A 57,447-nucleotide genomic window follows, 5' to 3' on the forward strand; every position below is an offset into this window, starting at 1 on the left:
GGGGTGATTTAGGCAACAAAAAAACCGCCTCAATGGGCGGGTTTATCGTGTCTTTTCAGATATTTAGCGTATGGTTGCGGGGGCCTGCAACCAAAGAAAACTGCCGCTTGTCAGCGGGTTTGTTGAACGTGTGCCAGCATAGTTAAGTGACTGAAACCTTGAAAGCTTTTTTCCTTACTTTCGTTTGATCCGCCCCCTACTCCTCATGGTCCGCCTGCCCCTGCCACACGGCCAGTCTCTTATTTGTGACAGAGACGATGGATGTCCTTTCCCACGATCAGGAAGGCACCAGTGCGGATCTTCGGTTCACGCCCCAGGGAAAACTAGCCTATAGCTGGTGCTTCTTCCTCCTGCAGCCTCCCGAACCAGAATATCGCGTGACACGAGATCATTGATATCACGCAGAGCGGTATCCGGTGACGTCTTCGCCAGCTTCGCCCATTTGGATGAGGTCAGCTTACCCTCGAACCCGTCGAACAGACGGTTGAGTATGAGACGCTGCCGGTCATTGATCGATTGACCGGCCAGATTATCCCAGAAACGGGCCTTCTGGATGACTTTTCCCAGAACCAGTTCAGCGCGATCAAAGGCGCGATCCAGAGCCCCCAGAAACCAGCGCAACCAAGGCGTGATGTCCATATCCCCCTTCTGGGTGACCTCAAGGATTGCATAGTAATCCTTTCTCTCCTGACGGATCTGGGCCGACAGGCTGTAAAAACGCTGGTCTGTCTGTTCCGAGCGCGCCAGCATGAGGTCGCCGATGGCCCGCGCCATGCGACCGTTCCCATCCTCAAACGGATGAATGGTGACAAACCATAGATGTGCGATGGCAGCCTTCAGCACAGGGTCCAGCGCCTGCCCGGCATTACACCAATCGAGAAAGATCTGCATCTCAGTGGGTACGCTGCTGGCAGGGGATGCCTCATAGTGGACTGTCTCGCGCCCGACAGGCCCTGACACGACCTGCATGGGGCCAGTTCTGTCACCACGCCACTCTCCCACCAGAGTGCGCGACATTCCATTTCGGTCGGTGGGAAACAAAGCCGCATGCCAGGCGAACAGCCTTTCTTCGGTCAAAGGCTCAGCGTAATGCCGGGTTGCGTCCAACATCATCTCCACGACGCCTTCGACATCCCGATCCACTGGCGCCGGCGCACCAATATCCATACCCAGTCGCCGGGCGATGGAAGAGCGTACCTGCTCGCGATCGAGGTTTTCACCCTCAATCTCGCTCGACTTGACGACGTCCTCGGTCAGGGTCTGGATTACCGCTTCCGATCTGAAATCGAAGCCGAGACTTTCCATACGCCCTAAAAGCCGACCCTGCTGGTGACGCACAGCAGCCAATGCATGGGAGATGGCATCATTGTCCCATCGGAAGTCCGGCCAGTCTCCGAGCTCATGAATGTATCGCGCCATATTCCCTGCACTCCTTGCGGAGAATATAGAGATCAATCACCGCAAGCTGCAACACTGTATCCGCATAACATGCGGGGAATATAGCTGTCTCTCCCCACACACGTTGGTCGACGGACCAGTCGAGAAGTTACCTCGTCCTTCTCACCTGTCCTGATAAAGCCGTACCTACCGTGTCTTATTCCGATAGCAATGGGGGGGGAGAGGATAGTCGGCTATCGGTAATGCGGGATCGAAAGCAGCCATTCCCAGCGTTCACTTCCATGACTGCTACCGACCAACTCAGGCCGTTCCAGTGCAGCCACTGGAACGGCCGATGACGTGTGATAGCGGTCCTTCGCCCGTTGGACGGCTGCCGGTCGGCTACGCGCCCATGACGGCCATTTGAACATCCTAGATTGCTGCATAAAAGCGGCCGTTCCTTACGGATCCACCGTCGCAGTAGCATCCGCCGGGAAGCTGTAGGGTCCTAGATGATCTATCGGTCGGCAGGGGATCGTTCCAAAAAGCTATGAGCCCCTAATTCGCTCCTTGATCATCCGACCGGCGCGCAAACGTGAACTCCAGCGCTTCGGCCCGGTCAACTCCCGTGAGTGTGAGATCATTGCGGACCCGCACGTCAAGATTGGCGAGCGGGTCGAAGATGAAGCGCACCCGAAGCTCGCCGGCGCCGTCCTCTAGGCCGGTGACGACCGCCAGAAAGAAGTCGGGATCGTGCCGTGCCGCCGCAACCTCGCTTGCCGTGAGCGTGACGTCGGTCGGCAGCGCCGTCCCCGAACTCATCTTGATCTCGTAGCACTGACGCAGCTCGTCGATGGCATCGACGCCAACGCCCCGAACCGCGCGCAGGTCGTTGAACCTAGGCACGTCGAGCTGGAGCGCACACCGCACAGCGTCCAGCGCCATCCGTTCACGATCCGAGGTCGCCGGCAGAACGGTGCGCGGCGTCGAGGCGTCCCCGCCACCGCCGCCGCCCGGCTGGAACCGACGCTCCTTGGCCTTCCGCGCCTTGGCGAACACGAGGTCTCCGGTCGGCGTGGCGCCCGCGTTGACGATTACCCCCGCGGTGGGCTCAAGCTCGCCTAACTCCCGCAGCTTGCGCACCTGCACGGTCGGCTTCGACGCCGCTTTGCCCGCTTCCGGCTTGGTCGCGCCTCCATCCTTACCCTTGGCCTTGCCCTTCCGCTGCGCCGTTTGGCGAGCCAGCTCCTCGAGGCGGTTCTTGCCATCGCCGCGCTCGGCACGCGTCTTCGGCAGCACTGCGCCGGCGGCCTGCTCGCCTAGGATTGCCCGGGGCCAGACGGCCGCCCAGGCCCATGCGGCCTTCTGCCGATCACCGGAGAACAACGACGCCACGGCCGCGCCCGCGCCCTCGGCAGAGGCGGCGATCTGCTTCGACCGGATGATGAGGCGCAACGGGTCTCGGCCGACATGCGCCTGCGCAGACAGCGTTACCCGACCACCCGCGAGATCCGCGACGATCGACAGTTCGGGATCGACCACGACGTGGGCGGCGAGCAGATCGTCCCAATCGACGGACAGGCTGTCCAGCAGTGCCTGGTCCGCACGCACCAGCTCCTGCCGGAGCAGCGCGACCGCGCGCGAGAAGACGGGACGCAATTCGTCCCCCTCGGCGAGGCCATACGCAGGCGTCGACGCCGCCCTAAAGTCGGCCGGCGTCAGGCGAACGATGCCGAGCCCCTCTAGCAGCGGCGCCAAGGTGTCGAAGGTGGTCAGGCCTGGGCGCCAAACCGGCATGGTTGAGGGCGCGGCAGCAAGCAGCCCCTCGCCTTCGAGGGCGTAGACCGGCCGGGACGTCGTCCAGGAAGTGCCAGTCCACAGGGGTAGGCGACGCAGGGCTGTACGCTGCTGAGTGGACATGTCGGCAACCGCAGTCGAAACAAGGGTGAGCGCACGTATCGCGATACCCAAACCGGTTGGCGATGGCTGGCCGTCCGCCAGCTCCCTGAGGACAGCGAGCGCGTCCAAAGCACTGGGCAGGTTCACACCCAAGACGATCCATAGCTGCTCGAGCCCCTCGACGTGCGGCGCGAAGACGCGCCTGTTCCCGAACACGGCGGGACCCCGCAACACCGCCTCTGGCGAACGCCACTCGCCGTCGACGAGCAGGAGCCCCGGCCGTCCCGAGCCAGCCCTGAAGGCGTTACGCAGCTGGGCCTGCGTCATGCCGTTCTCGGCGACGCCATCGCGGCGCTCGCGAAGGGTGCCGGCAAGCAACTGGTAGACCGCAAGCGCCTCGGCCTCGATGCTCGCAGTAATGGTTTTGTCCTGGAGCGCCCGCAGTCGATCGATAAGGTCGCGCTGGGTCGGGCCGGCCTTGACCCCCAACGCGGTCAAAATACCCGAACGCTGGATCTGCGCGTCGAACTTGGCCACCGTGCCCGAGCGCTCAGCCGGCCGCGGCGGGCTGCCCGGTATCTGAAGCTGAAGGTCAAGCGGACGCTGCAGCCCGCTGCCAGCGTCGGGCATCCACTTCTGGTCGGCAAGACGCGCCAGCCAAGTCGCGCGGACCTCCGGACTGGGGTTCCAATAACCGTAGTATCCGTAAGCCGGATAGGCGGTGGAAAGATCCTGATAACGCCGTTCCCAACCCCGACTCAGCGTCGCCAGCAGCGCGATCGCGCGCTTGCGCCTCGTCTTGACCGGAGCATGGGCGATGTCGGCAGCGACAGCGTCGGCGTCGGGGGACCAGTGATCCTCCAACAGGTGGGTGACCCACTGGTTGGCGCGGATACTGCTGAGCTGATCTGCCGTGCGCATCGCGGTCGCGATCGGGCTGGCGGGGCGAGGGTCGCGCTGCCAACGGACTTCCTCGTCGCCCGGCTTGATCAGGCGGGGCTCGCGCGCCACGCCCCACGCCACGAGCAACTTCTGAGCGCCGATGGCCGAACGGCCGTCCTTCTGTTTCAGGAGCCGGCTATAGTCGGGGTTGACCCAGCGGAGGCCCGGTGTCCGGCCTGCCGCCTTGGCGAAGCTGTCGACCTCGCGATCGATTGCGGCCGGAAGATACAACTCTACCGGGCGAGCCCAGCCGGCAGAGCGCTTCCCATCCTCGCCATGCCATGTGGCGCGCAGCTCAATGTGCCGGCCCACGATGCCACCGAGGTCGCCGTGACGTTCGCGGGGGAGAGCTGCCCAGGCGTCGCGCAGGGCGAGCAGGTCGTCGTCCTCAACGCGGATCGGCTCGCCGCGGGCAAACTGGGCGTTGTCACGTGCGAGGATCGCGAACACGTCGGCGGCCGCATCGCGGTCGGCGAACAGCACACCCAAGTGCTCCAGCGCCTCGACGAAATCCTTTGTGGGCGCTTCGGACGCGAAATATGCGGGATGCATCGTCCGGGCGAGCCCCAGCCTGACGGCGAGCGAATTCACCGACGCGCCCTTCACGAGCACCCAAGCGTGACTTGGCGACGGCCGCGCCGTCACTGAGCCGTCGCCGAGCATAATGCTCGGTTTCATCGAGAACGGTGTGAACTGCCCGTCGCGGACCGCGAGAGCCGCGAAGGCGACATACCAGTCCACACTGCGGTCGGGGTTGCCGTCGAGGATCGCCAAGGCGTCGACTAGGCCAATCACCTGCGACACGTCGAGCTCCGCCAGTACCTCCCTCCAGCGGCCGGCAGGGTCGCGGACGTCACGGGGTAGCGCGGCGACGTCGGGCGCGAGGCGCTCGACATCCTCAGCCGTCAGGAGGGGCTCGAGATCAACCGCCTCAAACGCGATGTTCGCCAGCGGCGTCGGCCCGGCGCCGACGTCAATCTTGAGGGTGGAGCGCAGCGTGTCGTGGCATGCGGTCACCAACTCGCGGGCACGCTCCGTCGCCCATGCGTCACCGGGCACGACCTCGGCCAGCAGCGGGACATGGTTCCACGCGGTGATGGGATCGACTGCGAACGCCTGCAACGCGGCCCAAGCCGTGAGCCTTGCGAGATCGGTGAAGCGATTGCGGTTCCAATCCACTGGTTGGAGAGTGGAGCGGGCAGAGTCGGGATCGAACTGGGCGTCGAGGCCAATAGAGAGACCGGTGATCACCGGAAAGGGCATCCGGTCGTAAAGGCGAAAAGGCTCCGCGGCTCCCAATGGTACGCAGACGCCGATCGGCGTCGTGGCGCCGGTGGCCTTGTTCAAGCGTCCCTCGTCGGGCTTGACCGTCCGCCTAGTTGCATAGCGGCGATAGCCGCGGCCAGCGGACTCAGGCGGGGATAGGACCTTGATATCGCAGATCGCGACATCCGCCTCCTCGTCGCCGAAGTCGATACGGCCGGCTCGGCACGGTGTCACTTGGATGGCGAAATTCAGATCGTCAGCATCGGTGCCAAGCTGACGGAAGCCCAGCGTGCGGATGCTCCTGAGGAAGACCAGCGCGTCGACGTCGAGTTCCGAAACGGCTTCCGCGACGCTGGCGCATGTTACCGACGGCTCCAGCGGGATCACGAGCATCGTGTCCCGACGCGCCGGATCGTAGACGCCCGGTACGGCCGCCTCCGGATCGCAGACGATGGGCCCTTCTTCTGTCATGACAAAGTGGAACGGCGGCGCGTGCAGGGCGATCGGGCCGCCCAACGAATTCAACGTGCGTTGGCCGATCCCGAAGCGGCCCGCGGCGTCGGGATCCGCGTCCTTGGTCGAGAGCCACGGAAGGAGCATGGCGCCGACGTTGGCCAGCGTCACTGGCAAGCCGTCGTGGACGATGAGCAACTCGGGCCGTGGACCGTTCCGATACGCCACCTGCAGAGCCGTGGCGCCCAGGTCGTCCGCGTTCTGGAGGCATTCCACGATGCCCTGGAAAGGGCGCGGGCTGAGCGTGCTCGCTCCCCTGTCGGCTCCGCGCATGCTCGCGCGCAGCATTGCCGGCTGGTCGGCGATTATTTTGCCCAGACGCTCGACTGCGGCGCGCGCCCACTCAACCGACGCATCGAGTGGGACCCATGTGCGGTCATCCCATCCGTCCGCAAGCCGATCCGCCGCAGCTCTTCCTGCGGCCACCTCGTCGTCCCCGATAATCGCAGTTGCCATCTTTGCCCCCCCGGGAAGCGCGAACCCGTAGTCAAATAACCCTCAAGCCTCTTCTATGCTGTTCGGCTAACATCGTCATCATTCAGCAAATGGGTTTCCGACCATCCCACGGCATGGAATGTTTGAACTCTCCAGGCTGATCGAGCCGATCTTGCCTGCAGCGGCGTTCTACATGACGGCCAGAACCTGTCAGTTCGTAAGCGCCCCCCTTAACCTGCCCGTCGTGCGTGCGCCGAAATTTCGGACGCTCGCGACTCAATCAGTCGGATCCGCGCATGGTTCTGATAGGGGGAACATTGCTGCGGCGCTAAAATGGAAGTGTCTGCTTCAGTGTGCCATGCGCCCGAAAGCTGCCTGACAGCTGACGGCCCGCCTTTCCGATTCCCTGCCGCTGTTTGCTGTCACCCAGAATGTCCGGTGTTCGGTTGAAAGCCGCCCGTTCGACGGTGACCCGGGAATGGCGGCTTTGTCCCAAACGCGGTCTATCGCGGCTCGCCTAGCAATGTCGGCTTTCGGGAAGTTCCTCTAACCGCCTGTGTGTCCGCGAAGAAGGCGTTTGCCGCCTGTCTGCTGCTGCATCACTGAGCCGACAGGCAGATCGGGGGGGGGGGGAGAGTAGAATGTCGGGTTTCGGGCAACATCAACCGCAAGCAGCCATTTGCAGTATTCACGTTCACGACGGTTCCCGACCAAGATGAGTCGTTCGCCGATCGGACTTTGAACGGCTGTTCGTGAGATTATACGGTTTGGCTCCGCAGGCAGGACATTTAATCGCTGGCGTCACGAAGTTGCGAACGATAAGACTTTGTGACGTTTAAGATTAGGGGGAAGAATGTCAGCAGAGTCGATTGTAAAGCTGAAGCTTTCTGTCTGGCGGGACTTCGCACCCGGACGGCCGCTTTCTCTATGGAAAGGCGATCAGAACGGGCAGCAAGTCATATCTAGCGACTCGGAGATTCAGCAAGAAATCTTCTCCTGGCAGATGCGCGAAGATCCGTTCGACGGTGTTCTTGAGCAGGAGGACCGTGCCCGGTTGCGGGCGGGGTTGCTCGACAGGTTTGAGCCATCACGCAAACCTAGCGATAGGCGTGTGGAACGCCTCGACGAGTTCGTAAGCGAGGTCGACCGTATCCTAAACGGCGGCAGGGCAGAATGGACGATCAGCCTCGATCCGCCGCGGGAGGATGAGGATGCGCCTTATCGGCTCAATTCGCTGCTGGCTTTGCGCAACCAGATCGAGTGGCTGATCGGCTCCTTTGGCGGTATACCAGGCCTGTCGGTGTCCGTGCGATGACCTCGATGCTGACCACACCGCGGGAAGCCGAAGCTCTCCTAGCTCACCTGTTCGAGGCAGGTTCTGAGGCTCGAATCAAGGTTTCTGAAAACAAGGCGTTCGGCGCTGAAAACTGGCTCAATCTGGGGACGATCACCCTCGATCCTGGTGGTAACAAAGCGAGCCATATGCTTATGGCGGTACGTCGGGGGAGCTTCGAATGGGTCTTGCCCTCGAGCGAAGACATCGACGCTCAGTTGTTCAAGCTCATGGGCTTCAAGGAAGCCGACCGCACAAATGGCAAGCTTCGCCGCGCCATGGACGCGATGGGTGGGATCGCGGTGCGGTTGGGACTACGGTATCCGCGTCTGGATCCGTTCGCGCTGGAAGGTATGCCTTACCGGCGTTCGACAACCGTAGTGGCGGACACCAGCGCAGTTATCCAAGGCGGACTCGATTTCGTAGCGCGACATCTGCACCCCGCGGCAAGGATCAAGGTGCCGGCCATCGTTCAAATGGAGATCGTCAATTTTGCCGAACGTTTCTTGAGCACGCGTCGCGCGTCAAAGATCAGACCGCTCGACATCCTCATCGACCACATGCTCAGCCAGGGCGGTCAGCGGGTGCTGCTGCGTCTCGAACTAAACACCGACACGGAGATCGAGCGCAATTTTCTTTTAGGCGATCCTCTTCGCAGCGCCTTTATGAAGGACTCAGACCCCGAACTGACCGAGCTCAACTTGAGTGTGCGCATCAAAGCTTATGCCGATCGCCTCATTCTTGAGAGCGCGCGACAGCATCAGGCCCAGTCCAATCTGGGCCACAAGGTGCAGCTCCTGACAAGTGATCAAGGACTTGCGCGCATGGCGCTGGCCGAAGGCATCGTACCGACGTATTTTAACTCGGTCGTCGCAAGCGATCTGTTCGGACGCCGACTGACCGGGATCAATCTCGATCCTTTCAGTGGGAAGCTGCGCGAGTGCTCGCTGGCTTCCGTGTTGTGGGAGCTCGCCACCGCCTTTGGTAGTGTCCGGTTGGAGTCCTCTACCAGCGACCAGCACATCGAAATTGCAGCATTCGGTGAGGGACTGAACTGGTCTCCGGTGCAATCGCATGGCGACCTGCTCTGGTGCGAGCACTACGGATGTGTTGCACCAGAATATCCGCCGATCTCGGCCGGTGCCGCCGGCACTCCGGGGCCGGCGCTGTTGGCGACACCGAAAACGATATCCGCCTCGGAAACTCCCGATACCTCCGATCAGGTTCGAGAGAAGGCGGCAACTGGGGCCGTCCGCACGGCTCACGCAGGCGCCAAGACCGTGGGTGTGAAGGCACTCAAGGCACAGCAGCCGGTCGCAGCCGGCGCAAGTCGGCCCCAGCGGTTCAACGTAGCGACGTTCTTCGCCTTGCTCGATGGGCTCGACACAGAGCAATCGCTGCCAGAAGAAGCTGTTCTAAAACTGGCGGGCGCGAAAAAAAGGGCAGGCATCGACGACTGCCGTCGTTTCCTCCTGTCAGGCAGATATGTCGTTATCAATGGCCACTCCTGGAACGCGACACCAACCGGCTCAGCTTTGGCGATTGCGCTCAGGAACGAAGATAACCAGACGGCCTTCGAGGCTTTGCAGTATGCGGATTCCTTTGCTAAATTCGCTAGCCATGTAGCAGAGGTCCCCGTGGGATCAACGATCCCGCCAGGCAATTTCGAGCGCGCCTTCAAAACTTATAAAACGTTGGGGGAAATCACGCTGATCTGCGCGCCAATTTATGAAGAGGGACTATATCCCACCCCCGTCACCCCGACGGCTGAAGCGTTTGCACCGCTTGCGCTCACGCATTTCAACGCGCTCGACACCGGGGACAAACTCGTGTCGACCGGCGCCTGGCTGGAGAGGCTGATCAGGAACGAGGGCATTCATCCCGAGATCGCGCGTGCGCGCCTCAGTGATGCGAGCGGCGCTGGTCTACTTCACCGATCGACCGAAGGCTCTACGACCGATGTTCGCAATGACCGGCATATTCTGCAGGTGCTTCGTGCTCGCGGTGGTCATCCCGTGATCGACACGGTACATCTCTACAGGGGCGACTATTTGATACCAGGTAAGGCCAGTACCAGTCTCCGCATCTTGGAGGCGACGCGATGAGCCTCAAGGACAAGTTGAGACAGCAGGGCGGCGGCGGTGCACCCCTGATATTCAAGAAATTCGGCGTCGCCGGTAACCCTTTCCCGTCAGCGAACCAGACATCAAACAATCCGCATTATCGGACGGAAGCTGATGATGAGGCGGAAGCGCGCATACTCAGCTTCTTCCGTGATAACCGATCTCAGGTTGTTGTGGTAGAAGGTACGCAGGGGACCGGTAAGACTAACTTCCTGAACTATTTCGAGTTACAGATTCAGGAAGCGCTGGAAGATGAGGACGAATATTATGTCGTTCGCTATCTCGCGGATCCCGAGGCGTCGTTTGAAGCGACGATCCGGCGGCTATTCCAGGAGATTGGCACAGACCATCTCGAAAAGCTGGCCGCGAAGCTGTACGACGATGCCAGTCCGATGAGCGTTGTGCGGAGTCAGGACATGCGGTCGGCTTTGCACGCGCTGCATGACGAAGATACGAGAGAAGCCAACGCGGCGTTGATGATGGAATGGCTGCTCGGCTTTCGCCTCCTGAAGATCCACCGCGAGACATTAGGCGTGCAGTTTCGGCTCGATACGGTAGAATCCAAGACTGCGGCGTTGCGCGACCTTATTTTGGTCAGCAGTGAAGCCGAAATTCTCAAGGGTATCTTCCTCCTTCTCGATGAGTTGGAAAAGCAGGATGGCGTACTCGGTCCGACCGCGATCACACGATATCTCTCCGCGATGCGCGCGATTATCGACGCGTTGCCGAAACATCTTTTCATGATGCTCGCGATAACACCGGACGCGATGCGCCGCTACTCAGCTGCGGTTCCAGCTTTCCGCAGCCGACTTCAAAATCAGATCACTTTGCTTCCGCTCGAAGAACTCGAAGCGGCATCCGAGCTTGCTGACTTCTATCTAACGACAGCCAAAACCGAAGCGAGTAACCGGCAACAGTTCCGGGGTCAGAGAGCCGGGCGTCAAGTGTTGGTGACGGACGAAGAGATCGAAGAGGTATTCGAAAAACTACGAAAAATAGCCGAACGCCGAGGCGATAGTGGCATTCGCCAGCGAGAATTTTTGCACCAACTTCATGTTCTCGCAGAGGAGCGTTTGCAGCAGGCCTGAGCGCGAGCCGCCCCTGTGTTCGTAGGGCGACTTCAGTCGATCGCATGATCGCGTATCTCGGCAATCCGGGGATGACGAACTGTTCCTATCGGGCCCGACCGGATGGCATGGTCACAGGCTTGCGCATGTAGGAATACCGGCCCTGCTTCTGTCGCCCTGCGATACCACTCAAGCAAACGCCAAATGTCCGCTTTCGGGCAACCGTCATAACTGCTTGGGTGTCTGATATGAGGCGTAAGTGAACATACTGCTTACGCCTCATATGGGACATAAAATCGCTGGATGGCGCCTCTGCATAGCGGACACAGGCAGCGCGATCTCTTGCAACCAAATTTAGGTAGGAAGCAGTCTTTCTCCCCGATCAGGAGCAACCATATCTGTCGGTCTATAATAGTATGCAATGTCGGAATAATGACAACGCACAGACATCGTGGGATATTATTGAAAGCTGTGTCATAGGCTGGCGGGCGATACAAGATAGCTCTATGGGCACGACATCTACTCCATGCTCATCGTCGGCGCAGGACACCCTTTGGAGGGGAACACATGTTCAAGATCACAGGTCTCGACAAGCTCACCAGGGAGATGGCCCAACTCGCCAAGTTCGCCACGGAGGTGGACGGAGAATTGGCGAGCGTATCCTTCGATCCCACCGACCCAGGCAGCATCGAGACGGCCATCAGCGAAATGGAAGCCGCCATCGATCAGAAGGCCGCTTCCTACGAGGGCAACAACATGGTGGTCAACTTGGTGGAGCAGATAAAAGCGAACTTACGCGAATAGGTACTTAAGAAGGCTGCAGCCGCCCGTCTGAAGGGCGACACCGAGTGACTCTGAAATCTGCTTTCGCCGGACTGAACAACGCCATACTCGACCTGCAGCAGGCCGACTAAAACACCTATGAACGACCTTTGAAGAAACTGGCTGGGGCTCTGAGAGCGGAGGAACTGCGCGCCGCCAGCGAAGCAATGAGCGCCAAGGTCGACTTCGACCGGGTTCCTCGCTGAGAGCAATCAGGGTGGCAGTATGCAAGGCAGCGCGAGCCTTAAGTGGCCCGACGATAAGGAGCAGGAGCTCGGCCTCACCATCGCCCTCATCGAGCGCGGCGCCGCCAATCCGGACTGGTTCATGAACTTCGGCCATCACTGGTACTACAACGGCAGCAAGTTCATCTCGGGTATTCATAAAATGACAAGGGCAGTCATCGTGCCGTTCGGTCGAGACCTCAAGACGTTCGTCCAGCAATCGGCTCCATCCATGCAGGATGTTTCATCGACCGCCACAGACATGAACAAAATATTCGTCGTTCATGGCCGCGACAACGGAACCAAGGAAACCGTTCATTTTGCACGAACAGCCCAGCAGGGAGATGACCATCCCGGAGAAACTTATCGCGAACAGCAATGTAGGTTTCGCGGTGGTCATCCTGACCGCGGACGATATCGGTAGGGCGAAGACCGATACCGAGGAGAGGCCGCGCGCTAGGCAGAACGTGATTCTGGAGTTGGGGTACTTCGTCGGCCACCTCGGGCGGGACAAGGTCTGCGCACTGCTCAAGGATACGGTCGAGCTACCATCGGACTACGTCGGCGTAGTCTACGTCCCCTGGGACGATGCAGGCGCTTGGAAAATGGAGCTCGCCAAGGAGATGCATGCCGCCGGCTACGACGTCGACTTCAACAAGGTCATCAAGGGCCGCTGACTTCGCTGCTTTGGAATTCCTTAGCGCGGACATGGACATAGGAAATACACAGATTATCGACCGACGACCTCGACCCGGTTCCTTTGGTCGTGCCGGAAGCTGACGGAATAAATCTCGACTAAATGTTCCGTTTGAGGCGCCTCGTGGTCGACCGCGAGCGTCGCATTGTTTTTTTGCATGCCATGACTCGCGGTGCTGTTGGTAACTAATTTACTCGCAGAAATGCGGGCCCTTTAGTTTACAGACAGATTTTACGTTATATGGTCAGGTACTTCATCGTCGCTTTGTCGAAAGCAAGGCAAATGCGATCGACGCTCGCATGGTTTTTATTTAAAATAACTGCTATTTCTCTTATACCATAAAAAACTTTTTGATCCGTATTCTCTTCTTTTTTTATGAAAAACTTCTTACCAAACAAAATGATTCCCGCAAGCCCACTAAAAGATGAACTTTCAAACAATCTTGAGGCAAGCGTTACTATTTGAGGATATCTACCTTCTTCGACAGATCCTGTAAATAAAGTTTTCTCTTGATGGTCAATTATATCAGGAACATGCATGGCAATAACAGATGCTTCATATTTTTTAAGCTGGCGGTCAAAAGATTTTTTTAGATTTCTATATATATTATCGTTATTAAGTAATCCTAGATTTTCATTCCGAGAAAGCGAGACAACTACTGGAATTTTACCCCATACAGATTTATTAGTTAATATATTTTCTACTTTACGCCCATGCTGCGTCTCTACGGCTTTCGGAATGGCTGTGTTGACAATATCATCTATATCCGTATCGACGTTATCATTAAACAAGCTCTGATCGCAGAATGCGCTTATGCGTAGATAGCGGTTTTCTACAGGGTCTCCACCAGGTTCAATCTCGCGAGATGCCCTATTCACCAAAACGGCAACATCTCCAGGTATATTGTTAAAATACTCACGCCTATCAAATACAACTACACTATTCCTAAATAATTCCCGACGGTTCTCTGGAATATTTTTAAGAAAGTCTCTAGATATTTTGTCAAATACATTTTTCGGTATCATCATTCCAGTGTCTGCATGCACGCACTTAGCATCTATAGCTATAGAGATATCGTTTGAAATGGCCAAAATATCGCAAATCCCTCCCCCTTCCTCCCCTTTCGAAATCTTTTCGTATTCTGGGAAATCTGTCAAAAATCCGCAAAGTTGCATAAACGCTGCTAGGGAAATTTCGAAATTAAATGCGGATAAGCCGTTCACACTACTAACCCCGTCTATTAACTTCCCATTAACATATCTAAGCAAACTATTTTCTTTGTCGCGAAACAACTCCGATAATGTTCGAAAATTTTCGCAGAATTCTTTGGAAAATAATACTATTTTTTCAAAATCATCTTGCGTAAAAAAACGAAAGATAGAATCTGATCGATCAATAGAAAATATTATAAGTCCAAGCTCAATCGTATACTTAGAAAGCGCGTCGTGCGCAAGAGACATATTTGAAGTATTGTCCCTTAATTTTTTAATCATTCTATTATGCGGGCTGCCTTTTATTATACCGAGAATATATTTAGAATTTTCTTCTAAGGTATCATCCAAAAAAACTGATTTAAATTCAATCGACTGACTCATATTTCCTCTCCAACGCCAATGTGCGGTATTGCACTTTACACAAAGAGACGCACTCGCTGACGGGTCGCCTCAAGTTCTCTATCCGCGACTCAGTCTAGCGCGCCATGCCCTCCAGTTGAGGCTAGCAACCAATTAGGCAGCACAACGTGCGCTATTTGACCCTCAAGCGAGATATCAAACAGACTATTGCTTAAGTGTGTTTCCCTGAGCAGAAAACGTCGCTTCGGACTGTGCATTTTAGGAAGTTCTGGATAACACAATGACAGGCTTGTGACCGGCCTGCTCATGACCGGTATGAATATCAGACGCTCACCGAATAATGTTCTCGTACTCTGGATCGGACTCTCGCGTTAACAGGCCTCACCTCAAGTCTAGAACGTGAAACCCACCTCGCCAGTGTGACTTCATGTCGGTAATCATTTTATCAGGTTTCCGAGCGAAAATGCTGGGTGGTAGTTTGCCCGTATTCTTCGCGGACGTCTACGGATTGATCAATCTAAAGCAGGATGACTTTAAGAATGCTCGTCGATAGATGAATGGCTGGCCGGTAAAAGCTCAAGCTGTAGCTGGCGTCTTGCTCTTTGCCAGCCAATCGCGACGTATCGCTATGCCTGACGCAAGCCACAGCACTCCTGCGGCCATAAAGCCAGCGGCCTCGCCGCCCATAGGCGCTCCCATCACGAAGCCGACGGTTGCGGCAACAATCAAAGCCGCTCCTAGAATATAGAACGGACGGAAGCCCGCAGCGAAAGCAATGGGAAGGAAGTGAAACCCGACAACCAGAGCCATCGAAGGCAGGAGGAGGTCTGGCCGATGCAGATTTATGACAATGTTGGAGGCGAGGAAAAGGCCGATCAAGAGGAAGCCCAAGAAAGGCAACGCCAATGCGATTCCGGAAAGATCCAAATGCCAATACAACGTCAACGACGCGAAGACCGCCCCGAAGAAACTCATGATGAGCGCGCCCCAAGCCCCCACTGATATTCCCCTTATAGCTCCGTAACGACAGAGTAGGTCTGGCACACGAATTAGTCGAGATAGATTAGGGTAGGAGGTTAAGCCAACACCTTCCCCGATTGGACAGATATCTAGACAGCCGGAATTTTCTTAAAGGGGTTAGGCTCGAGAAACGCCGCCGCAATGGACGTCAGCTATTATTCATGCAGCCGTTAGCAGACGTTCCGCTTGCCCCCCTTAATCGCCTGTCCGCTCAGTGTTTCAGAAGCAGACAGGCGACAGTCGCCTCAAGGCAGACATGAAACACCCTTGGGCTTACTCTTGGTAGCCGACATACAATCGCCAAATGTCCCCTGCATCTCTAATTATATCACTCATACGTAATGACCCAATGCGCTGGCGCCTGCTGGGCATCGTCAACAGGCTCGACCTGCCGGACTGCTGGATCGGTGCAGGGTTCGTAAGGAACCTTGTTTGGGATCACCTTCATGGACGCGCGAGTTCGCCGCTTACAGGCGATGTTGATGTCATTTGGTATGATCCTCTTTGCATGACGCCTTCTGAAGACAGGAAACTCGAGGCGACATTGCGCACCGCTGAGCCAGATATCGTTTGGTCGGTAAAGAATCAGGCTCGCATGCACGAACGTAACGGGGATGATCCTTATCTTTCAGCCACAGACGCCATGCGTTTCTGGCCCGAGACGGCGACCGCCATCGCTGCCCGACGCTCTAACGGCGACGAATGCGAGGTGGCTGCCCCTCTTGGGTTCGATGACCTTATGGCCTTGGTGCTGCGGCCCACACCACGTTTCGCCGACGACAAGCGGCGCGAGTACGAGAGCCGACTTTTGTCAAAAGGTTGGATACACACCTGGCCGTTGTTACAGACGCAGGGATAACTGACAAAGCAGCCTGTTTAAGCATTTTTCGAGATTGAGTGGTCAGCTATCATGCTGGTGCTGCCAGATAGCAGCCGTTCCGCTCCCCCCCCATTGCCGTCATCCCGACATAGCATTGTCTCAAGAGTTTCTGCATGCCCGAGGGTGATGTTCCCTCCCCGCTCCCGCTCTTTCTCCTACGCCCGCTTACGCCCCGGCACCCCCGGCCCGCCCGTTTACACCTGCATACGAAGCAGTTGGTTGCGGGTATTAGGTACCCCGATTTGAACCTACGGGTGCCAAGTCATTGAAATGCTGGGGAATTTGATAGGCGTGTGGTGTTGAGTGCAACAAAAAACCCTGCCGAGTCAGGGACTTAGCGGGGTTTTGAAACTGATTTGGTTGCGGGGGCACACAACCAAAGAAAACTGCGGCTAGTCAGTGGCTTCGTTAAACGGCTGTCAGCACTGTTAAGTGACTGAAAAAATGAAATATTTTTCTCTATTTCCTTTTAATCCTTTATCACCCTTACTCCGAAAGAAGTGGACGCCCCTGCCCTACGGCCAGTCTATCACTATATCAGAGACGATAGATCTCGTTTCCCGCGATTCAGAGGACACCAGTGTAAATCCGTGGTTCACGCTTCAGGGAAAAGCAGCATGCAGCTGGACTTCTTCCTCCCGTAGCCTCCCTAACCAGAATATCGCATACCACGAGATCATTGATATCTCGCAGGACTGTACCCGCCTCGCATCATTCCGACAGTTATGGGGGGATAGTGTTGAAAAAGTCGCGCTTGCTTTGAGAGTGAAGCACTGATTCACTCTTCGCAGGAGGAACCTGCAAATGATGGGTGATCGAACGAAAATACAGGAGGCATTGTTCCACGAGTTCCGTCTTGAAGATCATGTGCCAGCTGGCCACCTTTTATCGCTTTGTTGATCTGGACGGCCTGCGTGAGCATCTTCGCCCATTTTACAGCGGCACGGGGCGGCCTTCGATCGATCCCGAACTGATCATCAGGATGTTAATCGTTGGCTACGTGATGGGTATTCGATTCGAGCGACGGTTATGTGAAGAAGTCCATCTTGACCTAACCTACCGGTGGTTCTGTGGCCTTGGTCTCAACGTCCCTGTGCCTGATCATTCGACATTCTCGAAAAACCGGCACGGACGCTTCCGGGAGAGTGATCTGCTTCGCCAAATGTTCGAAATGACCGTCCGGCTGTGCATCGCCAAGGGGCTGGTGGGAGGTGAAGGCTTTGCGGTCGATGCCAGCACGATCAAGGCCGACGCTAATCGGCAGCGCAGTGTTCCGAACCCAGACAAGCTGCCAATCGAGGCAGCCCATCGTGCTGTGCGGGAGTATTTCTCGGTGCTGGACCATGCTGCATTTGGGTCTGCTACGCCCGTACAACCAAAATATATCTCTCCGGTCGATCCTGCGGCACGTTGGAACGCTGCAAGCGGTGGCCTAGCTTATTATGCCTACTGCACAAATTACCTCATCGACCTTAAATCGGCTGTTATCATGGATGTAGAAACCACGACAGCCATCCGGCAGGCCGAGGTTACGGCGCAACGCCGAATGATAGAGCATACGCAGGAAACATTTGGAATATGGCCAGAAAGGCTTGCTGCGGATACAGCTTATGGATCCGCTGAAAATCTTGCGTGGCTGGTTCATGAGCGTGGTATAGAACCTCACATTCCGGTCTTCGACAAATCTGCCCGGCAGGACGGGACTTTCGAACGCCGAGATTTCACATATGACCACGTGCACGATCTTTACGTCTGTCCTGGTGGACAGGAACTGAAGCAGCAGTGGCGCAAGATCAACTCGGATCGACCAAACACCCCTCCCGACAACCTACTTCGATACCGTTCGTCGAAACTGGCGTGCGACGTATGCACTCTCAAACCAGAATGCTGCCCCAATCAGCCCAATCGTAAGGTTCTGCGCTCTGTTCATGAAGGCGCTCGTGATATGGCCCGCGACATTGCCTTAACCGATGCCTATATTATCTCCAGACGAGAACGAAAGAAGGTCGAAATGCTGTTTGCTCACCTCAAGCACATTTTGAAGATCGATCGGTTGAGGCTCAGAGGACCAAACGGCGCCCGTGATGAGTTCCATCTTGCCGCAGCTGCCCAAAATCTCCGCAAAATGGCGAAACTGATACCTCCCGGAGCGCCTGCCTTATCCACCTGAGGCAAGAAAGCCGCACGCATATCGAAGTGGTTTGGCAACACCTTCACTCTTCACCATGAGTTTTTCAACACTATCGGGGGAGAGCGGTATGTCTGGTTTCGGGACGCAAATGCATAAACCTGAAATTTTGTAGAGCCATTGTTAGAGGACTATTTTGGTTTTTTTCTTCTGAAGTCCAGCCAAGCGTAAAGAGCTTTCTGAAGTTCATCATCGGTCGTTATTTTTACTTTTTCTAGCTCTAAACAGATCGTATCAATTATTTCGTCTGCAGATATTTCTCTTCTAAAAGATATATCCAAACCAAGTACTTTGCACAACGTAATGTCGTAAGCCGTGAACCCGCCTGTGAGATAGTCGTTTTGCGCCTGTACTTTTTCGATGACAGCCCCAACTAAAATGTTTGATCGGGCTGGGATTGGCATAAGTCTGACATAACTATCTTTGTTTTTTGCGGCCGTTGTTTCGGGGTGAAGGTGGTCAAGGTGATGGATCTGATCCAGCTCTGTTACGTCTACCCCTCCATAAATTCTGGAGAATTTTTTCCAAGCTTCCCTATAAAGTGATGGTTCGTCTTTCGAATTGGGTTTGACCCAAAGTTCTGGTTGTTTCTCGACATTATCGCTATTCTTGTTTCCGATCCAAACAATTGCGTCATCACCGTTAAAGCCCTCTAATTCTTCCAAGCCTCCGGAGACTTTGTCTTTGTCTGTTTTTTGTGTCCGGGTTCTGAAGTTATTTTTCGAATCCACCCGCACCCAGCAATAAATTATATCTTCAACATACTGCCTGATGAACTCCGCTTTCTGTCGGGCAACGAACTCTTTGTATGTCATGCTCTATACTCCTATCTGAAGCGCACCGAGATTTACTGAGACCAACTCTTGCACGCGATGATCCACGTCCGTTTCGACGAAAGGTAGTGCCGTGCTCTGGCGTCCGGTATGAGGCCACTGCCGCCTGTCTGATTCTACATCGTAGAACAGACAGGCTGTTTAGGGGGGAGAACGGAACGGCCGCTTTGAAGCGACCCCACGATGCTTCCTGCCGCTCACTCAACTGCGCGTGACGATCGCTGTGTGCCTGTGTCTGTCATCCAATAACATAAGCAAGGCGCTTATTAAGCCGCCATCCGGGTACGCCTTCCATCAAAATTCAAGGCTGTAAGTTTCCTGCGAAATCAGACTTTTTTCTTTCCATGCACAAAGGGCATCAGAAATTCTCCTAAGCTTCCAGTAACTTCTGGATGGACATCGCGTTACGACGGGTATTGGGAACGCCATTCTTGATGTCGCGTAAGAATTCGAGAAGATGAACGGGATCGTGGGACAGAAGATTTTCGACTGCGGCATCAAAGCCACCCAACGTATCGGCCAATTTGACCCACGCAACAGCCTCTGCAAAATCAAACGCCAACAAGTAATGCCCTGTACAAATGGACAGGATACGCAGTGTGTCACTCGCCTCAATCGCTTGATCGTGAAGGCTGGGGACTCCGTCTGCGCCAGAATTGTAATCAAAAATCACTTTAGAATAGGCTTGAAACTCAGCGGATATAGAATCAAGGCGCTTTTTGATGGCACCTGACTCTGCATCGAGGTTCTCTTTATTTGCCTCCCACTCAAAATAGTCTCCGGTGAAAAGCAGGATCTTGAAGGGATCGCTCAGAAGAACATCCTCGGGTTTCTGGCAGCTGGGTGTGCGGAGATACTCCTCCAAAAGGGCGATGGCAGCGTCCAAAGCCCCGGTGAAATTTCGCAGCATTGCATCCGTATGTGCCAAGAAATGACAAGCCAAGGTTAGCGACGGGTCATCGTTTGACGGGCTGGCATCCGGTTCCCGCAAGGACCAATGTAAAAGACTTGGCGATTCGATGCCGACAACCAAGGGGGCCGCCCTCTGGGGATCGGGGCAGCCAGGGAGATGGGCGGCCTTCATCAAGGAACGATAGACGTAGTCGGCGGCCCTGATAACGCCCTCGACGGTATGGCCCGTTGCCGGCAGACCCAGCCTGACCAAATCCATCGGCGTGACGGCAACGTCATCCACCGTGTCTATCAGTTCCGCGACCATCCTGGTGAGCTCATTCACAGCGGCGACGGTAGCATGACTTTGTTTCAAACGCTGGACAGCATAGCGATTCAGTTCCACGTTTACCGAAAAAAAATCTTGATGCAGATCCTCGACACGATCTCTCTCGAACGCGGCGAGAACGGTCGACCCAGGAACCAATTGCCACTTAAATTTCATAGCCCAGATCAGAAAATCAAGCGGCAACACTCGATTGGCTGGCCTTTCCGGAAGAGAGAGGCCAGCCTCTTTCAGAATTTCATAAACCAGCTGCGAACAGAACGCCGACACCCCGGCGCCGTCAAAAAACTCGATGAATGGATTGTATGGTTTATCGAGGTGGAAAAGGGCTCTTTGATAGATACTGGCCATTAAATCATTTGACAGCGTCAATTCAGGATGACGAATGAGCCAGATATCATCGGCTTTCTTTCCGTCAAACAGTGCCTTAAGGGGAGCGCAGTCAACACCCGCGCCTGCTATGGCACGGATGGACTCGGCGGCCCGGTCATCCGAGGCGTTCTGTAATGCCTGTTGGATGCCCACTTTTCTGGACTTCTTGATCAAATCTATAATTGATCCGTAATCCACGCGACGATCAAGGTCCGTTTTTAATTCGGAATGGATAACATACCCTCCCCCCATTGCCAGCGCGGCGTGAGTGGGAATGAAGTTCAGACTGCGAATGTCAGAAGTGACGGAAGACCGCCGCATGGCCTTTTGGTAGGCTGGGTTAAACTTTCCCTTTGGATTGCGAGTGAGGAGAATGTCCCCAAGCTTGAGAAAGAAGTGTCCATCTTGCATTTGAGATAATCCATAGGGGCGAATGCCCATTTTTTAACGCGTGAAATATAGAGTTCATACAACCAAATTGAATTTCTGGGCGCGCATGAAGTCACTGGCGGCCACACTAATGTCTCTCGTTGTTGTAGGTCCAGACCATTGCGCGGCGTGTTCTTGCATCTTCTGAATGCGTTCAAAGAGGGGCTGCCCCAGCCATTCGTCACGTAATGCGCCGGTTATGGGGCTGGTCATAGGCATTCTACTGCGACCGGTTCCAATGGGCCGCTTTACCTGCCCCGTTTTTCTAAACCGGATCGTCCCCCTTTCGGCCCAATTCACCCTCAAGAGATTGGGCCGCGCATGTCCGCTATACAGAAAAGATGTCATAGGCATGTATGTCCGACATGAGGCGAAACCGGTAGGTCCGTTTAGCGCGTAGCAAGCAGACAGACTGCTTTCGCCTCATCTGAGCCGTAGGCGGGTCTTGTGCGTGAGACGGAGAGCGGACATCTTGCATCGTAGGCGCAACTGAGGATCAGGGTAGGATGTTTAAGATCAAGGAGGATGATCTCACCGAAGATCAGACACGTGCGTTGTTGACACTTCACCTCGCAGGCATGCACGCCTCCTCGCCAGTGGGTAGCGTCTTCGCGCTAGATCTCACAGGCTTGCAAGGCGCGGGCGTAACCGTGTGGACAGCTTGGCACGGGGAGCGCATTGCTAGTATTGGCGCGCTGAAAATTACAGAAGATGGCACTGCTGAGGTGAAATCCATGCGAACTCATCCGGACTTCCTGCGCATGGGAGCCGGTGCAGCTGTCCTTGAGACCATTATCGCCGCTGCCAAAAGGCATGGTGTACAACGATTAAGCCTTGAGACGGGTAGCGGACCGGCATTCGAACCTGCGCTCAAGCTGTATCAGCGTCGAGGGTTTGTGAAGGGCACAGCCTTTGGCTCCTACGTTCCGGGTGAATTCAATCAATTCCTTCATCTGGACCTCAGGTAAAGGCACCAAGGTAATCGTCATAACCCGTCGACGGTAGCTGCGCTTCCGGTCTCGCCCTCATTCCAGACATTAGAATTGTCGTGAGAACGTGCGTAAAGCGGACGTAAACCGTATAATTGTCACATATACAAAGCAGCGCTATGCGAGAACCAACAACAATGAATCCATCCGACCAACTTCCGCGCGTTTGTCAGGCGAACGCTGATCGCTTCTATCAGCGTGTGGTCATAACAACACTAGACCAGCTCCCTATACATAACGTGCTTGCTGCGGGGGAGGCGAAAACCTTTGAAGAGTTTGCGGACAACTGCGCTGCTCATGTCGATAACTATACAGCTAACGAAGCTATAAAAGCATTTGCCCTTACATTCGACGGTATGTTTGAGCGACAACTTAGCCGGTGGGCGACCGTGTATGGTGTGAAGGCAAAAACTTGGGATAAACTGCTCAAGGAGTGCGCGAAAATTGGATCGCTCGATCTGAGGGCGAATGATGGAATGGCCGGTGATCTCGATGAAATGCATCTGGTGGCGAATGTGGTCCGGCACGGGAATGGTCGGTCGTGTCATGAACTAAGAGCTCGCGTACAAAGCCTTTGGGATAATCCGTCTCGCGACTATTATGATCTCGTACCTGGCCCCAGCCCGATAAGCGATGAGCTTAGGATGCAGCCGAATGATTTACGGCGCTATGCATGTGCCGTCTTTCGATTTTGGGGTAACATAGACCCGCTACCTCACCCCGCACTAAATCCACTATATTAATTAACTTGGACCAATCACCAACGTATATTGTGCGATCTCCTACCAAATGCTCCTGCCTTGTGTCTCGTGAAGTAAAGTGACTTCAATCCCGGCCTAAGCTAGTTATTTAGGTGAAAGGAAACATCGAAACAGACTGGCTGCTTACGCATACGACGCCATACCTGATCGGCCTGTCCGCTCAGTGATGCAGGAGCAGACGGACCGCAGTCGCCGTCTTTTCGGAAATAGGAAGCTTAAAATAGCACTCCGCATAGCGGACATTCGGCGAGGGTGCATTATCCCACTCCAAGCCAATGGCCGCATGGCGCCGAATTGATTATAGCTCATTGAGCCTGCAAAATTCCCCGAACGAATGGGGCTACCCCACCCCTCTTATATCATGTCGGTCATATATTTGGTTTCTGCGGCATATGGAAAAGGTAAAAAATGTCTGAATCTTATGCAGAATTAAGACTAAACTATATCTGTTACGGATGTATTAAAGAGCATTACCTAAAAAACGAGGTCTTTACAAAAGGAGAAGATAAACTTTGTTACTATTGTAATTCCAAAAGAAAAGCTTTCTTAATTAGCGATATAGCATGTCGGATTAATGTGGTTTTCAATGACTATTTTAGACAAACAAATGAATCGAAGTCTGGACTAGAATGCGACGGGATACCTATAATTAAGGCAATCGCCAATACAGCTGGCCTAACAGACGCTGCTGCTCAGGATATGCAGACGATCCTCGCCGCTGATCATTTACGCTTCTGGACCCCTGCGATGGGTGGCGAAGCGCCCTACTCGAGCAATAGCTATTATAGGGAGCAGGGCCCCAATGATCAGATGTGGCAAGACAAATGGAAAGAGTTCGAGCTGAACCTAAAAGAAGAATCTCGATTTTTCAGTAGCTTTGCCGCAGAGTATCTTGCGGATGTATTCAAAGAAATCGGGACAATGTCGGATGCGGACGAGAATCCGCTCATTGTAGACGCTGGTCCAGGAACTAAGTTTCCCGTATTTTATAGGGCACGGGCATTCCAGTCCGACGAATCCCTTAAAATTGGATTGCGCGATCCAGAGAAAGAACTTGGTCCGCCACCAGCTCGGCTTTCCATAGCGGGACGAATGAACGCACAAGGCATATCCGTATTTTACGGCGCCAGTGAACCGCGCACGGCCATAGCAGAAGTGCGCCCACCGGTTGGAAGCCAAGTTGTTGTAGCGCGTTTTAAGATCGCAGTTCCGCTACGCTTACTGAATCTTGCAGCCCTTGGATGTATCAAGGAGGAAGGAAGTGTCTTCGATCCTGAGTTCGGCAACCGGCTAGACCACGCGATGTTTCTCCGCTCTCTTAAAGATCACATGACTAAGCCGGTCATGCCTAGCGATCAAGTCCTCGACTACCTGCCAACACAAGCGATCGCGGACTTTCTAGCGAATTTAAAGAAGCCTGTTATCGATGGGATTTTGTTTCCATCCGTGCAAGATGCCGGTGACGTTCAAAACGTTGTGTTGTTTTACAAGGCGGCGCTTGTCGAGACCTTGGAACAATCTGAACAAATGGAGGCTTACGAACGTTCTGGTCAAAGCTGGGAGGAATTCTGTTTCAGGCGTACCGGTGAGGAGATGCGGGGGCAGCTACTGGAAACTTCGCCACCTGATGATGACGCTGCAGACTGGCTACTAGACGTGGGGCCGTGGTCACCCTCTGACCTAAGGGCACCGACGCTTCGTCTTGATCGAGATTCGATCGAGGTTTATCGAGTGCGAGGCGTTGATATCCATACGGATGATAATGTATCGACTCGGTTTAGGGACATCGTGGCGGACCACGTCTAAATTGACGAAGATGTCTGCTTACCAAGTTGGTATTTCCAGAAGTGGATATTCTGCTTCCCCCCTGAACTGCCCGTCTGCTCAGTGATACAGGAGCAGACGGGCGGCAATCGCCTCCATGTCGGACACCAAAGCGGTTGTGACGAATGCCCGAAAGCCGACATTGCTAGGCGAGTAACGATAGACCGAGTTTGGGATACTCCTACCGTTTCCGCATGACTCGCCGAACAGCAGGTTTCGCCAAGAGCGGGCGTCCAGCGCTTCCCCGACCGACCATCGGAGTACGACCGGAAGTAGGCCGATTGCCGACCGACAGTTTCAATGCAAATCGAGCAGTATAGCCGACCTTCGTAAGCAGTTGCGCGTACGCCGGGTCAGGGAATCTGGTCATAGCCAAAACTGCAAGCAAGCAGGATATCGGTAGGCTGATATACGTTGTTCTGCCCCCGCCGCCGGCCCACTTCCGAGATAAGGTGCAGATTCTTTTTTGCTCGGGAACAAATCACGTAGAGAAGCTTGTTTGCGGCCGCAATCTTATCGGCCTCCTTGAAGTGCGGGACCATGCCTTCGAGCAAGCCGAACGCGATGACCGCTTCATATTCCGCACCCTTGACGCCGTGGATGGTCGACACAGTGATGCCGGTCTTCTCGGCGAAGACCTTACGGAACATCGCGATCTCGGCGATCGCGGTGCCGCCGGTTGCGGTCAGCTTGTCGATCCGGAGCTGCGACCCTTCCACGAATGCGTCGTAGTGCTCGACGAGCATCGGCGAGGTCGCACGGTCGATGCCGAGCGCCGCGAACAGCGCATCGAAGCATTCACACAAATATTCAAGGCCGTCAGTCTTTGTGGAAGTGATACCGTTCGATGCGCGCAGCAGGGACTTGCGCGTGATCGCGCTGGTGTTGACCCCGGCCAGATCTAGCCCGGCGATCACCTCCCCTGCCCAACGACTGCGCCGGACGTAGAGCTGGGGCGAGGCTTCCGTCAGGATGATGCGCGAAAGCTTGTACCAAAAATTATCGATGTCGCGGGCGAACGGTACCATGCCCGGCCCCGAGAAGCTGTAGTCGGGCAGTGCCGCGACAAGCTGGCGTGTCATGCTCGCAAGCGGCGGCCATTGCGGACCGACGATACAGACTTCGCTCGGGGAAATGCCCATCGTCTCGATATTGTAGCGGATGAGTCGGACGATCTCAGCTTCGAGCGCGTTACGATCGGTCGAGGAATCGAACGAGATGAGGCTGGCAAAATCCTTGAATTCGCCATCGGCGGTGATCTTCGAGGTGAGCTGGTTGAAATTCTCGAAATAGCCGACGATCCGGCCGGACGACCGGTAGTTTTTCGACAGATCGAGTTCCTTGAATGTCACCCCGCTGAGTTTGGAAAATTCGGCAGGTGTGATCGCGTAGCCGCCAAGCGAGCCGTAGATCGCCTGGTTCGGGTCGCCAACGATGAACGCCTTCGCCTTCCCGTTCGACGCCTTCAGGATTGCCCCGAGTATGGCGTACTGGATCTCCTTGGTGTCCTGATATTCGTCGACGAGTATGGTCGCGAAGATCGAACCGAGCAGGATGCTGATCGAGGGGACGTCTCGGATCAGCTGGTAGGCATAGACCAGGATCAGCTCGAAATCGACCTGCCGGCTCGTGCGCAGATCCTGCCAATATTGCTGGAGCAATGCATCCACCTTCCCCAGCTTCCAGTCATCACAATTGATGACATAGCCGCTCGGCGTGAAATAATGGCCGCAGTCGAAGACGCTGAGCTTGCTCCCATGCGTGCGGCACAAAGCCTCATGCGCGCGCTCGGTGTCATGGGCATTGATCACCCGGAAGCCGTTTTTCAGCTCAGGATGATAGATGGCATAGGGCCGGAGGATCCATTCGAGGCAGAAGCTATGGATCGTTCCGATCCACAGCTGACTGGTATCGACCCCGAGCTGCTCAATTCGCTCCTGGATCTCGTCCGCGGCGCGGTGGGTGTACGTGATCGCGACGATGCGCTCCTTGTCGGAGGTCAGCAAAGACAGTTCACGCGCGATCTTGTAGGTCAGCGTGCGCGTCTTCCCGCTGCCTGGACACGCCGTGAGGAAGACGCTGCCCGGCTGCTCGATCGCCTTCACCTGATCGGCGTTAAGATCATCGGCATTCCAGACAAACATCAGAGCCTCGCGAGAATAGTGTTGATGCGATCCCCCGGAAAGGCCGTGAGCATCTCGGTTCGCACGAACGGAAAATCGATGTCGCCTGACCGGAACAGATCGAGATAGACGCGCATCGCCGCTACCTGTGCAGGAAGAACGCCGACGGTCTTCAACTGAACCTTGAGGCGATGGTCGATGATGCTGGCGAGGATCTCGTCGGAGACCGGCCGATGCACCATGAACAAGGCGTCGAGAATATAGTCCGGGATGTGGACATCAGGTGTGATCGCCTTGCCGAGAATGATCGCGAACCAGCCCTTCCCGACATGTTTCGCCATGGTCAGGACGCGCGTGCCATATTGCACGATATCGCCGGATTCCAGCTCGGTCTTGGCCAGCGCGATCGTCGCGCCATCGCTATAAACTTCGCCCAGGATCGAGACCACGGCGGCAGCATTACCGGCACGAATAAAATCGACTTCAAACGTATAGTGCGCGAGATGCGTGCTCAGCCAGCTGTTCCCGGTGCATAAAGTGTTCAATCGCCCGGCTCGGGCGGCGCCTGACGTCTGCGATCCAGTGGCCTTGTCCTTCGCCTTCTTCTGCGCAGGGGTGTCAGCCGGATTCGTCGTGAGATCGATAAAGGCCTGATCGAGGTCGGTGATGATCGCGCAATTCTTGCGGATGCGCTGGTCATGGAACAGGATCGCGACATTCTCGAAGCCGGTGCTGCGGATATTGATCAGGCTGATCCCGAGCTCGTCGAGACTGAGGCCGAATACTTGTTTGATGAGGATGGGGATGAGGATTTCCTCGGCATCTCCCTCGACCAGCAACACACTCTTGGCAAACAGCAGGTTGCTGCGCACGGCGTCGAGATAGCGCTGGATATTGCCGATCTGCTTGGGGTCGAGGCCGGCGGCAGGCTGGTAGACCTCGCAGACCCCGCCATCACGCCCGAGAATGTTGATGTTCTCGACATTACTGACTTCAGAAATATAGGTCGAGTGCGTCGAGTAGATGATCTGGGTATCGTCGTAGTTCAGACGGTCGAAGAGAGTCTTCTGGATATGCGTGTGGATGTGCGCCTCGGGTTCCTCGACGACGAGGAAATTGGCGAATGTCTGCTTGACCTTCTGATATTTGAATTCGAGCAGCTTAAGCGTGAGGTAGATGAGGTTCGCGCCGCCGAGGCTGAGTTCGTGGATGCCGCCCTCATAGCCTGCCTCGGCTTCCCCGACGAACAGCTTTAGGGACTGGAACAGCCGGTCGGCTTCGTCGGACAGGTCAGATTTTATCGAGAGCGATTTGGGCGAATAGGTTTCGCCGGCGGCGTCGGTGATCGTGTCGCGGATGTCGGTCCGGATCGCGCGGACATCGTCGAGGCCTTCGATCGCGGTATTCAGGTCTGTCACCAGTCCGCTGATGGGAGCAAACTTCGCGGGGTCGATCTCGCCGCTCTTGCCCTTGAGCAAGGTCAGCAGCGGATTAGTGCGATTGTTCTGGAATTCGGCGACGACGTCGCGAAGCGCCTGAATAAAGGTGAACCCGATCTCGCGAGCGATCGAAAACATGCCGGGGACGATGTTGCCGATCTCGGCCGGGGTGAGTTCATCCGGGAAGGTCACGGCATCGAAGTCCCCGACGAGCGCCTGATAAACCGCCGGGTCGGTAAAATCGGCGCTGCTCTTGCCGGTGAAGACGGTCTCGTAATCGGCAAGGCTGATCTCCCTGCGAAGCTCGGAAAGGGCCGTTTCGTCCCCGGCCGCCAGCTGCGACAGTCTCTGCCGGATCGCAGCCTTTGGGCGAAAGATCAGATTATAGGTCGCTTTGTCGATCGTTGCACCTGTGATGGTGCCGACACCATGAAGGAACAGCGATTGGATCGTCTCGTCCTGCGAGACATCGGTGAATTCGAGACTGATGATGATCCAGTGACCGCGCCATTCACCGAGGCCGCGATGGAAGTCCCGATCATCGAGACGGTGCGCCATGCGCAGCAAATTGTCGTCGAGCAGCAGGCGGATCGCGCGGAACAGGTTTGTCTTGCCCGATCCGTTCTCGCCGATGATCGTATTCACGCCCTTTTCGAACTTCACCGTGGCGCGGGCGAAGTTTCGGTAATTGACCAGCTGCAGTTTCGAAATGTGCATGCATCCCCCGGACATCAGTTTGTATCGATTAGGCGCGATCGGAAAAGCGGTTGAACGCGGTGATCTCGCGCACCAGCAGTTTGAACTGCCCCGGGTTTACCGGAGAGCGATTTGTTCAGTAATCAGGCAGCGATATCAAGTCTGCTCTGATCTGTATAGAAGGCGCGTTCGGCTTCGGCGGGAGGCCTGTAGCCGATTGGCGCCAGCAGGCGTCGGTTGTTATACCAATCCACCCATCTGAGGGTTTCCCATTCGACCTGCACCATGGATTTCCATGGCCCCAGATGATGGATGACCTCGGCCTTGTATAAACCGTTGATGGTCTCAGCCAGTGCATTAGCCAGACGTTCTGGCCATAAGCCGAAGGTCTGCTGCACCCGTTCAATCATGCGACGCTGTGCTGTGACTTCGGCCTGACGCACCGATGTCGTGGCCTCAACATCGACAATAACAGCATGCCTGAGATCGATCAGATAATTGGTGCTGTATGAAAAGAACGCCTGATTGGGCGTGGCTGCAGAATACCGTGCTGCAGTATCTGTAGGAGATAATCTTTTAGGGACAACAGGTGTCGATGCACCGAATGCAGCATCGTCAAGAACGGCAAGATATTCTTTTACGGCACGCCCTGCCGCATCAGGAGGAAGGCCTTCATCTCCCGGAACAGCCAGTCGTCGATTGGCATCGGTCTGGATCAGGCTGGCATCGACGGCAAAACCTTCCCCACCGACCAGACCCGTCTCGATACAGCGCCGGACGGTCAACTCGAACACTTCACGCAGAAGGTTGCTCTCACGGAAACGACCATGTCGGTTCTTTGAAAATGTGGAGTGATCAGGAACAGTCCCATCCAGACCCAACTGGCAGAACCATCGATAGGCGAGGTTCAGATGTACTTCTTCGCACAGGCGCCGTTCGGAACGGATGCCCATGCAGTAGCCAATCAACAGCATCCGAATGAGGAGTTCCGGATCAATCGAGGGGCGTCCCATTGTGCTGTAAAATGGACGAAGATGTTCTCGAATTCCGGAGAGATCAATCAGCCGGTCAATAGATCGAAGCAGGTGGAGGGTTCGAAGAACCCTCTGGTTTTGGGCCTTTTTCTGTGATTCCATCTCTTGTGTGATGACTGGAGGAGTGGCTCATGACGCAGCCTGGTTTCTTTTGATGTTGAAGAGCGGCTTGCTCGGTTGAGTGGGCTTGGTGACCAACTTGAAGCGTTTTCCCGGACTGTAGATTTTGAGGTGTTCCGTCCAGAACTGAACAAGGCGCTAGCCTATTCAGACGGAAGTAAAGGCGGTCGTCCTCCGTTTGATCCAGTGCTGATGTTCAAAATTCTGGTCATCCAGACGCTGAACAATTTGTCTGACGAGCGAACGGAATACCTGATCAACGACCGCCTGTCCTTCATGCGTTTCCTTGGTCTGGGACTGTCTGACCGCGTGCCGGATGCCAAAACAGTCTGGCTGTTTCGCGAACGCCTGACCCAGGCGGGTGCCATTGAAACACTGTTTGATCGCTTTAATGCCACCCTGCGGAACGCTGGTTACCTGCCGATGTCAGGCCAGATCCTGGATGCCACACTGGTAGCGGCTCCCAGGCAGCGCAATACCAATGCGGAGAAGGCCGATCTGCGTGAAGGACAGATCCCACAGGACTGGCAGGACAAGCCGTCAAAGCTGTCCCACAAGGACCGTCATGCGCGATGGACGCTGAAGTTTACGAAAGCAAAGCGCCAGGAGGACGGGAGTGTGCCAGCAACAGATCTGGCCATCCCGTTCTTTGGCTATAAATCGCATATTTCCATCGACCGAAAATTTCGGCTGATCCGTAAATGGAAGGTGACCGATGCCGCGGCCAGCGATGGCGCCAGACTCCGCGAGGGCCTGCTGGATAAAACCAATATGGCATCAACAGTCTGGGCTGATACAGCCTACCGCTCAAAAGCCAATGAGGACTTCATGGAAAAGCATGGCTTTGTCTCGAAGGTCCACAGGAAAAAGCCTCATCTCAAACCCATGCCCCGCCATATCCAGCGGTCCAACGCAGGGAAGTCGGTGGTCCGATCCCGCGTCGAGCATGTCTTTGCTGATCAGAAATCGCAGACAGGACTGTTCGTCCGAACCGTAGGCATAACACGAGCCACAATGAGGATCGGGCTGGCCAATATCGTCTATAATATGCGCCGCTCTCTCCTCCTCGAGCGGATTAATGCCGCCGCGTAGTAATCCAGAGCATGCACTTCTCTCTCTGCTCAAAACGTAGAGCGAAAATTATCATCCAGAACCTTCAATGCCAGCCTACTGCCCCTAAAATCGGGCAAAGACGTCTGTAATTCATGGTTCTTCGAACCCTCCATCTGTTATCTCGTTTCCGATCAGCTATATTGTATTTGTAACGATCGTTGTGACTTTCTCCGTTATTCGATCATTACTCGGAACGCCTCACTCTGACCAACGATTTGGTTAGTACGCTTATTTACAACAAATGCTTCTACGATATGTACGCCTCGATACCGTAACTGCTCCCAGCGAGAGTTATCACTTTCAGGTTCTTCGATATTGCCTCGCAAACAATTCTCGGCTGCAGCAGCTTCATCAGTATTCGTTATGCGCCAATAGACCTTATAGAGGGCAGAACTAAACGGGGTACCACTGTTCATTATCGCTTTAAATTGCAAAAAAAACCCTGATTGCAGTGGCTCAAGGGAGTTTACAAATCCCAATGGGGTTGTACTGAACTTATGCTGATATAGTTCTGCACGTATCGAAACAGATAATTGCTGGGTGGATGGAGCACGATGCCATCTAGGCACCTCCATATACGATGTTTTGTTAAAATTTGTTGGGAGAATAGACGCACCAAATTTTTTAACGGCATCAACAAGATCTCCAACCAGTAATGAACCGCCTTCTATACTTTCTTTAACGCAAGAAATAACAGCCTTTCCGATAGACTTACCTTCATCAAACACAACGTGGCTAGCAAAATCACTACCAAAAACGCGCCTCCATTTTGCAATACTTTCTACCCTATCTTGTTCCATGTAAGCATCATCTATCCACTCACGATATGTATGAATTTTTTGCCGAAAATTTGAATATTGCTCATCCGTCCATCCACTTGCAAAGTCCTCACACGTAAGAAACGGATTAGATACTACTGGTTTTTTGGAATTTAACTGTAGCCAATCATCTAATCGAGCGAAAATTGTTTTTAGTGCTGTAGGTGTATCTATAAAATCATCGCTAAACTTATCACTTTCGTTAATACGATAACCGAGAATTGTTGTCAGTAAAACCGAAGAACATGTAAATCGTGTCTTAATATCACGCAAATACTTAATTAATCTCGTACACTTCCGAAAGCTATTATTGCCAGAATAACTATTTTGTGTTATCAACCAATCAGTATATCTTCGAGGCTCTGAAAGCTCAAACTCGTTAGTATTTCGATTACAAACTTCAAATCGAGAAACTCCATCGCGATCTATCACACATGGAGCAACGTCGATTTTTTTCTCGTTGGCATAAGTTATGGTCACACAATGAGACCAACGCTTTACCTTGTCTTTATAAGTCCCGTTTCCACGAAATACTTGATATAGTGTTTCGATATATTTTTGAGCATCCCATCCCACAACAGGTCTCACAAAAACGAGTAGATCAGCATCAAACTCTCCCAGATCTACCGGCTTAATAATCGTTTTGTGTGCCCATGAGCCTTGTGGCATCCAGCCTTTCAAAGATGGTTCCCAATTAGAATTTATAACGACACTCTTAATGGCTCCAATACTTGATTCGAGGTTTTGAACGCGTGTTATATTCAGATTTACAACGTCATTAAGAAACGCATTAAATATATCAACATGTTTCATTGCCGATTTGCCCTATCGTTTGTTCGATCATTCTGATAATCACGCCAGCGTTGATCAAGTTGTTGACGTCGCGCTTGGTAGACGTAAGGTACAATTTCGGGTGCACCTTCAATAGCAGCATTATAGTCCGTCATAGCCAGCAATACGTCTGACATTGGGTATCCAGCACGATCTGCTGTCATTAGCCTCAGACGTATCTTCTCAATATCTCTTGCTGCTGAAAGATGTGCCTGCCATGCTCCGAGAACATCGGAAGAAAGCACGAAAGCAAGTACAGCAAGAAAGATACGTACTATGGCTAATGCAGTAGTACGAGCAACATAAGGAGTTGTGCAGATCGCAATCAGAATCGCAACAAGAGCAAAAAATATTAACATCAAGAACATAACGCTAGCGCTAATACGATGAAGTTCCTGACTATAGATTGCAGATTCTTCCAACATCTCAGCCAATCGCGCTGGACCCGGAAGTTCTTGGCTGGCATAGTAATTTTGGTCCTCGCAATTCCTCGCTTCCTCTTGGCTAACAGTGAAACGATCTCGAAGACTCTGAATTTCGCTTGTTGATAGTTGGTCTGGCAGGCCGCCAAGCAAAAGTGCACCACGTCGTGCTGAATTTGCCGCAGACCGTATTTGCATATAGAAATAATTAACTACGCTCCATACGACAAGAAGAAAAGAAGCGACTATAGCAAGGGAATAAACTAAAACTGTATTCGCATCAGGAACAACAATTGAAATTGCGGCAGGAAACGCCGCCGCCAGCTGAAGACCAAAAAGCCATGTTCTTAAACGCGCCGACTTCCTAAATTCAGCTCGCATATACCCAATTAAATTGTCAGACGTCAGACTCATTTACAATACTCAACTTGGAAAGTATAAAAAATAAAATTAGTTAATTCCAATAATAATTTTATAAACCTTTGCACCCTTTGAATAAAACATTAAGAAGGTTTCTTAATATATACATTTTACTTTGCCATCATAACGCATTTCCCATATCACACCATCTATCTCCTTCTTCTTTTATAACCTTGCAGGCATGCATATTTAGCAGATCGAAAATTCAAAAGGGCTTCTTTGCGGCAACCGACAAGCTGATATCAGCCATCTCTGCACGATCGGTATGCTACGACAACTAAGTGCACGACACTAAATCCCATGTGAAAATTCATGCACGCGACAGAACTGAACGAGCCGGCATTTTACTCAATGATAGGTGTGCTTCGATAAATGACTTATCCTAGTCCTGTGCTACCATTATTCATCGATGATGATGTGGTTACCTACGAAGATGGCGCGCACTATGACGTTCTTACACGATCAACAGCCTATCTAGTTTCATGCAAGAACATCACGCAAGCTTGACGCACTTCTATGGTTGAATACTACCTACTGCGGCAGATATTTCATCTTGTTTATAACTCGCCTCGCCTGCTTGAATACCTTGTTTGGCTAATGCGTAAGCATACGCCGGAATAGGGCGGCTACTTGCCTGTGTTTCCGCATATTCCTGTCGGAGCTTATCGAGCTCAGAAAGTAGCATTTCATCAGTTACTCCTCCTAAATGCAGACGAGCAGCGATAAACATGCGAAGCTTCTTCCTTATAGTTGCAAACCTTACACCAGCGGCTTGATGCTCGCTAGCAAGTACATCGGGTTTCAGGAAAGTAGAGAGAGCAGAGAACAATGCTGCTACGAATGCCAACAGTGGCGGCACCCAAGAAGAAACTTTGGCAATGAATGTACCTCCAGCAATCGCTGCAAGAATAGCAGCAGGACCGTTAAGCCAATAATGACATTTCCTCCACTGACACGCAGCTTGATAATGCCCACGCTCAGTGTACATGGCGTCCACAGCAAGCCGCTGCGCTTCTTCCAACATACCAGTTCTAGCAGTCCCAGGCTCCGGCACTCCATTCAGCATTTCGTTCATCACTCTCTCCTCAAGTCACATTTTATTTACACTTGCGTCAAAAAAACAAATAAGTTTTTGTATAAAAGTTGAGTGCAAACATAATTTTTACATAGAATTGGGAATCTGTTTGTATTTATATGAGATTCTTGATCTGTTTCCAAGTGTTGGACAATCATATAGTAGAATTTCCGGAGTAATTTCACGGTAACGGGCTGGATACGCCACCGAGAGTATGCATGGAAATCGGCGTCCTGTTGCCAATCGCTTCATGTGGGCGGACCTCATTGTAGTCTCTGCGCTAAGCCTCCAACTTTTCGCTTACTTCCGCAAGCGTCAGGAACCAGCGTGCGTTCAAAGCCTGATCCGAAAGTTTTTGAACAATACCAGCATGTTGTGATTCATCCGTCTTTGCGAAGAGATGGAGTGAATGGTGGCATGGACTGGTACTGCCCTACACGAAGGGATTGCGTGACCCTGCCCCGTGTAATGCCCTCGTTTTTGAGTAAGGTCTGTCCAACCGGAGACAGGCAATGAAGAGATCACGTTTCACGCAGGATCCAGATCATCGGGATCCTGAAGGAGCATCAGGCGGGCACTACGGCTGCGGATCTGTGCCGCAAGCACGGGATCAGTGACTCCACCTTCTACACCTGGCGGTCGAAATACGTCGGGATGGAGGTGTCGGAAGCGCGGCGCCTCAAGGCTCTTGAAGAAGAGAACGCGAAGCTGAAGCGGCTTCTGGCGGAGAGCGTGATGGACGTCTCGACGCTGAAGGAACTGCTGGCAAAAAACTCGTGACGCCCGGTTTGCGGCGGGAAGCCGTGACCTGGGCGATCCGGGAGAAAGAGTATTCGCAGCGGCGGGCCTGCCGGCTGATCGGCATGGACCCGAAGACCTGGCGCTATGCGTCACGCCGCCCGGATGATGCCGCAGCGCGGGCCGCTGCGCGAACTGGCCGCGGAACGACGCCGGTTCGGCTATCGGCGCCTGCAGATCCTGCTCGACCGGGAGGGGATGGCGATGAACCACAAGAAGCTGTTCCGGCTGTATCGCGAGGAAGGGCTGTCGGTCCGCAAGCGTGGCGGCCGGAAACGGGCGATGGGCACGCGCGCGCCGATGATGCTGCCCGACGGGCCGAACCAGCGCTGGAGCCTGGATTTCGTGTCGGACGCGCTGAACCACGGACGGCGGTTCCGGGTGCTGACGGTGGTCGACGACTACACGCGCGAATGTCTGGCGCTGGTGGCGGACACCTCGTTGTCAGGCGAACGGCTCGGCCGTGAACTCGACCGGATCGGCTAGCAGCGCGGCTGGCCGCTGATGATCGTCAGCGACAATGGCACCGAGATGACGTCGAACGCGATCCTGGCCTGGCCGCAGAAGCGATCGGTGCTGTGGCACTATATCGCACCGGGCAAGCCGCAGCAGAACGGGTTTGTCGAGAGCTTCAACGGCCGGTTCCGCGACGAATGCCTCAATGAGCATCTGTTCCGTAACATCGCCCACGCTCGGACGGTCATCGACGCCTGGCGTGCCGACTATAACGCCGTCAGGCCCCACACCAGCCTCAATGGCATGACGCCAGAGGCTTTCGCTCAACACGCCAAAACGGCATATAGCAACGCACAGACCCTAACTTAAATCCGTGGGCATGTTCGGGGCAGGGTCAGCCAGCATGGGAAAATGGACGGTCGAAATCATCAGGCGATCAGACACAGCCAAGGGCTTTGAAATCCTGCCTCGCCGCTGGGTGATCGACCGAACATTCGCCCGGCTCGGTCGCTGCAGGCGACTCGCCAAAGACTGGGAAAAGTCCATAGCCTCGTCAACAGCGGGACTTTGATCGCCTCAATCCACATGCTAACCCGCAGAACCGCCAGGCATTGTCAGTGCTGAAAAACTTTCGAATCAGGCTATCAGGCACTCCGCCCCCAGACGTCCATTGAAGACTTCAATGAACGCATTGTCCGTCGGCTTGCCGGGTCGATAGAAGTCCAGCGTGACATTGTTGGCATAGATCCAGAAATCCAAATCGCACGAAATGAATTCCGAGCCCTAGTCGACCCGGATCGTGTTTGGGTAGGCCCTCAATATAGACTGGTTAACAGAAAGAACTTGATGTAACGGTGACGTATGACTCCACGTGCTCACAGTTCAGCTTACCTGTTGGCCTTCTGGCCTCTCGTTTTGCTTGCACTGATTGCACGCCTGACATTTGGCGGAATTGCTTCCCCAACAGCACTGATCGACGATCCGCTCAAAACTTTCACGAAGCTGAACATTCTTTGCGATGCTCAGAACACATCGTCTGATCCAGACGGACAGAACCATCACTCAACCGCTCCCGACGATGACGGCTTTCTTCTGTCCGAGGCATTGGATCTGCTTATTGTAAGCATCGTTTTCTGTCTTTTTGTGGACTTACGTATTGCTGCCATTCGTCAGTCATGGATGTTCACATCCATTCGGGGGCCGCCAACACCAAAACGGACTTCTCTCTGCCCACAGGGACCTCCTGCCTGATCTGAATTGAAAAGAGCCGCTCACCTACCATGCAGGTGAGCATTTTGTGCTGTCTCTTCAGGTTCTTTCACATGTTTCGTACGTCTTGTTTTTCACTCCCGTTTTACGGGACACTTACGGCTGCCGCCATTTTCTTGGCCAGCACTCCACACGCTGCCATCGGCGCAGAGAAGCCCCGCTCTGCTTTGAGTCAACATGCTCCTCCTGTGCCCAAAACCCACAAACACCCCGTCAAAACCGAACAGATTCTTGTAACGGGATTAAGCAGGTCGTCTGCCCTTACACGTCCGGAAGGCCAGACGACTTATAGTTCCGACAGAAGTAATTTCGCGAACCAGATTGGCCAGAGCGTTGCCGATATGGTGGTCACCATTCCCGGTGTCAGCTTTACTCAGGGGAATGGCCCTCGCGACACGAACGTTTCCATTCGTGGCTCAGGAGATCGTCAATCATGGGGACTTAAAAATATTCAGGTGCTGGAGGATGGGTTCCCCATGACTCAACCAGATGGGACAGCCCGGGCCGATCTGATCGACCCCCATGCTTATCAGGGTGTCGATGTTTTTGAGGGGCCTGCCTCAACCCTATATGGTAATTATGCCATCAACGGCGCCATCAATTTCCGGACCCGGAAGGGAGCAGATATTCACGGGCTGGAACTGGGTTCCGATTTTGGCAGTTTCGGAATGTTCAACAACTATGCCACCCTCGGCTTTGGCAACAGACACTACGATCTGATGATCTTTGGCAGCGATGTGCGTGGAAACGGCTTCATTGCCAATAGTCGTTATAATACCTCGACAGAGAATGTGCGGCTGCGTGTCAATCTGACGTCATCGGATCGTCTCATCTTGAAATTTGTCAACAACGTCACGGATGCGTTTTTGCCAGCAAGATTGTCACTCAACCAGTATCGGGCCAATCCCTACCAGCAAGGGTGCGCCAATGCGTCCAGCGCAGCAACTGGCTGCGCATCTGTCAATCTGTTGGTCAATGGCCGCTATGGCGCGAAGGTTGCCATGAGCCCTGAAGAGGCAGGGTTGGGGCGCTTTGATCGGCGTACGGTGGTTGGCCTGCGCTGGGAACATGATTTCAACAGTCATACAACATGGCGAAACCAGTTTACATACGATCAGCGCCATATCGACCAGCCAACGTCCCCTATGGCGTATGTCGGTCCTTATAATTCCTATAATGTAAGCAGCGACATAACCAACCATGCGCAACTTGCTGGCAGAGCGTTGGAAACATTTGCTGGCGTGAATTTTGATTATCTCGATTTTGGTTCACAGACTTACAACATCATGCCCCTGGGCGGTGCAACACGAGGGGCCATGAATTCCGAAAGCTACGGGCACCAGTGGAATCTCGGAGCGCGCTTTCAGGAAGACTGGCATTTTGCACCCGACTGGCACATTGTCGCCGGGCTTGGCGGCACATATTCCGATATTGGCGCAACCGAAACACTCTATGGCTACTCCGCAACGCTCAACACCCAGCGGGCCATCACAGCCAATCGTTTCTATTTCAATCTCGCGCCAGAAGGCGCGTTGATTTATACGCCATCAAAAGACTGGACGCTTCATACCCGTGTTGGCACAGCCTATGGCACCCCATCCTCTTCCAATCTTTTCATTACGCCACAAGGGGAATACGGGAACAATACACAACTGAAAAGCCAGACAAGTGTCGGCATTGATCTGGGCGCTGACTGGCATCCTTCTTCGACGATCAGTATTCAGGCAACAGGTTTTTACGAATTTTATAAGAACGAACTGGTCAGCCAGTCTGCCGGTGTTAACACCGTTGGCCCCTACACTTTTAACGCACCCGCGTCCGAACATCGTGGTGTTGTTCTGGGTGTGGAGTGGAAACCGTTGCCCAAAATGCTTCCCGGTAGTCGGGTTAAACTGAGCTACACCTACGATAATCAGATTTATACCAATTATACCGAGGTTCTTTCCAATAGCACGCTCTCACGCAGCTTCAGCCGCAAAGGGCATTATATCCCCGGGGTCATTCCCAATTTCCTCAATGCCCGCTTTCTCTACGACCAGCCTGACGGTCCACTGGAAGGACTGGGCGGATACGCGGAAGTCACGTGGCGTGATTCTTACTGGCTAGATAACGCCAATCGTCTGAAAGCGCCGGGATATGCGCTGCTTAATCTTGAAATGCATTATGATCCTCCCGCCCGGTTCGGCTGGGCGCATCGTTTGCACTGGTATTGCGAGGTGCAGAACGTTGCCAACCAGACTTATATCGCAGGTGCCACCAACATCAGCGATAAACTACAGGCCAGTGGTCAGCAGGCTAGTGCCACGACACTCATGAACAGCACAGGTTCCATCTATGCAGGTTCGCCCCGTGCGTATTTCGGCGGCGTGCGCATCAGGTTTTGAGGGATAGTACCATGACCATACACAGTGCCACTCTCTGGCCAGACCGCCGCACGCTCTGGCGCTGGCATTTCTTCGCAGGGCTGTTCTGCCTACCTTTTGTGGCCTTTCTCTCTCTGACCGGGACGGTTTATCTTTTCAAACCCCAGATAGATGACTGGATTGACTGGCGATATGACCATCTGCCCATCGCCTTATCGTCCTCTCCTGGGCGGGACGTTCAGGCAGCCGTATCAGCAGTGCCGCAGGGGGCTTTCCTAGCTTATGAACTTCCCCAGACTTCGCAAGGTGCCGCACGTGTTCTGATCAGCAGATCAGACGGAGAAGCCGTGCGGGTCTATGTGGGCAGGAACACCCACACTGTTCTGAAAACTGTTCTGGAAGAAAGCAGATTTGAGCGGCTGGTTTTCCGGCTGCATGGGCAGTTGCTGTTGGGTAATGTGGGTTCTGTCATTATGGAAATGGTTGCATCATGGACCATTGTGCTCATTGTGACAGGCCTACTGCTCTGGTGGCCTCGCGGTCAGAATGGACTGGCAGGCGTTGTTTATCCACGCCTTGGCATAAAGGGACGAACCCGGTGGCGGGATCTCCATGCTGTTACTGGCGTGTGGGCATCAGTGTTTCTGGTGCTGTTTCTGGTATCCGGTCTACCGTGGTCCTTTGTCTGGGGACATACCCTGCAATCGGTCGAAAACACGTTTGGTCGCCTGACCTCCGTCAAAGACTGGGAAATTGGCGCTGTGCCAGCCGCAGTTGTCATTGCCGGGCACCCGGTCGGGCACTCACAGAAGCAGCCTGCAACAGGCAGCATGGATATGCCCGGTATGGACATGCCAACCGTCTCCACCTCTTTTGCTGAAGGAGATTTTCTGAGTAGTTTGAATACTGTTGTAAAGACCGCGAGCACTCTTTCCCTGCCAGCTCCGGTAATCATTACACCGTCTGGCTCTCTATGGACTGTGCGTTCCGACACGCAAAACCGACCTTTGCGGGAAAGTGTGACAGTAACACCCGACGGCCATGTGGTGACACAGGAAACGTTTGCCGAGAAAGGTCTTATGGATCGGATCATTGGCTACGGCGTTGCGGCGCATGAAGGCCAGCTTTTTGGAAAGATGAACCAGGCCATTAACCTTTTAGTGGCCGTCGGCTTACTGATGATGAGCTGTGCAGCAACAGTGTTGTGGCTAAAACGCAAACCTGTGGGTTCCGTGGGGGCTCCACCTGCCTTGTCCTCTCAAAAATATGGAATGGTTGGTATGACGACCCTTGTCATTCTGGGGCTGCTTCTACCAGAACTGGGGGCCGCATTACTTGTTCTGGTTCTCGCAAACCGGATGTTTGCGAGATTAGGTCCGACCTGACATTAGGAGGATGGTAAAAGCCGTCTGAGTTCGCTTGCAATCTGATGGACACTGGCATCAACGGGGATCATGCCAACCAGATGGTTGTGTCCATCCATGAGATAAAGAAGTGAACTATGATCGACGAGGTAGCCTGAGCCATTGGGGGCATGACGTCGTGCTGAGACATGAAAGGCCTTCATAACCGGCTGAAGCTGACTTTCGGAGCCAGTCAGGCCGACAATATGAGGTGAGAAACGCTCGACATACTCCTGTAACACTGCAGGAGTATCACGTTCGGGATCAACTGAAATGAACACGGGAATAATGTTTTGTCCCCGCTTACCAAGCTCATCAAGAGCAGCTGACACCGTCGCAAGTGTCAACGGGCAGATATCTACACAGTGCGTATAGCCAAAATACAGAAGCGTATAATGCCCTTCAAAATCTGCCTGACTGACGGTCTGCCCATGACCATTAACCAGAGTGTAAGGCCCGCCAATCTGCGTATGCTGCTGCGACGTCAGAAACAGTCTTAGTCCTGCAGCCCCAGAAAACAGAAATAACACTATACCAAGCAGAAAAAATATCGTTTTCCACTCCTGCCGTCTGGCAGAAGACGCTTGCTTGGTTGATGCAACTTTTATGTGCTTCTTATGACTCATCTTATCATCATAACAAACGTTGCCTCGAACAACAGCATAATACTTTCTCAGCCAAAAGCGCAGGTCCAATCAGTCTGTCCTCATGAAACAAACCGTTAAAGAATTCCCGTAACCTAAACCTATGTATAACTAAGTCAGCGACAACAGAACTCCTTATCATGACGTATGGCAGAACTCTCCGGAAAAAGTGGCGGAACCAGTATCTGTTTGAATCTATTTAGGATATGCACGAAATCAGCATAGAATGGCTCTGAACACATAACCATGACAGACGCACATGAGAGGCGCTGATTAGCCCGTCCCAAAAATTAAAAAAAGATGCATGAACTCTCATTCAATGCCTCACTAAAAATAGAGAAAATCATCTTCTTTTCGGTCTCCAGATATGAGACTTAAAATACTCAGATGACGCGCACAAAACCGATACAAATTCATTGACACTGCGAGCTAATAGTTCTTTATAAAACCAGTCATATATTGGAGTTATCAATAGTTTTGACTACTCTCGAAACTCGACTGAAACACAAAACAACACTCCTCGCAATTCTTGTGAGGATGTTGGTTCTTGTCGGGTTTTCAGGACAACTTTTCCTTCAAGGTTTCTCCATACCTGATGAAGCGCCACGGGCCGCAATTGAGCGGCTAACAGGCATTGATATCAGCCCTCAGCGCAGCATGAGCCATGATATGGCGATGATGGATATGGATATGCCTATGAGCATGTCAGGTCATCACCATAATACGCATCATCACGACAAAAGCTGTCCGCTTTGCCCGTTGCTGGAACTTGTCGCTGTTATTCTGACAAGCCTGCCCGCCCTGCCCGCTTATACTGTATATAGATATCAACAGGAAATGCTGGCGCATCCTCCCAGAGCGCCACCATCTGTTCTGACAGGTCTGCCACCGGCGCGCGGTCCTCCTTTGTTTTCCTGAGCCTTTCGTCAGCCTCTGGTTTGTGTCGTCTTATCCCACACGCCGCTTTTATGCGTGTTTGGGAGTGTTTCTGCACGATCCAATGCTGAGTTTTTCTCAGTTCAGGATTTTCTTTAATTATGTATGAAAAAACCCGTGGCGCTCAAGGAGCGTTAGCGTGTCGCTTTGTCGCGCGCATTGTCGTGCTGTCTTACGGTTTTACCGCTACACCTTTATGGGCGCAGAGCAGCACCGACAAAACATTATTTTCCCAGACTGGGATGTCACCTCAGAAAGAAAAAAGAACAGAAGTCGCATCCCAGTCACAAAGCTTTGTGATCGTTAATGGAACACGGCAACCCGCCGAGAATTATCTTGCTCAGACCAGTAGTTCAGCTCTAAAAATTCCCGTTTCCATCCAGAAAACACCAGCATCAGTACAGGTCATCACTCATGCTGTCATACAGGATCGTGGCGCTCTCAGCATTAATCAGGCCATCGAGACAGTCAGCGGTGTTGAGCGTAATCTGACCTTCCCTAATTCTCTGACTTTTCGTGTACGTGGATTTGTGGACGCTTCTACAACCTTGCGAGATGGTTTTAGAGAACAGACCGGAACCCAAGATATTCAGGGCGTTGATAACATTGAAGTCCTGAAAGGTCCCGCATCGGTATTATATGGTGGTTCAACCTCTTCAGGCGGTACTGTCAACGTCACGACAAAGCGAGCCATTGCAAACCATAGCTTTCTGAATGCCGGATTATCAGGTGGAAGTTTTGGATTATTCCGTGGAACCGCAGACGGTAATCGTGATCTATCAGGAGATGGAAAAATTGTAGGACGTATCAATTTCGCCTATCAGCATGATGATACATTCCGAGACTTCGGTTACAACGAAACAACCTATGTTGCTCCGACTGTTCAGTGGTCTCCCTCTCTTCGTGATAAGATTGATTTCTTCGCGTCTTGGCAGCTTTCAAACTACACTTGGGGTGCATCCCAAACCCCTTTGATCCGAAAAGCTCTGGCCCTCCCCCTCTCCTATAACTTCGATAACCAGACGCTTGGAGCCTCGCATCAGAACTCCTGGCGTTTAGGATACAACTGGGTACATAAATTTTCCGATTCATTCCGATTTCGCTCAGGCTTTGCAAGCTCAATCAACAACTATGATTTCGGTACGGATCGTATGAGCACCTTTGCTCTCTCAACGAACGGACAAACCCTGAACCGAGGAGTATCCAGCGGCCCTCAGATGGGTAAAGATTTTGATCTCCAGAATGAATTTTCAGGCATTTTTCATACTGGTCCACTGAAACATGACTGGCTGGTCGGCAGCGAGCTCTATCAGACAGATTATAGTGCAAAAACCTATGCGGCCTCACTTCCTGCACTTGTTCTTACAGATCCCGTTTATATGGGGGCACCAGGACTTGCACGGTTACGCTCCAATATTTCAACACAGGCAGAAGCCGCCTCGGTATATTTTCAGGACTACATTTCGCTTTTTGACCGCTTCTATGTCCTTGGTGGGGGGCGCTATGATGCCACAACAACATCTTCTCTCAATAAAATAAAAGACATTAACACTTCTGTCTCTGCAAATAAATTTTCTCCGAGACTTGGTATTCTCTATGCCGCACGCAGAACAACGTCTCTCTATTTTAATTGGTCAACGAGCTTTATTCCCACATCAACTTCCTCCTTCACTGGAACTCCCCTTTCTCCGGGAAGGTCTCGTCAGATTGAAGCAGGCGTCAAACAACAACTGTTTCATGATCACCTGCAAGCGACTGTCGCGGTATATGATATTCGTCGCTCAAATGTTGCCACGACAGACCCTGCCCATCCGCTTTATTCCATTGCTGTTGGCCAGCAACGTAGCCGAGGAATAGAAGCTGATGTAGCTGGTGAGATTTTACCGGGCTGGAAAGCCGTTCTCAGTTACGCTTACACTTTTGCAAATGTAACCCGTGACAACAAATATCCTATCGGTAGTGTTCTTGCTGGCGTCGCCAAACATACCGGAAACGTCTGGACAACATACGAGTTTGCCGACGGAACAGTTTTGCATGGTTTAGGCTTAGGACTGGGTATCAGAGCCGCTACCCGACGGGAAGCAACACTTCCCAATTCGTTCTACCTTCCTGGCTATTTCCGGCTTGATTCTGCCTTATGGTATAAGTTTTCCTTACACGGACGACCAGTCAGAGCTCAGCTCAATATGACAAACCTGACCAATGCCCGCATTTATGACACGAATGGAACATTCTCCATGCGTGCGGAAGCTCCCCGTTCGGCTTTGGGTTCACTTCAGGTGGCATTCTGATGACGAAATCCAACAGCTCTCTTGAGGGCGGCTCGTGCGCCGTTTTTGCTCAGATCAACCCCTCTTACAAAGAAACAATCATGCCAAATTTACTACCAGACGCTTCTGCTTTACCCGGTCTTAAACGACGTGCCCTTGCTACTCTTGCCATGGCCTCCATAGTCTCAGAACGTGCCCAAGCAGCAACAACCAGTTCTGAGAAAGAGCATATGGCGCATATGCAAGGTATGAAATTCTCTGGCCCTCCAATTAAAATTGCCATGCTTGTTTACCCCAACATGGTTCTTCAGGACCTTGTCGGTCCACAAACAATTTTTAAAATTCTAGGTGCTGAAATTCATCTGGTTGGCATGACTATGACGCCAGTCTCAACCGATGTTGGTATTCCTGTCCCTCCAACAGACACACCAGCGACGTGTCCACAGGAACTGGATGTATTGTTTGTACCGGGCGGTCTAATGGGAACAATTGCGTGCATGAACGATCCCAACGTCCTTACTTTTTTGATAAGTCGTGCACCACACTCTCGCTTTATTACAAGCGTTTGCACAGGTAGCCTTATTCTTGCCGCAGCAGGGCTGTTGGAGGGATACAAAGCCACATCCCATTGGGGTGTCGTTGATTTACTGCCGCTAATGGGAGCCATTGAAAGCCACGAACGCGTTGTGCAGGATCGCAATAGGATTACAGGAGGCGGTGTGACTGCTGGCCTTGATTTTGGGCTTACTCTCGCAGCGCAATTACGCGGGCAGGCCGCAGCAGAACATATTCAACTCATTATCCAGTATGCACCTCAGCCCCCGTTTCATCATGGCGACCCATCGGAAATTCCGGAAGCCCAAATGGCACTTGAACGTAGCCATAGAGCATGGATGGACGGGAAAGCATTGCAGGCCGCACAAACGGCCTCAAAACGATTAAAGCTATAAGAGGCGTGTCTATCCCGGTCACCCTCGCTGCCCCCCCCTCGAGGCAGAGAAAATTCTAAAATGATGGTGCATTCTGCATTTAAGCACGAACAGCCCAGAATACGGCGATCGCTGACGATCACTGGTCTGACAAGCATTATCGGGTAAACCGACCTATGCCCGCTGTTCCTCACTGCACTTCGTTTTTGTTGTCTGGCCGTCGCCAGCTCCACGGGCTGAAAACGCTTGTGGTGCTGGCGACGTTGCTGGGGCTGTTGGGGCAGCTTGCTCTACAGAGCCTGGCGCGCCTGGATGAAATGCCCCGGAGCACTCTGGAACGCCTGACCGGACTTCAGATCGGACCGAGAGCCGTCCATTCCGATATGCACATGACCATGCCCGGCATGAGCATGGCGGCAGATCGACACCACACGACACATGATCATCAGCATTCGCATCATGACGATGGCGCATGCTTTCTGTGTCCGCTGCTGCACTTGCCCGGCATCGTGCTGACAACACCACTCATCGCCATACTGGTGTCGGTTCGCGTTGTTTGCACGCGATACATTCTGCCCCCCGCGCAAGCACCACCTTATGGGCACGGGATCCGGTTGCCGCCGCCAACGGGGCCACCCGTGACAGCCTGAGTCATCGTCACTGCCCGATAACCGGACTGAGTGTCTTCGAATGAGGACACACATCCGTTTTCTCGGGCTGCCTTCTGCCTCAGATCCGGATTTCTTTCATGAAATATCTTATTCGTTTCCGTGCGTCCTGCGCACGGATGCTCGCCTGCGGCTGTGCTCTCGCAGCGCTCAGTTATGGACCCGTCGCCATCGCGGCTGAGCCATCAAACGTCACATCAAAAAAGGCGGCAGCATCCAAAAAGCGTGCCTATGAGACGACAGACGTTCAGACATCAAACTGGTCTGGAGAGACGCTCACAGTGAGAGGCAAGCACCTCAGTTACACGGCGCCGACGTCCTCAGCAGCAACACGCACCGATACGCCGCTCATTCAGGTTCCCCAGTCGGTCCAGGTGATCACACGCACACTCATTCAGGAGCAGGACAGCCACTCATTGAGTGCCGCTCTGGTCAATGTATCGGGCATTACGCCGACACGAACGGATGCGATGCTGTTTGTTCCTCCGATTGTGCGGGGATTTCCCGCAGAGGTCTATCTCGATGGTTTGGCGATCTTTGCGGGCAACCAGCAGGCCTTCGCCCCCAACGCATTAGTGGGGGTCGAGCGCATCGAAGTTCTCAAAGGACCTAGCGCTACACTTTACGGCGGTGGGCTTGGTACGCCGCTTGGCGGGATCATCAACATTGAATCCGAGCGGCCGGATGACAAAACGGGCGGATCCGTGGCGATGCGTGGGGGGAGTTACGATACTCTGAACCCGTCTGGCGATGTGAACCTGAAGCTCTCACCAAGGGTTTCCATTCGTCTGGCCGGTGAATACCAGAGCTATGAAAGCTGGATCAACAAGGTTCATGGCAAGCAATGGTCATTGCAACCCAGTCTTTTATATCAGATTGACGATGATACGGATCTTATTGTGCGTGGCCAGTTCAACGATCGACGGAACCTGGAATATTCCGGGCTTCCGGCTGACGAAGCCCTTGCCGGTAAACTTGATCGCCATGCCTTTCCCGGCTCACCGATCAATCAGCCCGAGACAAACAATGAGAACCGCATGGGCTCGGTTGCCTTGCACCATGCCTTTAATAATTGTGTCAAGCTGACTGTTACCGGACGTTATTACGACAATACCGTACATGAGTATGGTAGTTTCGTCGATCCGGATCTATTTCCGCCAGATGCCTCTGCGCCGACCGTTTATGGGGTGTCGCCAATCCTGATGCATAACCGCACCAAGGAGGCCACATTCGACGCCAATCTTTCCGCCAAACTGCATATCCTGGGTGGAACCCATCAGCTTCTTGGCGGCATCAATTACGACTGGACAAGCTTTTACAGCGCCATGGGTTTTGGCGTCAGCGATACGCCGTCCGGCACGATCGACCTTGCCAATCCGGTCTACGCCCTCAGCTACACGCCACAACTTCCCGTCAATTCCTACACCAACGACCATTATCAGACCTATGCCGTCTATGCACAGGATCAGGCAACTTACGGCCGTCTCCATGTGACTGGGGGGCTACGTTTCACGGCCCTTAAATTTCGGGAGGCGACAGATTACAATGTAGCGAATAATTCGACCTATTATCACGTCTCACCGCGGATAGGCGCGACATTTGATATTGTGCAAGGTGTTGCTCTTTACGCGGGCTATGCAACGGCATTCAGAGCAGCTTTCGGATTTGTCGGTCTGGAGGCTCCGAAACCCGAGACCTCCCATAATGTCGAGGCAGGCATGAAACTGGCGCTCCCCGGGAGCGGCCTTTCTGGCACAATCGGGCTGTTCCGCCAGACGCACGATAATGTTGCCGTCTCCGACATGAACAATGTGGGTTATTATGTGCAGAGCGGGCGGCAGCGTGCTCAAGGGGTGGAGGCCGACATGGTCTGGGAACCTACCCCAGCGTTCTCACTGCTTGCCAATTACGCCTATACGGACACAAGGGACGATGGCGTGTCTCCAGGAGACCAGATTGCCCGCGTTCCTAAAAGCAGCGGACGCGTGGCTGCCCGCTATCGCTTTCTGCATGGCTGGGCAAAGGGCTTGTCTTTCGGCGCGGGCGTCACAGCCTATACTTCGCGTGCCTTGACGCTGCCCAATACTATCTCCGTGCCCGGTTATGCCGTAGTCGATGCACAGGCTGACTACAAATTTGATCGTTACACGTTGGGGATTTCCATGGTGAATCTCGGTAACAGGAAAGCCTGGGATCCCTATTCCTACATGGGCAATCCGGTCGTTGCACCGATTCAGCCCCTCTCGGCTTATGCGACCCTCAAGGTCAGGCTCTGATCATGAAGAATGCAATGAAGTATCTGAACACGGCGATGCTCCTCACCGTGTTCAGTCTGTTTATCTGCGCGGCTTCCCCGGCTCCAAGCCCTAGCATAACGATACCACTTTACCCTACCGGCGTTCTGCCATCGCTCAGTGTTCCGGAGACACGGGCAAAGATAGGCGACACGGACGAAACGATGGTCTTCAACGTCAGTAATCCAACGTTGGAGTTATTCCGCCCTCGTCCTGATCACTCAAACGGCACGGCAGTCATCATCGCACCCGGTGGTGGCTTCGTCGGCCTCAGTTATGAGGCCGAGGGAACCGCTGTAGCGCGAAAGTTGACCGAATATGGAGTCACGGCTCTGGTGCTTAAATATCGAACGATACGAAGTCCTGACGACGCGATGCATATGCCGTCTGTTCATATGAAAGAGATGGAGACGATCATGGCGCGGGCGAAGAGCGGCATACCTGCTGAGGTGCCACTCTTCGCGGGCGAGCCCCATGCCGTGGAAGATGGCAAGCATGCTATCGCGCTGGTTCGCCAGCATGCAGTGGAGTGGGGTATCAACCAGAAAAAGATTGGCTTCATCGGTTTCTCGTCCGGTGCCTTTCTGGCGGCGGATCTTGCTATCGGGAACAAAGCCACCCGGCCAGCTTTTGCAGGACTGTTTTATGGCGGATTGCGCACGCCAGTTCCGATAGATGCGTCTCCCGCTTTCATCGCAGCCGCCGCGGATGATCCGTATTTACCTAATGATGGCACGCTACTCTATACAGCCTGGCGCAAGGTCGGAGCTTCAGCAGAACTCCATCTCTATGAGCGTGGTGGCCACGGCTTCGGCCTGATAGCAAGAGGGGACACGAGCGATCATTGGTTCGACGAGTTCATTTGGTGGATGCAGGCGCGATCTTTGCTGAAACAGTGATCAAATACATCGTCGAAGAGATTTTCGTATCCTGCCGGAATTGGTAAGGTAGATTTGGTAATTTTTTCTGCTGCACATAGTGTTAGCGTCCGCTCTTGATTATCCTCTTCCAAGAGCGGACTGACCGGGGCCCATAAACGACCTGTTCGCTAAAGGAACGTAAAGCTGACAGGCGGCAGCCGCCTACATCGGGCGTCATCGGATATGCGTTGGATTTCCCAAAGCGGACGCGCGTCATGCTGTGCGAAGATCATTTTCATCCTTCCCACAGTGCTTCTGGCATCTCGTTGAGAACCTCTGTGCTCGCCACAAGGAGTGGCGCGCTGTCACAACCAGATATGAAAAAACAGCATCCGCCCACTCAAGGATCTCGTTGTCGAGGCGGGTTTCAAGCAGATCACACTCATGAAGCTTGATATCGAAGGCATGGAATATCGTGTTCTGGACGCCTTCTTTCGCGAGGCCTCGCCCAGCCTGTATCCGCAGCATATTATTCTGGAACGCCCAACACAAAAAAGCGCCTGGTCCGGGCTCTCCATGCTGCTGATTCAAAGCGGCCTCTACCGTATTGCTGGGCGCACACGCGCCAACCTCCTCCTGTCGCGACAAAAACCATCAGTGATTGGATAAGTCTCGTTTTTTTAAAAATAAAGCACAAAGAGAAACTGCTGCCTGCGAGCAGGCAGCAGCTGTGAGATCAGTCTTTCTTGTCGAGACGATCAAGTGTGTCACAGGCGCGTTCCAGAGCCTGTGTCATCGTTTCGGCCAGAAGAACCACGCCGTCGATCGTGTCTGACTTACCATCGCGCACCTCTCTGAGACCCGCCAGAAGCGGGCCTTTGAGGATCAACAAGACCTCGTAAACGTCACGCACCGGGGACGTGCTCTCCAGGAATTGATTTGACATGAGAAAAGTTCTTTCTTCAAAAGGCATTATCCTCAGCAAGGAAAATCCCCTCACGCGTAGTGACACGGGAGCCCCGATGACACAGGCACACGATGACCTCTTCCTTTTCTGGGGAGAAGGGCAACGACCCTTCGAAAACGCCTCTGGAAAAATCTGAAAAACAGATCTGACACGCGTACAGTACCAGCAACAAAACAGCCGGATTGACGGAGCCCTCGCATAGGAGAAATGAGGGCCACCACACGGAACCAGAAAAAGGGGCCGCACAATCAGTGCGCCCCCTTCCCTCTGCACCCTGATGACAGCGCCATCAGACGGCATTTAGTCAAAATCCCGAAAGATCCCGCCTTCCATTGTCTGCCATCCCTGCGCTTTGCCCCATGGTTCAGAAACCGGCGGTGGCAGCGTGCGTGTGCAGGACAAGGCGACCAGCATGTTCAGACGTGTCTGGGAGAGCAGTTCCGAGAGCACGACACGCCCTTGCAGCAGGCGGGCTGTGGCACCGCTTTCATACCAGGGCATATCGAGCGTCGGCTGACTATATTCAGCAAGCTCCGCCAGTGTGTAGTCACCCGCCCTGCCCAACTGGAACACCCGCGCGAGGCGATAGAGACACAGGAGATACGGTGGCATCTCCCACGGCCCACCCAGCATCTGATGCAGGAACGCCATATTGTAGCCGGCAAGGCACAAAGGCAGTGCCTGCCCGCGTGGAAAGACCGCATTGAAGAGACTGTCTTCCACGACAAACGCACTCCCGCCTTTTTCTCCGGGCATCTGCTCCAGAACGCCCTCGAATGTCGGGCTATCGATCTCCATTGTCCTGTGCCCTGCGCGGAAGATCACGTCTTTCCACGCGAGGGAGACCGGTAACCCCGACCGAAGACGACAGGGTCCACCGGATGTTTCAGGCAGAATATCGATCAGGCGAATGGTGCCCTCCTCCCAGCGTGGGAGCCTTTCTGCTGTTTTGGGATGATTGGTCATGATCAGGCTCCGCGCAGTGCAACGTCATCGACGAGATCAACGCAGAGGTCTTTCAGGTCTGCCGGACGGGCAAACAGATCAAGCCAGATCAGAACAGGCGTTATATCGAGAGCACGATAGACGTTGAGACGCTGATCAAGACGCGCCAGCCATTTTTGCTCTTCGTCATTCCGGGTTACCCGATCAGAGCCGCAGCAACCCGCCACTTCTATATAGCGGGAGACAGCCCCTTTCCGCAGTGTCAGGTCAGCCCGGAACCGCCCCTGCGCGAGACCGATTGGTTCATGCACATCCAGCACCATGTTCCTGCGTAAAAAGCCTGACAGGATCTGATACACAATGCGCTCGGGAAGAGAGTCCAGCACAGTGCCATCAAAGGCGACGGGTCCTGGCGCTGGCAGATCAGGCCAGCGACGCATCGCCATCTGTTGCACGCGTGCCCACTCGAGGGTCCCCGTGTCACCAATGAACACCAGATGCTGTCCCGCCGCGCCCATAAAACGAAACATGTGCGCGTTGGGTGGCGCCCCAAGGGCAAGAGTCATATCCCTGTAGAGGAGAAGATCCTCATCGGTTGGGTAAAAGATAGAAGACAGCGCAGACGCACTGCCTGTCGTTGTTGAAAGCGTAGCCATGTGATTTCCGTGAAGTGGAGCAAGCCCGTAAGGCGGCTGTGCCATGAGGCACTTTTTCCTTTTATGGGGAGACTGGAACGCCAGCCTCGACAACTTCCGCCTTCAAAATCACGAACACACTGAAAGTATAGTTTTGAGAAGCTTACAGTAAAAGACTGAACATTATCACCCGTGCCGCAACCGCTTTTCGTGATGGAAGAGCGTGCACCATGCCCTAGCCCTGACGACAGCACTGTGACTCAAACTATATATATTAAAGTTTTCTATAGAAGGCATTCGTGTCTTTGCAGGTCAACCAAGCACTTTTCCTCACACACCGCGGCGACATTTCGGTCTGACCTTATTTTTGGTGACATCGTATCAGGACCGTTTTCAGATTTCGGTCTGCCTTGAGCTTTCTTTCAGAGTTCTGGCTTTTCGTTTCTATTCCGGAATTAGCGTTGTAAAAAACGCAGCGCATTTTTCTGCTTGAATTTCAATGGTATTTTTAGGCGTACGTTTATCGTAACGATTTGAACCGTCACGGTAGTATTTTACGTTTAAAAAAGAGGCTGATGGAAACAGAATACTATCTTTATCTCATTGATTTGCCTGCTTTATGATAGCTCGCGACCCCCTTACCTCCACGATCTGTCCGGGGGCCGTCAGGCCATCCGGCAGGGTGCTGTTTTCGGTGCTTGCACCAAAACTGCGGTATCGTGCCTTTTTCTTCTCTTTTGAAACTTTATTTCTTATTAACGCTATATTTTGTAATAATATTGTTTGTCCTGTTTTTCCTTCTGCCAGCGTTAATAAGTGTTGAGTCCTTCATCAAAAGCGCCTCTGTAAGCCTCATAGAAGCTTCAGGATGGGCTTTTATGGCTGGTCTGGTATCAGACTGCTTGAATCCCCCATTGATCGCTCTTGCGAGCTTCTATGAGGCTTTTCGTTTTTTCTTGTTCGGCTGTTTTGTGTTTTGCTGGTTTTTTGGCGGCGTCATGATTCTTGTCGAATTTTCAACTTTCGCTTTAATCCTCGAAAACAGTTCCGGAATCGCCATTTTCGAGGGTGATTTGCGTTTTTTTTAATTCGCTTTAATCCTCGATAACAGTTCCGGAATCGCCATTTTCGAGGGTGGATTGATCCATGGGAGATTTAGACAGATAACAGTTCCGGAATCGCCATTTTCGAGGGTGGATTGATCCACGGGAGATTTAGACAGATAACAGTTCCGGAATCGCCATTTTCGAGGGTGGATTGATCCGCGGGAGATTTCGATCGAAAACAGTTCCGGAATCGCCATTTTCGAGGGTGGATTGATCCGTAAGGGATAGGTTCCTAAAACCGTTCGGATATGGCTGTTTTAGGGGGTGTTTTTAGTCGTAGGCAAATTATCCGACAATCATTCCGACAAGGTCATAATTTAGTCTTTTTAATATTTGGAATAAAAATCCGTTATTATGTTATTTTGTGGTCAAAATTACCTTTGCAATTTTGTTTTTTTGAAAATGTATTTTTTCTGAAATTCTGTAGAACTCCATCTTAAAAATTATACGAGATTCTATAAGAGTGGTGCGCTGTCGTATCCCAATACGAAAAAACAGCACCGTTGTTCCTCGCAATCACCCCAAATCGCTGGCCGGAGCAGACTGGATCAAGCTTTAACAGAGCCCTGGTTTATAACGCATCCTGGCCCCAGTTTTCGGAGATGGAACTCATTAGCAGCAAGGTCCGAGACGTATAAAGCAAAGAGGATGAATGGCGTGACTAAAATGGCAAGAATGCGCAGTCCTGTAAGTTTCAGACAGAATGATCCTGCACTCAACAGACTGCTTCAATGCACACTTATCAATGTTGTACGGACCCATAAGGTCCATTCACAGCGTGATATTAGACTGATTGATCTGCAGATCATGTTTTTGGAACATCAGTTACGTCTCAAAATTCAGAACCCACCCTATGGCTCGCGTCATGCAAGCTTTGCTGAGTTTCTTCAGTCTCTCTCGACTTCTCTGAGCGCCGAGCAGCGCGCCCTCATTCTGTCATTGAATCGTCTCACCGAGGCAGAATACCCCAGAAAATCTCTCCCCGCAGAGATGATCCCTGTTCTGTCCACCTATTTTCATGAAGACGAAATATGGCAGTTGCAACAGCAAATTTATAAAGCCTATCAGCAGTCCGGCTCACCTTGCCCGCACTATGAATTTTGCGATTATCTGCAGGATCGCACTCTGATTACCGGCACGCTCCGCGGCATTTTGGGTCGTGTACTGCACATTGCGGCGCGCCAATACTATCACCATCCCGACATTCCGCTGTCGTTGCAACGCTGCCTGCACGCCCTGAACGAGACAAAAGGTGCAGATAAACTTCTTGTCCTGCCTACAGATTTCCCGACTGGATTAAGAAAAGAAAAGACCGGAAAAAGGGCACTGAAGCAAACCATTAGCCTCGCAACATTCAAGACGCTCAAAGCGTCTTATGCTTCTATTCTCCCTTATTTGGCGGCTATGGATGTCATCTGGTGCTATCGCTCCCTGCCCTCTCATCCTCTCCCTGCCTGGGCAGATCCGAATGTCTTGCCCGGTCGAGAGCACCGGTCATGCCACAGCTTTATGGACACTCCTGACGATGTCGATATCGCTGCCAGAACGGTCTCTTATGCCCGATGGTTTCGTGAGTGGGGCATACGCCATGGTTCTCACAAAACGCAGAACAGGGTTCTGGATCCAGCGACAACGCCTGAGATCAAAACTGATTGCCCTGAAGCAGTGCCTATCACCCAAATCCCACACACAAAGACGGAACGGACACCTCGTCCAGTATCGCCGACCATTCCTCTGCCGTTACTGCCGCTGCCCGACGCACTTGTGAGAGCTCTTCAAAGTTATCAGGACCCCAATTCCAAAAAAGAAAAAAACAAAATTGATGAAGGCTAAATCATTTCAGCCTCCACCCTGCTTCTGAAAGCCAACATGAATTGCTTATCTGACTAAAGGAGGAGCTGGCATGAGCAGCAGGCAGTCGATGCAGAAACAAGTCTCAGTGCAGATGTATGACACTCAGGCATCACATCACTCGACCCAAACACTGAAGCTCCTGGTAAAAATTCTCGCGCATCATGCGGCGCTGGCTCACGTCACCGCCACTAGACCACCCTGTGTTGCCTCCAAAAAACCGAGCTCGACCGCCAAGGCCTGACATTTCTCTTGTCAGATCCGTTGGATCGTGGCTTTCTTGAGGACTTCTACAGTCCCCGTTGGGACCATCATGCGGGTAAGCCCCGCGACAGCAGTTTTTCTTCGGAAAATATCACACTGCATCATCACTGTTATGGCTCTCTTCTGACTGGTATCCGCAGATCATCACAGGGTCTCGCATACTAAGCAGTGCGTAACACACGTCACGCACCACACTGCAGCCAGTCTCTCTCCTCTTCTTCGAGAAACGATGTGCTATGAAAGTTGCCCTTTACGCCCGCTACTCTTCTGACAATCAGCGCGATGCGTCCATTGAGGATCAACTCCGGATTTGCCGCACGTACGCGGAACAACAGGGATGGACGATCGTCGACAGCTATTCTGACCGGGCAATTTCCGGTGCGTCCCTGATCCGTCCCGGGATCCAGGAACTCATCACGGATGCCAATACCGACCGCTTCCAGATCCTCCTGACAGAAGCCATGGACCGCCTATCCCGCGATCAGGAAGATATTGCCGGCCTGTTCAAGCGCATGCTCTTCGCTAACGTAAAGATCGTCACGCTTTCAGAAGGCGAGATCACCCCTCTTCATATCGGCCTCACCGGCACGATGAATGCGCTCTACCTCAAGGAACTGGCCAACAAGACCCGCCGCGGCCTGCGTGGCCGTGTCGAACAGGGCAAGTCTGGTGGTGGCCTGTGCTACGGTTACGATGTCGTCAAACAGCGCGACAGCCATGGCGAGACGACCTGCGGCGAGCGCGCCATCAATGAGAAGCAGGCGCAGATCGTCCGATGGGTCTTTCGGGAGTATGTCGACGGCAAATCTCCTAAAGCGATTGCCCTGTTTCTGAATGCTGAAGGCCATCGCGGTCCCTTGTCAGAAGCATGGAGTCCGTCAACACTCAATGGCAATCGTGAACGCGGCACGGGTATTCTGAATAACGAACTCTATATTGGGCGCCTCGTGTGGAACCGCCTGCGCTATATCAAGAACCCGAGCACCGGCAAACGCGTCTCGCGCCTGAACCCTGACTCAGAGTGGGTCATCCAGGACGTTCCTGAACTGCGGATTATCGAGCAGGATCTGTGGGATGCGGTCAAAGCCCGTCAGAGCAAAACGACCTGGTCGCAGAAATCCCGCGGAACCGGCGTTCACCCTCTCAACGCCCTGCAACGTCCGACCCATCTCCTGACGGGGCTGATCAAATGCGGCTGCTGCGGCGGCGGTTTCTCGATGATCTCCAAAAGCCATCTTGGCTGCTCAACAGCCCGCAACAAGGGCACCTGCGACAACCGCCTGACACTCCGGCGGGACGTCTTGGAGAAATCCGTGCTCAATGGCTTGCAGACGCAAATGATGGATCCCGCCCTCTTCAAGGAATTTTGTGACGAGTTTACCCGTGAGGTTAACCGACTGCGGATGGAGAAAGGGGCCGATCTGGTCGCTCTGAAATCCGAACTTCCCAAAATCGAGCGCGAACTGGATAAGGCCGTTCAGGCAATTCTCGATGGCTTTGCCAGCTCTGCACTCAAGACACGCATGGAGCAACTTGAAGCGCGTAAGGCGGAGATTGAGGAACGGCTGGCCGATAGCCCTTCCCCGCCTCCCCTCCTTCATCCGAACATGGCGGAGTTGTATCGCCAGAAGGTCGCAACACTTCACGAGAGTCTTCAAAGGGTCGGTAGCGACACAAAGACGGTGGAAGCGATCCGGTCTCTGATCACGCGGATCTGCCTCATTCCGGAGAATGGTGTTCTTGGGATTTTCCTTGAGGGTGATTTAGCTGCGATGCTGATTTTTGCATCAAACAAGAAGAACGCCGAGCATCATCCTGACGCTGGCGTTCTTAGTAAGTTCTTGATGCAGGATTCATTGGTTGCGGGGGCAGGATTTGAACCTGCGGCCTTCA

General features: G+C 53.4%; 38 protein-coding genes and 7 pseudogenes. 27 read left to right on the forward strand and 18 right to left on the reverse strand.

Translation table 11 applies throughout. The features are described 5' to 3' along the window. Positions 1-306: 306 nt before the first annotated feature. Complete coding sequence (locus tag AD949_RS03380) at positions 307-1,419, reverse strand: Fic family protein (RefSeq protein ID WP_048836964.1); 1,113 nt, start codon at positions 1,417-1,419, stop codon at positions 307-309. 516 nt (positions 1,420-1,935) lie between these two features. After that, positions 1,936-6,453, reverse strand: coding sequence for a hypothetical protein (locus AD949_RS03385; protein ID WP_048836963.1), 4,518 nt, complete (start codon positions 6,451-6,453; stop codon positions 1,936-1,938). Between the two features lie 832 nt (positions 6,454-7,285). Between AD949_RS03385 and AD949_RS03390 the strand changes: the two genes are divergently transcribed. From AD949_RS03390 to AD949_RS14485, 6 genes are all read left to right on the forward strand, one after another. Further along, positions 7,286-7,747, forward strand: a complete 462-nt coding sequence (locus AD949_RS03390) for a hypothetical protein (protein ID WP_048836697.1) — start codon at positions 7,286-7,288, stop codon at positions 7,745-7,747. Then, entirely contained in the window at positions 7,744-9,870 is a 2,127-nt protein-coding gene (locus AD949_RS03395; protein WP_048836696.1) for a PIN domain-containing protein, read from the forward strand. Before AD949_RS03390 ends, AD949_RS03395 begins: the two co-directional genes overlap by 4 nt. After that, positions 9,867-10,976: a BREX system ATP-binding domain-containing protein gene (locus AD949_RS03400; protein ID WP_048836695.1), complete on the forward strand. Its 1,110-nt coding sequence runs from the start codon at positions 9,867-9,869 to the stop codon at positions 10,974-10,976. The genes AD949_RS03395 and AD949_RS03400 overlap by 4 nt, the downstream gene beginning before the upstream one ends. Positions 10,977-11,522: 546 nt before the next feature. Further along, on the forward strand, positions 11,523-11,759 hold the full coding sequence (locus AD949_RS03405) for a hypothetical protein (RefSeq protein WP_048836694.1): 237 nt from the start codon (positions 11,523-11,525) through the stop codon (positions 11,757-11,759). A gap of 243 nt (positions 11,760-12,002) precedes the next feature. Further along, entirely contained in the window at positions 12,003-12,425 is a 423-nt protein-coding gene (locus tag AD949_RS14480) for a hypothetical protein (RefSeq protein WP_244463435.1), read from the forward strand. Further along, positions 12,346-12,678 (forward strand): TIR domain-containing protein, encoded by a 333-nt coding sequence (locus AD949_RS14485; protein WP_244463434.1) that lies wholly within the window; start codon positions 12,346-12,348, stop codon positions 12,676-12,678. Before AD949_RS14480 ends, AD949_RS14485 begins: the two co-directional genes overlap by 80 nt. 256 nt (positions 12,679-12,934) lie before the next feature. On the opposite strand, the gene AD949_RS03415 is transcribed toward AD949_RS14485, so the two are convergent. Together AD949_RS03415 and AD949_RS03420 are read right to left on the reverse strand one after the other, a co-directional pair. After that, positions 12,935-14,293 carry a hypothetical protein gene (locus AD949_RS03415; RefSeq protein ID WP_048836693.1) on the reverse strand — a complete coding sequence of 453 codons (1,359 nt, stop codon included), beginning with the start codon at positions 14,291-14,293 and terminating at the stop codon, positions 12,935-12,937. Between the two features lie 555 nt (positions 14,294-14,848). Continuing rightward, complete coding sequence (locus AD949_RS03420) at positions 14,849-15,247, reverse strand: hypothetical protein (RefSeq protein WP_082064857.1); 399 nt, start codon at positions 15,245-15,247, stop codon at positions 14,849-14,851. Between the two features lie 394 nt (positions 15,248-15,641). Between AD949_RS03420 and AD949_RS03425 the strand changes: the two genes are divergently transcribed. Both AD949_RS03425 and AD949_RS03430 read left to right on the forward strand, forming a co-directional pair. Further along, positions 15,642-16,151 (forward strand): nucleotidyltransferase family protein, encoded by a 510-nt coding sequence (locus tag AD949_RS03425; RefSeq protein ID WP_209421674.1) that lies wholly within the window; start codon positions 15,642-15,644, stop codon positions 16,149-16,151. 825 nt (positions 16,152-16,976) lie between these two features. Beyond that, positions 16,977-18,342: pseudogene (locus AD949_RS03430) on the forward strand (transposase). A gap of 149 nt (positions 18,343-18,491) precedes the next feature. Here the strand turns inward: AD949_RS03430 and AD949_RS03435 are convergent. Both AD949_RS03435 and AD949_RS03440 read right to left on the reverse strand, forming a co-directional pair. Further along, positions 18,492-19,175, reverse strand: a complete 684-nt coding sequence (locus AD949_RS03435; protein ID WP_048836690.1) for a hypothetical protein — start codon at positions 19,173-19,175, stop codon at positions 18,492-18,494. Between the two features lie 388 nt (positions 19,176-19,563). Next, complete coding sequence (locus AD949_RS03440) at positions 19,564-21,213, reverse strand: hypothetical protein (RefSeq protein WP_048836689.1); 1,650 nt, start codon at positions 21,211-21,213, stop codon at positions 19,564-19,566. A 524-nt stretch (positions 21,214-21,737) separates the two neighbouring features. On the opposite strand from AD949_RS03440, the gene AD949_RS03450 reads away from it, so the two are divergent. The 3 genes from AD949_RS03450 (at position 21,738) to AD949_RS03460 (ending at position 24,787) form a co-directional block, all read left to right on the forward strand. After that, complete coding sequence (locus AD949_RS03450; RefSeq protein WP_048836687.1) at positions 21,738-22,199, forward strand: GNAT family N-acetyltransferase; 462 nt, start codon at positions 21,738-21,740, stop codon at positions 22,197-22,199. A 158-nt stretch (positions 22,200-22,357) separates the two neighbouring features. Then, positions 22,358-22,963: a hypothetical protein gene (locus AD949_RS03455; RefSeq protein ID WP_209421672.1), complete on the forward strand. Its 606-nt coding sequence runs from the start codon at positions 22,358-22,360 to the stop codon at positions 22,961-22,963. 426 nt (positions 22,964-23,389) lie between these two features. Continuing rightward, positions 23,390-24,787: an RES family NAD+ phosphorylase gene (locus AD949_RS03460; RefSeq protein ID WP_061504626.1), complete on the forward strand. Its 1,398-nt coding sequence runs from the start codon at positions 23,390-23,392 to the stop codon at positions 24,785-24,787. A 371-nt stretch (positions 24,788-25,158) separates the two neighbouring features. On the opposite strand, the gene AD949_RS03465 is transcribed toward AD949_RS03460, so the two are convergent. The 3 genes and pseudogenes from AD949_RS03465 to AD949_RS03475 all read right to left on the reverse strand — a co-directional run. Further along, positions 25,159-26,949, reverse strand: coding sequence for a UvrD-helicase domain-containing protein (locus AD949_RS03465; protein ID WP_048836685.1), 1,791 nt, complete (start codon positions 26,947-26,949; stop codon positions 25,159-25,161). Beyond that, positions 26,949-29,084: an ATP-dependent nuclease gene (locus AD949_RS03470; protein WP_048836684.1), complete on the reverse strand. Its 2,136-nt coding sequence runs from the start codon at positions 29,082-29,084 to the stop codon at positions 26,949-26,951. The genes AD949_RS03465 and AD949_RS03470 overlap by 1 nt, the downstream gene beginning before the upstream one ends. A 122-nt stretch (positions 29,085-29,206) precedes the next feature. After that, positions 29,207-30,151: pseudogene (locus AD949_RS03475) on the reverse strand (transposase); the annotation flags it as partial. A 77-nt stretch (positions 30,152-30,228) separates the two neighbouring features. Here AD949_RS03475 and AD949_RS03480 point away from each other — a divergent pair. Continuing rightward, positions 30,229-31,309 (forward strand): annotated as a pseudogene (locus tag AD949_RS03480) (IS5 family transposase). 194 nt (positions 31,310-31,503) lie between these two features. Here AD949_RS03480 and AD949_RS03485 read toward each other — a convergent pair. From AD949_RS03485 to AD949_RS14490, 4 genes and pseudogenes are all read right to left on the reverse strand, one after another. After that, positions 31,504-32,961, reverse strand: a complete 1,458-nt coding sequence (locus AD949_RS03485) for an SMODS domain-containing nucleotidyltransferase (RefSeq protein WP_048836944.1) — start codon at positions 32,959-32,961, stop codon at positions 31,504-31,506. Beyond that, positions 32,958-33,815 carry a hypothetical protein gene (locus tag AD949_RS14015; RefSeq protein ID WP_141325440.1) on the reverse strand — a complete coding sequence of 286 codons (858 nt, stop codon included), beginning with the start codon at positions 33,813-33,815 and terminating at the stop codon, positions 32,958-32,960. The genes AD949_RS03485 and AD949_RS14015 overlap by 4 nt, the downstream gene beginning before the upstream one ends. A gap of 520 nt (positions 33,816-34,335) precedes the next feature. Then, complete coding sequence (locus AD949_RS03495; RefSeq protein ID WP_048836946.1) at positions 34,336-34,896, reverse strand: SLATT domain-containing protein; 561 nt, start codon at positions 34,894-34,896, stop codon at positions 34,336-34,338. Between the two features lie 181 nt (positions 34,897-35,077). Further along, a pseudogene (locus AD949_RS14490) lies at positions 35,078-35,239 on the reverse strand (integrase core domain-containing protein); the annotation flags it as partial. Positions 35,240-35,408: 169 nt separating this feature from the next. Between AD949_RS14490 and AD949_RS03505 the strand changes: the two are divergent. Both AD949_RS03505 and AD949_RS13670 read left to right on the forward strand, forming a co-directional pair. Then, positions 35,409-36,519 (forward strand): annotated as a pseudogene (locus AD949_RS03505) (IS3 family transposase). A 34-nt stretch (positions 36,520-36,553) separates the two neighbouring features. After that, a pseudogene (locus AD949_RS13670) lies at positions 36,554-36,774 on the forward strand (transposase); the annotation flags it as partial. 21 nt (positions 36,775-36,795) lie between these two features. Here the strand turns inward: AD949_RS13670 and AD949_RS13675 are convergent. Continuing rightward, positions 36,796-36,960, reverse strand: a pseudogene (locus AD949_RS13675) (IS3 family transposase); the annotation flags it as partial. A gap of 105 nt (positions 36,961-37,065) precedes the next feature. On the opposite strand from AD949_RS13675, the gene AD949_RS03510 reads away from it, so the two are divergent. From AD949_RS03510 to AD949_RS03520, 3 genes are all read left to right on the forward strand, one after another. Continuing rightward, entirely contained in the window at positions 37,066-37,401 is a 336-nt protein-coding gene (locus tag AD949_RS03510; protein ID WP_244463462.1) for a hypothetical protein, read from the forward strand. Between the two features lie 71 nt (positions 37,402-37,472). After that, on the forward strand, positions 37,473-39,803 hold the full coding sequence (locus AD949_RS03515; protein ID WP_244463463.1) for a TonB-dependent receptor family protein: 2,331 nt from the start codon (positions 37,473-37,475) through the stop codon (positions 39,801-39,803). A gap of 11 nt (positions 39,804-39,814) precedes the next feature. Next, the gene (locus tag AD949_RS03520; RefSeq protein ID WP_048836948.1) at positions 39,815-41,167 is read left to right on the forward strand and encodes a PepSY-associated TM helix domain-containing protein; all 1,353 of its coding nucleotides are present in this window, start codon (positions 39,815-39,817) and stop codon (positions 41,165-41,167) included. A 2-nt stretch (positions 41,168-41,169) separates the two neighbouring features. Here the strand turns inward: AD949_RS03520 and AD949_RS03525 are convergent, their stop codons facing one another. Further along, positions 41,170-41,880 (reverse strand): SCO family protein, encoded by a 711-nt coding sequence (locus AD949_RS03525; protein WP_048836949.1) that lies wholly within the window; start codon positions 41,878-41,880, stop codon positions 41,170-41,172. Positions 41,881-42,486: 606 nt separating this feature from the next. Here AD949_RS03525 and AD949_RS14680 point away from each other — a divergent pair. From AD949_RS14680 to AD949_RS03560, 7 genes are all read left to right on the forward strand, one after another. Further along, positions 42,487-42,747, forward strand: a complete 261-nt coding sequence (locus AD949_RS14680; RefSeq protein ID WP_371857646.1) for a DUF2946 family protein — start codon at positions 42,487-42,489, stop codon at positions 42,745-42,747. Between the two features lie 119 nt (positions 42,748-42,866). Beyond that, the gene (locus tag AD949_RS03535) at positions 42,867-45,056 is read left to right on the forward strand and encodes a TonB-dependent siderophore receptor (protein ID WP_061504629.1); all 2,190 of its coding nucleotides are present in this window, start codon (positions 42,867-42,869) and stop codon (positions 45,054-45,056) included. Continuing rightward, positions 45,056-45,985 (forward strand): DJ-1/PfpI family protein, encoded by a 930-nt coding sequence (locus AD949_RS03540; RefSeq protein ID WP_096430593.1) that lies wholly within the window; start codon positions 45,056-45,058, stop codon positions 45,983-45,985. Before AD949_RS03535 ends, AD949_RS03540 begins: the two co-directional genes overlap by 1 nt. Before the next feature lie 155 nt (positions 45,986-46,140). Further along, entirely contained in the window at positions 46,141-46,614 is a 474-nt protein-coding gene (locus AD949_RS03545) for a DUF2946 family protein (RefSeq protein WP_244463458.1), read from the forward strand. Between the two features lie 98 nt (positions 46,615-46,712). Next, positions 46,713-48,908, forward strand: a complete 2,196-nt coding sequence (locus AD949_RS03550) for a TonB-dependent siderophore receptor (protein WP_052944608.1) — start codon at positions 46,713-46,715, stop codon at positions 48,906-48,908. Positions 48,909-48,910: 2 nt separating this feature from the next. After that, positions 48,911-49,825, forward strand: a complete 915-nt coding sequence (locus AD949_RS03555; RefSeq protein ID WP_209421695.1) for an alpha/beta hydrolase — start codon at positions 48,911-48,913, stop codon at positions 49,823-49,825. Positions 49,826-50,230: 405 nt separating this feature from the next. Further along, on the forward strand, positions 50,231-50,455 hold the full coding sequence (locus AD949_RS03560) for a hypothetical protein (protein WP_048836926.1): 225 nt from the start codon (positions 50,231-50,233) through the stop codon (positions 50,453-50,455). A 67-nt stretch (positions 50,456-50,522) separates the two neighbouring features. On the opposite strand, the gene AD949_RS03565 is transcribed toward AD949_RS03560, so the two are convergent. The 3 genes from AD949_RS03565 to AD949_RS03575 all read right to left on the reverse strand — a co-directional run bounded on the left by AD949_RS03565 (position 50,523) and on the right by AD949_RS03575 (position 52,399). After that, complete coding sequence (locus tag AD949_RS03565) at positions 50,523-50,732, reverse strand: hypothetical protein (protein ID WP_048836925.1); 210 nt, start codon at positions 50,730-50,732, stop codon at positions 50,523-50,525. Between the two features lie 321 nt (positions 50,733-51,053). After that, positions 51,054-51,719, reverse strand: coding sequence for a hypothetical protein (locus AD949_RS03570; RefSeq protein WP_141325444.1), 666 nt, complete (start codon positions 51,717-51,719; stop codon positions 51,054-51,056). A gap of 2 nt (positions 51,720-51,721) precedes the next feature. Continuing rightward, on the reverse strand, positions 51,722-52,399 hold the full coding sequence (locus tag AD949_RS03575) for a hypothetical protein (protein WP_244877591.1): 678 nt from the start codon (positions 52,397-52,399) through the stop codon (positions 51,722-51,724). An 812-nt stretch (positions 52,400-53,211) separates the two neighbouring features. On the opposite strand from AD949_RS03575, the gene AD949_RS03580 reads away from it, so the two are divergent. From AD949_RS03580 to AD949_RS03595, 3 genes are all read left to right on the forward strand, one after another. Continuing rightward, entirely contained in the window at positions 53,212-53,421 is a 210-nt protein-coding gene (locus AD949_RS03580) for a hypothetical protein (RefSeq protein ID WP_048836923.1), read from the forward strand. Positions 53,422-54,096: 675 nt separating this feature from the next. Beyond that, a complete protein-coding gene (locus AD949_RS03585) occupies positions 54,097-55,272 on the forward strand; it encodes a hypothetical protein (RefSeq protein WP_141325446.1) in 1,176 nt (391 codons plus the stop codon). 518 nt (positions 55,273-55,790) lie between these two features. Beyond that, on the forward strand, positions 55,791-57,447 hold a 1,657-nt coding region (locus tag AD949_RS03595), incomplete at its 3' end, for a recombinase family protein (protein ID WP_061504630.1).

Source organism: Acetobacter orleanensis (genome assembly GCF_001581005.1).
GTDB classification, from domain to species: Bacteria; Pseudomonadota; Alphaproteobacteria; order Acetobacterales; family Acetobacteraceae; genus Acetobacter; species Acetobacter orleanensis.

Bases quoted from the DNA above. Each gene is read 5' to 3' on its own strand.
- AD949_RS03395 (WP_048836696.1), top strand. From the start codon at position 7,744: ATGACCTCGATGCTGACCACACCGCGGGAAGCCGAAGCTCTCCTAGCT.
- AD949_RS03550 (WP_052944608.1), top strand. From the start codon at position 46,713: ATGAAATATCTTATTCGTTTCCGTGCGTCCTGCGCACGGATGCTCGCC.
- AD949_RS03535 (WP_061504629.1), top strand. From the start codon at position 42,867: ATGTATGAAAAAACCCGTGGCGCTCAAGGAGCGTTAGCGTGTCGCTTT.
- AD949_RS03520 (WP_048836948.1), top strand. From the start codon at position 39,815: ATGACCATACACAGTGCCACTCTCTGGCCAGACCGCCGCACGCTCTGG.
- AD949_RS03435 (WP_048836690.1), bottom strand. From the start codon at position 19,175: ATGACATACAAAGAGTTCGTTGCCCGACAGAAAGCGGAGTTCATCAGG.
- AD949_RS03570 (WP_141325444.1), bottom strand. From the start codon at position 51,719: ATGACCAATCATCCCAAAACAGCAGAAAGGCTCCCACGCTGGGAGGAG.
- AD949_RS03565 (WP_048836925.1), bottom strand. From the start codon at position 50,732: ATGTCAAATCAATTCCTGGAGAGCACGTCCCCGGTGCGTGACGTTTAC.
- AD949_RS03385 (WP_048836963.1), bottom strand. From the start codon at position 6,453: ATGGCAACTGCGATTATCGGGGACGACGAGGTGGCCGCAGGAAGAGCT.
- AD949_RS03380 (WP_048836964.1), bottom strand. From the start codon at position 1,419: ATGGCGCGATACATTCATGAGCTCGGAGACTGGCCGGACTTCCGATGG.
- AD949_RS14680 (WP_371857646.1), top strand. From the start codon at position 42,487: ATGAGCCATGATATGGCGATGATGGATATGGATATGCCTATGAGCATG.
- AD949_RS03450 (WP_048836687.1), top strand. From the start codon at position 21,738: ATGTTTAAGATCAAGGAGGATGATCTCACCGAAGATCAGACACGTGCG.
- AD949_RS03515 (WP_244463463.1), top strand. From the start codon at position 37,473: ATGTTTCGTACGTCTTGTTTTTCACTCCCGTTTTACGGGACACTTACG.
- AD949_RS03425 (WP_209421674.1), top strand. From the start codon at position 15,642: ATGCGCTGGCGCCTGCTGGGCATCGTCAACAGGCTCGACCTGCCGGAC.
- AD949_RS14485 (WP_244463434.1), top strand. From the start codon at position 12,346: ATGACCATCCCGGAGAAACTTATCGCGAACAGCAATGTAGGTTTCGCG.
- AD949_RS03485 (WP_048836944.1), bottom strand. From the start codon at position 32,961: ATGAAACATGTTGATATATTTAATGCGTTTCTTAATGACGTTGTAAAT.
- AD949_RS03405 (WP_048836694.1), top strand. From the start codon at position 11,523: ATGTTCAAGATCACAGGTCTCGACAAGCTCACCAGGGAGATGGCCCAA.
- AD949_RS03560 (WP_048836926.1), top strand. From the start codon at position 50,231: ATGAAGCTTGATATCGAAGGCATGGAATATCGTGTTCTGGACGCCTTC.
- AD949_RS03580 (WP_048836923.1), top strand. From the start codon at position 53,212: ATGGCTGGTCTGGTATCAGACTGCTTGAATCCCCCATTGATCGCTCTT.
- AD949_RS03460 (WP_061504626.1), top strand. From the start codon at position 23,390: ATGTCTGAATCTTATGCAGAATTAAGACTAAACTATATCTGTTACGGA.
- AD949_RS03420 (WP_082064857.1), bottom strand. From the start codon at position 15,247: ATGAGTTTCTTCGGGGCGGTCTTCGCGTCGTTGACGTTGTATTGGCAT.
- AD949_RS03470 (WP_048836684.1), bottom strand. From the start codon at position 29,084: ATGCACATTTCGAAACTGCAGCTGGTCAATTACCGAAACTTCGCCCGC.
- AD949_RS03545 (WP_244463458.1), top strand. From the start codon at position 46,141: ATGCCCGCTGTTCCTCACTGCACTTCGTTTTTGTTGTCTGGCCGTCGC.
- AD949_RS03575 (WP_244877591.1), bottom strand. From the start codon at position 52,399: ATGGCACAGCCGCCTTACGGGCTTGCTCCACTTCACGGAAATCACATG.
- AD949_RS14015 (WP_141325440.1), bottom strand. From the start codon at position 33,815: ATGAGTCTGACGTCTGACAATTTAATTGGGTATATGCGAGCTGAATTT.
- AD949_RS03415 (WP_048836693.1), bottom strand. From the start codon at position 14,293: ATGAGTCAGTCGATTGAATTTAAATCAGTTTTTTTGGATGATACCTTA.
- AD949_RS03455 (WP_209421672.1), top strand. From the start codon at position 22,358: ATGAATCCATCCGACCAACTTCCGCGCGTTTGTCAGGCGAACGCTGAT.
- AD949_RS03465 (WP_048836685.1), bottom strand. From the start codon at position 26,949: ATGTTTGTCTGGAATGCCGATGATCTTAACGCCGATCAGGTGAAGGCG.
- AD949_RS03540 (WP_096430593.1), top strand. From the start codon at position 45,056: ATGACGAAATCCAACAGCTCTCTTGAGGGCGGCTCGTGCGCCGTTTTT.
- AD949_RS03390 (WP_048836697.1), top strand. From the start codon at position 7,286: ATGTCAGCAGAGTCGATTGTAAAGCTGAAGCTTTCTGTCTGGCGGGAC.
- AD949_RS03400 (WP_048836695.1), top strand. From the start codon at position 9,867: ATGAGCCTCAAGGACAAGTTGAGACAGCAGGGCGGCGGCGGTGCACCC.
- AD949_RS03440 (WP_048836689.1), bottom strand. From the start codon at position 21,213: ATGCAAGATGGACACTTCTTTCTCAAGCTTGGGGACATTCTCCTCACT.
- AD949_RS03495 (WP_048836946.1), bottom strand. From the start codon at position 34,896: ATGAACGAAATGCTGAATGGAGTGCCGGAGCCTGGGACTGCTAGAACT.
- AD949_RS03555 (WP_209421695.1), top strand. From the start codon at position 48,911: ATGAAGAATGCAATGAAGTATCTGAACACGGCGATGCTCCTCACCGTG.
- AD949_RS14480 (WP_244463435.1), top strand. From the start codon at position 12,003: ATGCAAGGCAGCGCGAGCCTTAAGTGGCCCGACGATAAGGAGCAGGAG.